Here is a 54,314-nt window from a genome sequence, read left to right on the forward strand (position 1 = left end):
TGGTCGAGTTTGGTGATACCAAGGTGATCTGCACCGTCAGCGTCGAGAACGGCGTGCCGCGCTTCCTCAAGGGCCAGGGCCAGGGTTGGTTGACCGCCGAGTACGGCATGCTGCCGCGCGCCACCGGCGAGCGTAACCAGCGTGAAGCCAGTCGTGGCAAGCAAGGCGGGCGTACCCTGGAAATCCAGCGCCTGATCGGTCGTTCCCTGCGCGCTGCCCTGGACATGTCCAAGCTGGGCGACGTGACCCTGTACGTCGACTGTGATGTGATCCAGGCCGATGGCGGCACCCGTACCGCGTCGATCACCGGCGCCATGGTGGCTCTGGTCGACGCACTGAAAGTGATCAAGAAGCGCGGTGGCCTCAAAGGCGGTGACCCGCTCAAGCAAATGATCGCCGCCGTCTCGGTCGGCATGTACCAGGGCGAGCCTGTGCTGGACCTGGACTACCTGGAAGACTCGGCCGCCGAGACCGACCTGAACGTTGTCATGACCAGCACCGGTGGCTTCATCGAAGTGCAGGGCACCGCCGAAGGCGCGCCATTCCAGCCGGCCGAGCTGAACGCCATGCTGGCCCTGGCCCAGAAAGGCATGACCGAAATTTTCGAACTGCAAAACGCCGCACTGGCTGACTAAGCCGGTCCTCAGGAGAAGCGCCATGAATGACAGCCAGTTGCCGGTTCCGACACCGTCCGGGGAAGTACGCCAGTTGGCGATGTTGTGTCATTTCGCGGCGTTTGCAGGGTTGGTGTTCCCTTTCGGCAGTTTGTTGGGGCCGTTGATCCTGTGGCAGTTCAAGAAGGACGTGGACCCGTTCATCGATGATCAGGGCAAGGAAGCCCTGAACTTCCAGATCACGGTGGCGATCGCCTGGCTGGTGTGCCTGTTGCTGGGCTTCGTAGTCATCGGCTTTTTGTTGATGACCGTGCTGGTGATTGGAGCGCTGATACTGACGATCATTGCCGGTATCAAGGCGAATAAGGGCATTGCCTACCGTTATCCGTGGACCTGGCGCCTGGTCAAGTAAACAGTTGCCCACAAAAAAACCGACATCGCTGTCGGTTTTTTTGCGTCTGGAGAATGACCTCAGATGGTCAATGTCCAGTCGTAGTCCACGATCAGCGGCGCGTGCTGCGAGAAGCGCGGCTGGCGCGGCAGGCGTGCACTGCGTACGAACCGGCGCAGGCCCGGGGTCAGCAGCTGGTAGTCGAAACGCCAGCCCAGGTTGAGCATTTCGGCCTGTTCGTTATCCGGCCACCAGCTGTACTGGTCGCCTTCACGGCTGACTTCGCGCAGCGCGTCGACATAACCCATGTTGCCGACAATTTCGTCCATCCAGGCCCGTTCCGGCGCCAGGAAACCCGGGGATTGCTGGCTGTCGCGCCAGTTCTTGATATCCAGCTTCTGTTGCGCCACGTACAGCGAGCCACAATAAATGTACTCGCGACGTTTGCGTCGCTGTTTATCCAGATAACGGGCGAAATCGTCCATTAGCTTGAATTTCTGGTTCAAGTCTTCATCGCCGTTCTGCCCCGAAGGAAGCAGCAAGGTCGCGATGCTGACCTTGTCGAAATCGGCTTGCAGGTAACGCCCGTAGCGGTCGGCTGTCTCGAAGCCGAGGCCGCTGATGACCGCCTTGGGTTGCAACCGCGAGTACAAAGCCACACCACCTTGGGTGGGCACTTCGGCATCGCAGGCATAAAGGAAGTAGCCATCCAGTTGGAAGGCTGGGTCGTCCAGTTCAAAGGCGGAGGCACGGGTGTCCTGCAGGCAGATGACGTCGGCATTCTGTGCTTGCAGCCAACTGAGCAAACCACGCTCGACTGCAGCCTGAATACCATTAACGTTCACACTGATGATCCGCATAAATGGCCCCAAAAATCGCGTGCGTGTATGATACACGCCGTCCACCTAATTAGCTAAATCCGTGGTATCTGAGGCTTTTTTCATGCAGGCGTATCAACGCGATTTCATTCGTTTTGCCATCGATCGCGGGGTTTTGCGCTTCGGTGAGTTCACCCTCAAGTCCGGGCGCACCAGCCCGTATTTCTTCAATGCCGGCTTGTTCAACTCGGGCTCGGCCCTGGCTCAGTTGGGGCGTTTCTACGCGGCAGCCATTGTTGAAAGCGGTATTTCCTTCGACGTGCTCTTTGGTCCGGCCTACAAGGGCATTCCCCTGGCCGCTGCGACGGCGGTGGCCCTGGCGGAACATCATGGGCAGGACTTGCCGTGGTGCTTCAACCGCAAGGAAGCCAAGGCTCATGGTGAAGGTGGCAGCCTGGTCGGAGCCCCGTTGACCGGCGATGTGCTGATCATCGACGACGTCATCACCGCAGGCACCGCGATCCGCGAAGTGATGCAGATCATCGCCTCCCAGGACGGCGCCAAGGCCGCCGGTGTGTTGATCGCGCTGAACCGCCAGGAGCGTGGCAACGGTGAGTTGTCGGCGATCCAGGAAGTGGAGCGTGATTTCGGCATTCCGGTGGTGAGCATTGTGTCGTTGAACCAGGTGTTGCAGTTCCTGGAAGATGATCCGCAGCTTAAACAGCATCTACCGGCAGTGCGGGCGTACCGCGAGCAGTTCGGCGTCTGATACAGCAAGTAATGTGGGAGGGGGCAAGCCCCCTCCCACATTTGTTTTCAGCGTTTTTAAGGACGCTTGCGATTGCTGATCAGTGTACCCACACCCGTATCGATGAAGATTTCCAGCAGGATCGCGTTCGGAATCCGGCCATCGGCGCTCAGCTCGTCGACTTGTTGCTAAGCCAATTTCCGCCATTTATCGATCAATCGCACGACAAGCCAGGCGTTGAACAGCGCAAACACCAGCAATGCCAGGACCACCAGCACGTACAACGTGCGATCCACGTCGAAGTTCCACAGGTCCAGTCTGCTGCTGGTCATAACGCGGACGGCGGTGGGCAGGTTTACGTAAAACAACGCCATGAAAGTACTGGTCATGGGTAGGGCGCAGGCGAGCAAAATATTGAGGACTTTGGTCCTGCTACGTTTCCTGGCCTGCGCGCCTGATTGGCTCTCATCCAGCGCTAACACGTCATGAACTTTGGGCCACGCCAAGTTGAACATGAAGGTGGCCAGGGTCAGCAGCAGGCCGCTGACCGCGACGATGTCACCCAACGGCATTCAGGCCCAGCGTTTGGCATAACAGCGCATGTGAGTCTTCGCTGATCTCGAATTGCCCGGCACTGCCCTTGCGTTTAGTGATGGGTTTGAAGGTGGGTTCATTTTGCGTAATGAGCATGTTCAGCTCATCGCGGATGACGTCCGAGCTGATGACCACCAGATACACCGCCTGTGCATGCTCTGCAGACTCGATCACAGTTTGCATACTGTGCTGCAGGATCTCGTCCAATTGATTACGAAAGCGTGAAACCGTGTTTTTCAGCAACGTTTTGCTTTGGCTTTGGGTCAGCTGAAAGATCGTCGAAATCTGCGATTCAGTGGGCAGAGTCTGCCCGAAATAGCTTTGAATCAGATACAGCAAGCGATCCTGTTTCGCCTCATCTGCCCTACTTGGCATGCCACCCTCTACCAGCATTTTCAAATACTCGGTCAGGCTTGCTTTGGCGATGCGTTGTAAGGCACTTGCAATTTCGCTATCGGAAATTTTCAGGGTTTTCTTGACCGGCTCCCTCTGTTCCCGCTGGAAAGTATCGGTATCGATGGTGAACGAGATCTCCATAGTCCAGTCTCCGCCGTTATTGGGAAGGCTGGTTCGGGTACGGATCTTCGACGGCGTCACCTTGGCCGGTGAGGATATTCCAGCCTTTCAGGAGGTGCGTGCCTGGTTTGAAGTCAGGACAAGGTGGGAGTGAAGTCTTCGACTGATTGCTGTAGTGGCGTCCGCAGTCGGCGCACTCATAAGTGCCTGCCGAGACGTCGCTGCCGTAGGGGGTGTGGGCTTTTTGCATGGGGAAGATCTCCTGTGGAATTAAGGAAGATCCTAAGCAGATGCATGCCGGCACGATGTCGGATGATTCGATCATTGCGGTAGGGCATTTCCCTCTCGCATTGAAAAGACCGCAGATCTCGTCGATTCCTTCGGAAGTTTCGTACGCAGGTGCGCGTTGCCGAAGGAATCGACGAAAAACTACGGTCCAGGTAAGATTTTCACGTCATTGACGCTTGCGGTTGCTGATCAGCGTACCCACACCCGTGTCGGTGAAGATTTCCAGCAGGATCGCGTTCGGAACCCGGCCATCGAGGATCAGCGAGCTGCCGACGCCGCCTTGCACCGCTTCCAGCGCGCAGCGGATCTTCGGCAGCATGCCGCCATAGATGGTGCCATCGGCGATCAGCTCGTCGACTTGTTGCGTAGTCAGGCCGGTGAGTACTTTGCCTTCCTTGTCCATCAGGCCGGCGATGTTGGTCAGCAGCATCAGCTTTTCAGCTTTCAGCGCTTCTGCCACTTTACCGGCCACCAGGTCGGCGTTGATGTTGTAGGACTCACCGTTGGCGCCCACGCCGATCGGCGCGATCACCGGGATGAAGTCACCCTTGACCAGCAGGTTGAGCAAATCGGTGTTGATGCCGATCACTTCGCCTACCTGGCCGATGTCGATGATTTCCGGCTGGGTCATTTCCGGTGTCTGGCGCGTCACGGTCAGTTTTTTCGCGCGGATCAGTTCCGCGTCCTTGCCGGTCAGGCCAATGGCGCTGCCGCCGTGGCGGTTGATCAGGTTGACGATGTCCTTGTTGACCTGGCCACCGAGCACCATTTCCACCACGTCCATGGTCTGCGCGTCAGTGACGCGCATGCCATCGATGAAATGACTCTCGATCGACAAACGCTTGAGCAGGTCACCGATTTGCGGCCCACCGCCGTGGACGACAACCGGGTTGATCCCCACGGCTTTCATCAGCACGATGTCGCGGGCAAAGCCGGTTTTAAGCTCGTCGCTTTCCATGGCATTGCCGCCGTACTTGATCACCAGCGTCTTGCCGACGTAGCGTCGAATATAGGGCAACGCTTCGGACAGGACCTTGGCGGTGTTGGCAGCGGCTTCGCGTTCGAGGGTCATTCAGGGCTCCGGTAAAAAATCAGAACGGTAATTGGAGATCAGGGGCAACACGTTTCAACTGGACGTGGAACACGTCCTTGATGCGCTGCAACTCAGCCTCGGTATCCGCCTCGAAGCGCAGCACCAGCACCGGCGTGGTGTTGGACGCGCGAACCAGGCCCCAGCCTTTGGCGTAATCGACTCGCACACCATCAATGGTGGTCAGGTTGGCGCCTTCACCCCATTGCGCGTCGTGCAGTGCGTCAATGATGCTGAATTTGCTCTCCTCGGTCACATGGATATTGATCTCTGGCGTAGAAATATCGTTCGGGAAGGTCTGAAACAGCGCTTGCGCGGTGGATTTTTCCTTGCTGAGGATCTCCAGCAGGCGCGCAGCGCTGTAAATGCCATCGTCAAAACCGAACCAGCGTTCCTTGAAGAACACGTGACCGCTCATTTCGCCGGCCAGCAAGGCGCCGGTTTCCTTCATTTTCTTTTTGATCAACGAGTGACCGGTCTTCCACATTAACGGGCGACCGCCGTATTCCTTGATCAGGGGCGTGAGACGACGGGTGCATTTCACGTCGAAGATGATTTCGGCGTTGGCATTGCGCGCCACCACGTCACGGGCGAACAGCATCAGCAGGCGGTCCGGGAACACGATCTCGCCGGTTTCGGTCACCACGCCTACGCGGTCGCCGTCGCCGTCGAAGGCCAGGCCCAGGTCGGCGCCCACTTCCTTGACCTTGGCGATCAGGTCCACCAGGTTTTCAGGCTTGCCGGGGTCCGGGTGATGGTTGGGGAAGTTGCCGTCAACATCGCAGAACAGGGGAATCACTTCACAATTGAGGGCTTCGAGCAATTGCGGAGCGATCACGCCAGCCGCCCCGTTGCCGCAATCCACCACCACTTTGAGGCGACGGGCGAGCTTGACGTCGCGGGTGATTTCGTCGGAGTAGCGCTGCAGGATGTCGACCTTGGTGATACTGCCAGTGCCGCTGCTCAGGTCGTTGGTTTTCAGGCGAGTGTGCAGGGCCTGGATCTGTTCGTTGGCAAGGGTGTCGCCGGCGATAACAATTTTGAAGCCGTTGTAGTCCGACGGGTTGTGGCTACCGGTCAGCATGACGCCGGACTTGCCGGCCAGGACGTTGGCGGCGTAATACAGCGCAGGCGTGGGCACCAGGCCGACGTCGCTGACATGGCAACCGCTGTCAGCCAGGCCCTGGATCAATTGCTCCACAAGCTGCGGGCCGGACAGGCGGCCGTCACGACCTACCGAAATATTCGGCTCGCCCTGGGCCAGGCTCTGTGAACCGATGGCGCGGCCGATCCAGTAGGCGGTTTCGGCGGTCAGGGTCTTGGGCACCACGCCACGAATGTCATAGGCTCGGAAGATGCTGTCGGGAAAGCTCGGGGCTACGCGGGCTGCAGTACTCATCGCGGGGGGAACTCCATCTGAAAGGGGGCAAGGCTGGCCTGATGTGGCTGGCCGGCAGGCTCAAACTGAAGGGTATGACGACGTTTTCGGCAGAGAGTTCGTGGTGTAAAAGTGCCATCGGCGCTTCGGCCTTGCGCTCATATTTGCGTAACCTGTTGATTTTATTTGATAAAATCCGCTGATAATTTACGCGCATTCTTCATCCTGAAAAACCGGGCGGTGGCGTCTGACCGGGCAATTGCGCCCGGCCCTGTTCAGCTTAGTCAGTGACTGCCGGAATGCCCAAAACCACCTGCGCCACGCTGGGTTTCGTCGAATTCCTGCACCAGTTCGAACTGCGCCTGGACCACCGGCACCAGCACCAGTTGGGCGATGCGCTCGCCGACCGCGATATTGAATGCGGTCTGGCCGCGGTTCCAGCACGACACCATCAATTCGCCCTGGTAGTCGGAGTCGATCAGGCCCACCAGATTGCCCAGCACGATGCCGTGTTTGTGGCCCAGGCCGGAGCGCGGCAGGATCAGGGCCGCCAGGCCCGGGTCGCCGACGTAGATCGACAGGCCGGTGGGGATCAGGATCGTCTGGCCTGGCTCGAGGACCGTGTCCTGCTTGAGCATGGCGCGCAGGTCCAGGCCGGCGGAACCTGGGGTGGCGTAGGCCGGAAGTGGGAATTCGTTTCCGATGCGTGGGTCGAGGATCTTGGCTTGCAAAGCGTGCATGGACATTAAACCTGGTTCAGCCGTTGGGCGATAAAAGAGATCAGTTGACGGGCAATCTTGCCCTTGCTGGTCTGGGCGAAAACGGTGGCGTGCAACTCGCGGTCGATCACGCTGATGGCATTTTCCTCACTGTTGAAGCCGATGCTCGGGTTGGCGACATCATTGGCAACGATCAGGTCGAGGTTTTTGTCTTTCAATTTGCGCGCGGCGTAGTCCAGCAAATGTTCGGTCTCGGCGGCGAAGCCGACGCTGAACGGACGGTCCGCACGTGTGGCGATGGTGGCCAGAATGTCAGGGTTGCGCACCATTTGCAGGAGCAGGCCATCGCCGCTTGTAGGGTCTTTCTTGAGCTTTTGCGGTGCAACGACCTCCGGCCGGTAGTCCGCAACCGCTGCCGAGGCGATGAACAGGTCGCACGGAATGGCCGCTTCACAGGCCGCCAACATGTCCCGGGCGCTGACTACGTCGATTCGGGTGACACGATCGGGCGTCGGTAAATGCACCGGGCCGGTGATCAGGGTGACACGTGCGCCTGCCTCAACCGCTGCTTCAGCCAGGGCAAAGCCCATTTTTCCTGAGCTATGGTTGGTGATGTAGCGCACCGGGTCGATGTTTTCCTGGGTTGGGCCCGCGGTGATCAACACGTGTTTACCGGTGAGAGCCAGGTGCTGGAAGCACTCGGCGGCACACAGCGCCAGGTCGGTGGCTTCGAGCATGCGGCCCATGCCGACGTCGCCACAGGCCTGGCTGCCGGACGCCGGGCCGAAGACCTTGAGGCCACGGCTTTGCAGGAGTTGGGTGTTGGCCTGGGTGGCCGGGTCGCGCCACATGGCCTGGTTCATCGCCGGGGCAATGGCGACGGTGGCGTCGGTGGCCAGTACCAGGGTGGTCAGCAGGTCATCGGCAATGCCCTGGGCCAGGCGCGCGATCAGGTCGGCGGTGGCCGGTGCGATGAGCACCAGGTCGGCCCATTTGGCCAGTTCGATATGGCCCATGGCGGCTTCGGCCGCCGGGTCCAGCAGGTCCAGGTGAACCGGGTGGCCGGACAAGGCCTGCATGGTCAGCGGGGTGATGAACTCACTGCCACCACGGGTCATGACCACGCGCACTTCGGCGCCTTGGTCCAGGAGCCTGCGAACCAGTTCCGCGCTCTTGTAGGCGGCAATGCCGCCGCCGACGCCGAGAACGATGCGTTTCCGATACAGACGCTGCATTGGTTTGCCTTTCCAGTTCAGTGAAGCCAGTTCAGTGACGCCTGCGATGACCCCTCCCCAGGTGAAATCGCATGCAAAAAAGAGGGCCTACGATAACACAGCGTCCGTCCGGCAACAGCGGCGCATACGGCGTACATCATGGAAAGGAGGTGGGATGAGTATTCGCAATTGGCCTGCTGCCGAGCGGCCGCGGGAGAAGCTGTTGGAGTGGGGCGCGGCCAGTCTGTCCGATGCCGAGTTGCTGGCGATTTTCCTGCGCACCGGCGTATCCGGCAGGAGCGCCGTGGACCTGGCGCGCCACCTGTTGGCGCAATTCGGTGGGTTGCGCCCGCTGCTGGAGGCCAGCCAGGCGCTGTTCAATCAGCAGTTGGGCCTGGGGCCGGCGAAGTTTGCCCAATTGCAGGCGGTGCTGGAAATGTCCCGGCGCCACATGGCCGAGCGCCTGCGCAACGATTCGGTGCTGGAAAGCCCGCTGGCCGTGCGCGAATACCTCAAGGCGCTGCTGCGTCATGAATCTCACGAAGTGTTTGGCTGCCTGTTTCTCGACTCCAAGCATCGGGTGCTGGGTTTCGAGGCGCTCTGCGAAGGCACCATCGATTCCGCCCTGGTCTATCCCCGGCAAGTGGTCAAGCGTGCGCTGGCGTACAACGCGGCAGCGTTGATCCTGTGCCACAACCATCCTTCGGGAAGCGTGGACCCCAGCCCGGCTGATCGAAAATTGACCAAGGTTCTACAAAAAGCCCTGGAAATGGTGGACGTGCGGGTGCTGGACCACATCATCGTGGGCGATGGTGATCCGTTGTCGATGGCGGAATACGGATGGATGTAGAAGGCAGCTGCAAGGTCAGAGCTGCAAGCCACAAGTCGGCTTGCAGCTTGCAGCTTGCAGCTCGCAGCTTAAGGCTTGACGCTGACTTTGGAATAATCCTGGCGACCAAACGGGCTCACCTGGTAGCCACCAATATTCTTGCGCGTCAGGGCAAATGCTGTGGGGTGTGCCAGGGGCAGCCACAAGGCCTGCTGCTGGATCTGCGCCTGGGCCTGCTGGTAGAGCTTGGTGCGCACGCCTTGTTCGCTGGTGGTCTTGCCGGCGCTGATCAGCTTGTCCAGCGCAGGGTCGCAGTAGCGGGCGAAGTTGGTACCGGATTTGACGGCTGCGCAGGAAAATTGCGGGGTCAGGAAGTTATCCGGGTCGCCATTGTCGCCGGCCCAGCCCATGAAGAGCAGGTCGTGTTCGCCGGCTTTGGCGCGGCGAATCAACTCGCCCCACTCGATCACGCGGATGTCGGCCTGGATGCCGACCTTGGCCAGATCGGCCTGCAGCAGTTGAGCGCCAAGATTCGGGTTGGGGTTCAGCAAGCTGCCGGTAGGGCGGGTCCAGAGCGTGGTTTTGAAGCCATCCTTGAGGCCGGCGCGGTTGAGCAGCGCCTTGGCTTTGGCGAGGTCTTGTGGATAACCCGGCAAGTCCTTGGCATAGCTCCAGGTATTGGGTGGATAAACACCATTGGCCGCTTCGGCGGTGCCTTCGAATACAGCCTTCAGGTAGCTGCCTTTGTCAAAGGCCAGGTTGATCGCCTGGCGTACCTCGGGCTTGTCCAGTGGCGGGTGCTGGCTGTTGATGGCGACGAAGGCAGTCATGAACGCGGCAGTTTTTTCCACCTTCAGGGCCGGGTCTTTTTCAGCTTCGCCCACATCCAGGGGCTTGGGCGACAGGGCGATCTGGCACTCGTCGCGATGCAGTTTCTGCAAGCGCACATTGGCATCCGGCGTGATGGCGAAGATCAGGTTATCCACCGTCGGTTTGCCGGCGAAGTAGTCTGGGTTGGCCTTGTAGCGCACCACCGCATCCTTCTGGAAACGCACGAAAACAAACGGGCCGGTGCCAATGGGCTGGCTGTTGAGCTTCTCGGGGGCGCCGGCCTTGAGCAATTTGTCGGCATATTCGGCCGGATAGATCGAAGCAAAACCCATACTCAATGCTGCGAGAAATGTGGAGTCGGGGTGATCGAGGGTGAAGCGCACGGTCAGCGGGTCAAGAGCATCGATCTTCTTGATCAGCGCCGGCAATTGCAGGGATTGCGCGTGGGGAAAGCCGCTTTGGGCGATCTTGTGCCACGGGTTGGCCGGGTCGAGCATGCGTTCGAAGCTGAAGCGCACGTCTTCGGCCGTCAGGGTACGGCTCGGGGTGAAATACTCGGTGCGATGGAATTTTACGTTCGGGTGCAGTTTGAAGGTGTAGGTCAGGCCGTCCGGGGAGACATCCCAGCTGTCTGCCAGGCTCGGCACCAGCTTGCCGGCGGTTGCGTCGTAGTCCACCAGGCGGTTCATCAGCACGTCCGCCGAAGCGTTGGTGGTGGTCAGCGAGTTGTACTGCACCACGTCGAACCCTTCGGGGCTGGCCTCGGTGCAAACGCTCAAATTGGTGGCGGCAGCGGCCGTCGGCGCGATAAAGAGGGGCGCTAGCAACAGCGGTAGGGCAGCGAGGCGCATATGCGGTTTCCTGTGCAGATCGAAGGCCCATCTGCGAGTGCAGTCTGGAAAAGTCCTACCGTAGTGGCCTGTTGATTAAATGACTAGCCTATTTTTGCCTGTGCTTTTGGCCAAAATGCTGTTTTGATGGCGCCTCAGCGCGTTTCAACGTGCAGGTCAGAGTGCTTGCAGGCGCTGAAAATCATTCTGTGCGACGAGCGGTCGGCTGTTACAGCGGCCCCTCCTGGCAACGGTTCAGGCGCCAATAGGCGAGATTTGCTCAGGTAAAAACACACTCGCTGTTGTTGCACCTGGGTCTTTCTGGTATAAAGCAGCGCTCTTTTCTAGGGGCCCGGTTCCTTCGCTTGTAGGTGTAGCCGGTAAGACCCTAAAGAAACGCGGCGCCTGGCGCCAAATGACTGAGAGATTAAGCGGCCAACCCATGCCGGGTTGGGCATGTGGTTTTAGAGGGCTGAGGCATGTCGAGAGTCTGTCAAGTTACCGGTAAGGGTCCGGTGACTGGGAATAACATTTCCCACGCAAATAACAAAACCCGTCGTCGTTTCCTGCCGAACCTGCAGCATCACCGCTTCTGGGTTGAAGAAGAGAAACGTTTTGTTCGCCTGCGTGTATCTGCCAAAGGCATGCGTATCATCGACAAGCGTGGCATCACTGTCGTGCTGGCCGAAATCCGCGCCGCCGGCAAGATCTAAGGAGCTCTATCATGCGTGAATTGATTCGAATGATCTCTAGCGCCGGTACTGGTCACTTCTACACTACCGACAAGAACAAGCGTACTACCCCGGACAAGCTCGAAAAGAAAATGTTCGACCCGCGCGTTCGCAAGCACGTGATCTACAAAGAAGGCAAAATCAAGTAATTGATTTCCTTCCTTGTGAAAAAAAGCCCGTATCTCACGATACGGGCTTTTTTTTGCCTGTGATTCGCTGATCAGGCCTTCTGTTCGAACACCACGTAGATCTTGCGGCACGCTTGCAGCACTTCCCAGGTGCCGCTGAAGCCGGCCGGGATCACAAAGCGGTCGCCGGCGCGCAGGGTTTTGGCATTCCCTTGGGCATCGCGCAGTACGGAAACCCCCTGCACGATCTCGCAGTATTCATGCTCGGTGTAATTGACTGTCCACTGCCCGATTTCGCCTTCCCAGACGCCCGCGTTCATTTGCCCGCATGGGCTGTTGTAGTGGTTGTAGATCGTCTGTTCGGGGTCGCCCTTGAGGATTTTCTCGGCGGCAGGGCGATAGCGGTCGGGGGCGGTATTGGCTTGGCTGAAATCGACGATGTCCTGGATGCTCATGTGCTTATCCCGTCTGGCCTGCAGTTGGAGAGCCCAAAGTCTATGTTTATTAAAATGAACATCGCAAGGGCGTTTGCCGCCGTTATGTCAAATATATTGAAACATCCCCAGCCGCTGGTTTAGGGTGGCAAGTGCCTTGAGCCGAACAGCAGGCTGGCCAGGCAAGCATTCGTGGAGGCGCCGGGATCACTTTTCCAGGCCCTTGTATCCAATAAGAGGAGGAGACTTGCATGACCACCCTGACCCGTGCCGACTGGGAACAACGCGCCAAGGACCTGAAAATCGAAGGCCGCGCTTACATCAATGGCGAATACACCACCGCCGCTTCCGGTGAGACCTTCGAATGCATCAGTCCGGTCGATGGCCGTCTGCTCGCCACTGTGGCCAGCTGTGACGCCGCCGACGCCCAGCGTGCCGTGGAAAACGCCCGTGCCACATTCAATTCCGGGGTCTGGTCACGCCTGGCACCGGCCAAGCGCAAGTCCGTCATGATCCGTTTCGCGGCGCTGCTCAAGGCCAATGCCGAAGAGCTGGCGCTGCTGGAAACCCTGGACATGGGCAAGCCGATCAGCGACGCCCTGAACATTGACGTCCCCGGCGCGGCCAATGCCTTGAGCTGGAGCGGCGAGGCAATCGACAAGATCTACGATGAAGTGGCGGCCACGCCCCATGATCAACTGGGTCTGGTGACCCGTGAGCCCGTCGGCGTAGTCGGTGCGATCGTACCGTGGAACTTCCCGCTGATGATGGCGTGCTGGAAACTCGGCCCGGCGCTGTCGACCGGTAACTCGGTGATTCTCAAACCGTCGGAAAAGTCCCCGTTGACCGCCATCCGCATCGCCGCTCTGGCCGTTGAGGCCGGCATTCCAAAAGGCGTGTTTAACGTGCTGCCGGGCTACGGCCACACCGTGGGTAACGCGCTGGCAGTGCATATGGACGTGGATACCCTGGTGTTTACCGGTTCCACCAAAATTGCCAAGCAACTGTTGATCCGCTCCGGCGAATCGAACATGAAGCGCGTATGGCTGGAAGCTGGCGGCAAGAGCCCGAACATCGTGTTTGCCGATGCACCGAACCTGCAAACCGCCGCCGCGTCCGCAGCCAGTGCCATCGCTTTCAACCAGGGCGAAGTCTGCACCGCCGGTTCGCGCCTGTTGGTGGAGCGTTCGATCAAGGACACCTTCCTGCCGCTGGTGATCGAGGCCCTCAAGGGTTGGAAACCCGGTAACCCGCTGGACCCTGCCACGAACGTGGGTGCGCTGGTGGACACCCAGCAGATGAACAATGTGCTCTCGTACATCGAAGCGGGGCATGCCGACGGCGCCAAACTGGTCGCCGGTGGCAAGCGCACCCTGGAAGAAACCGGTGGCACGTACGTCGAACCGACCATTTTCGACGGTGTGACCAACGCCATGAAAATTGCCCAGGAAGAAATCTTCGGTCCGGTACTGTCGGTGATCACGTTCGACAGCGCCGAAGAAGCTGTCGCCATCGCCAATGACACCCAATATGGCCTGGCTGCGGCGGTGTGGACGGCGGACATTTCCAATGCTCACCTGACTGCCAAGGCCCTGCGGGCCGGTAGCGTGTGGGTCAACCAGTACGACGGCGGCGACATGACCGCTCCGTTCGGTGGCTTCAAGCAGTCGGGTAACGGTCGCGATAAATCGCTGCACGCGTTCGACAAATACACTGAGCTGAAGGCGACCTGGATCAAGCTGTAACCCTGCTGGAAACAGCACAGGGCAACTGTGGGAGGGGGCTTGCCCCCTCCCAGATGGGGTATGCCTGATTTCTAGAGCATGCGCTCCAGGCCGACACTGGTGGCGAACCAGGCATTGAGCCGGCGCCACCAACTGCCTGGCTCCCGGGTCAGGGTGTGCAACTGGCCGTTATCTTCCGTTACCCACACGATATGCCCATCCTGCAGTTTCGCCTCGTAGCTCAGTGCTGGCGCCATCCCTTGCAGCGCCAGGTTGCGCACGTGTTCCGCCAGTTCCGGGCTGTCCACCAGTACGCCGACCTCGGTGTTCCACAGCACCGAGCGCGGATCGAAATTGAAGGAGCCGATAAACGATTTTTCCCGATCGAAAATCATCGCCTTGCTGTGCAGGCTGGAGTCGGAGCCGCGAAAGCTGCCGCGACGAAACAGGTGCGGCCCGCTGCTTGCGCTGGGGTCGCCAGGTTGTCGACGCAGCTCATAGAGTTTCACGCCATGCTCCAGCAGCGCCTTGCGATAGGGCGCGTAGCCGCCGTGCACGGCGGGTACATCAGTGGCTTCGAGGGAATTGGTCAGCAGGTTCACTGACACGCCCGCATCGGCGCGGCCCGTCAGGTACATCAGCCCGGGAGGCCCGGGAACGAAGTACGCCGAAATCATGATCAGCTCACGGCTGACGCCCTCCAGCTCCGGCGCCAGTTGCGTGGTGAGGAGCAATTGCGGGTCCGGGTCGGCCTTGGCCAGCACCTTGCTCGGGGCATCCCACAGGGCCTGGTTCCAGGCCCAGATCAACTCGCGACGCCAGATATCCATGCGCGGCTGGGTCTGGTAAGTGCGCAGGCGGTTATACAAAGCGTGGTTCTGCTGGCGCGATTGGGTCAGCGAGGCCTCCAGGCGCCCACGCGCAACAGCGAGGTCGACCTTGGAGGGCATGTCCGCGACAAACTCATCGATAGGTTTGCTCAGCGCGCTGTTCCAGTACTGATCGAAACTGTGACCCAGTTGCTCGGCCACCGGCCCGACACTGAGCATGTCGATATCGGTGAAATTCAGGTTGGGTTCGGCATCGAAATACTCATCCCCCAGGTTGCGCCCGCCCACGATCGCCACGCTGTTGTCTGCCAGCCACAGTTTGTTGTGCATGCGCCGATGTTGCAGCGACAGGTTGAACAGGCGCCCCATGGCACGTGTCACCCCGGTGCTACGCCCCAGGTGCAGCGGGTTGAACAGGCGAATGTCGATGTTGGGGTGGGCGGCAAGCGTCGCGATGATCTGGTCGAGCCCGTCGCTTGTGGTGTCGTCCAGCAGGATGCGCACGCGCACGCCGCGGTCGGCGGCCTTGAGCAGTTCATCCACCAGCATGCGCGTGCTGATACCGTCATGCACAATGTAGTACTGCAGGTCGAGGCTGGTCTGGGCGTTGCGGATCAGTTCGGCGCGGGCCATGAAGGCTTCGCTGCTGTTGGGCAGCAGACGAAAGCCGGAGCGGCCCTGATACGGTGCCGCCTGGGCCTGGATCGAACGGCCGAAGGAGGAGTCTGCCGCCGGTAGCGCATCACTGGGCACGCGCGGTGTGTAGGCTGTCGCGCAGCCACCCAGTGCCAGTGCTCCCAACAGGGCAAGCGGTAAAAGCCGTTTAATCATCAAGGAAGCGGCATCCAGGTCAGGCGTTTGTCGGCATATGACGGCAATGGCTCGAAAAAGGTCAGTCTGCCGCTTCGGCTAGCAGGGTGTGCGCAGCGGTACCGACTTTGCGTACCGCTTCTTCAATCTGCGGCGTCGGTTTGGCAGCGTAGTTCATACGCAGGCAATTACGGTATTTGCCGGATGCAGAAAAGATGCTGCCTACCGCCACCTGGACGCCCTGGTCCATCAGCGCACGGTTGAGCTTGAGGGTATCGAAGCCCTCCGGCAATTCTATCCACAGCATAAAACTGCCCTGCGGCCGGCTGGCGCGCGTACCGGCGGGGAAGTAGCGGCTGACCCAGTCGAGCATCAGGTCGCGATTACGCTGGTATTGCGTGCGCATCCGGCGCAAATGCGGTTCGAAATAGCCGCCTTTGAGAAATTCCGCAATCGCGATCTGCGGCTGGGTAGCGGTCGAGCCCGTGCTGATGTATTTCATGTGCAGCACCCGGTCCAGGTAGCGCCCCGGCGCGACCCAGCCAATGCGCAGGCCAGGCGCCAGGGTCTTGGAGAACGAACTGCACAGCAGCACACGGCCGTCTTCGTCAAAGGATTTGATCGTGCGCGGGCGCGGGTAGCTGTAGGCCAGTTCGCCATACACATCGTCTTCGATGATCGCCACGTCAAAACGCTGGGCCAGGGTCAGCAGTGCGCGTTTGCGCGCCTCCGGCATGATGTAGCCCAAGGGGTTGTTGCAGTTGGGAGTGAGCTGGATGACTTTGATCGGCCACTGTTCCAGCGCCAATTCCAGAGCTTCAAGGCTGATGCCGGTGATCGGGTCGGTGGGGATCTCGAGGGCTTTCATGCCCAGGCCCTTGAGGGTCTGCATGGCGCCGTGGAAACTTGGCGAATCCACCGCAACGATATCGCCGGGCTCGCAAATCGCGTGGATGCTGGCGGAAAGCGCCTCGTGGCAGCCGGTGGTGATGACGATATCCTCGGCCGTCAATTGGCAGCCGGAATCCAATGACAGTCGCGCAATTTGCTCGCGCAACTCCATACAGCCAAGAATGTTGTCGTAATACAGCCCGGGCAGATCCTGCCGGCGACTGACACGGGCCAGGCTGCGAAGCAACGGTTTGAGAGTGGGCGACAACACATCCGGCATGCCCCGGCCCAACTGTATGGTGTCTTTGCGCGGCACGGCACGAATCAATTCCAGCACCTGGTCCCACTGGGAAATCTCGACCGGTCGCTGGGCCGGGCGTCCCACCTCGGGCAGCGCCGGCAGTTCACGGCCCGCCGGCACAAAATAGCCAGACTTGGGCTTGGGCATCGCCAGGCCATTGTCTTCCAGCAATCGATAGGCTTGCTGCACGGTGCTCAGGCTGACCCCGTGCTCCACACTCAATGCGCGTACGGAAGGCAGACGGTCGCCGGGGCGATAGAAGCCTTGTTCGATGCGGGTGCCCAGCAATTCGGCGAGGTTGACGTAGAGGGTCACGGCGGTCACTCCCAACAGACCAGTACAGATAGGCGCAAAATACAGGATTCAGCCGTGTATAGGCAGTGTCTGTATGGATTTAATAAAGGGAGGTTGAATCTGTATTGGTTTTGCTTGCGCGCTCATTCTAGTCACTCAAGGCAGCACGCTAACGAGGGACGGCAAAATGAATGGCATGAGCGATGTGCGGCTGGCGTTACACAGCCAGGAACTGGAAGCAGAGCAGGAGCGGGCGCCTTCTGTGCCCGGCGAAAACCGCTGGAGCCTGTTCTGGCGCCGCCGTCATACACGCAAGGTCTTGCTCACGCTGACGCGAGAGCAATTGCGCGACGTGGGGCTGACGGCAGAGCAGGCGCGCCATGAAGGCCTGAAGCCTTTCTGGCGCGATTGATCAGACCAGTTCCTTGAGGCGATGCCAGAGCATCCCCAGGGCCAGCAGCGGCGAGCGCAGGTGTTTACCACCAGGGAAGGTCATGTGCGGCACCTGGGCGAACAGATCGAAGCGCCCTTGTTGCTGGCCGCTGATGGCTTCGGCCAGCAATCTGCCCGCCAGGTGTGTGGCGTTGAGGCCGTGGCCTGCATAGGCCTGGGCGTAATACACATTGGGTTGATCCGCCAGGCGCCCGATCTGCGGCAACCGATTGGCGCCGATGCCGATCATGCCGCCCCACTGGAAGTCGATCTTCACATTGGCCAATTGCGGGAACACGTGCAGCATCTTTGGCCGCATATACGCGCCAATGTCTTGCGGGTCGCGCCCGGAATAGTGGCAGGCGCCACCGAACAACAGGCGGCGATCGGCGGACAGGCGGAAATAGTCCACCGTTACGCGCTGATCACATACCGCCATGTTCTGCGGCAACAGGCTGGCGGCTTGCGCTTCGCTCAAGGGTTCGGTAGCAATGATGTAGCTGCCGGCGGGCAATATCTTGCCGCTCAAGTGCGGGTTGAGGTCGTTGAGGTAGGCGTTGCAGGCCAGCACCAGCGTCGTGGCATGTACCTGGCCCAGGGCGGTGTGCACCTTGACCTGTGCGCCGTAGTCGATGCGCGTCACCTCGGACTGCTCGAATAATTGCACGCCCAACTGCCGGGCAACGGCGGCTTCGCCCAGGGCCAGGTTCAGCGGGTGCAGGTGCCCGGAGCCCATGTCGATCATCCCGCCCACATAGCGGTCGGAGCCGATCACGCTGGCCATCTCGCCGGCTTGCAGCAGGCGTACTGGATGGCGATAACCCAGGCTGCGCAGCTCTTCGGCGTCTTCGGCGAGCCCCTGCAGGTCGCGGGGCTTGTTGGCGAGGTCGCAGTAGCCCCAGGTCAGGTCGCAGGGGATCTGGAAGCGCTCGACGCGCTCGCGTACGATCTCCACCGCTTCCAGGCCCATCAGTTTCATCTGGCGCACGCCGTCGGTGCCGATCACCTTGGCGAACTGGTCAAGGCCATGGCCGACGCCGCGAATCAGCTGCCCGCCGTTACGCCCACTGGCGCCCCAACCGATCTTGCGCGCCTCCAGCAGCACGACGCTGAAGCCGCGCTCGGCCAGCTCCAGGGCGGTGTTGAGCCCGGAATATCCCCCGCCAATCACGCAGACATCGGCACGCACCTCACCCGTCAACGCCGGGTAATCGGGGTGCGGCACGCTGCTGGCGGCGTAGTAGGACGCGGTGTGCCGGGCGCTGGCGATCATGGGGGCCTCCCTGTTTGAAAAATTTGACGCAGGATACAACGGTCGGGCGAAGCTGTCTGCGCGGTGCGTTTTGAGTCAGAATCCACACCTATTCGCCGTTCGGTATGTGTTTCGATGAGTTGCAACAGTCAGAAAATCAGCGCGCTGCGTCGACAGATACCTTCGTTCGAGTGTGTCCCCGGTTGCCACGACTGCTGTGGGCCGGTCACCACGTCGCCCGAAGAAATGTCGCGCCTGCCGCGCAAGACGGCTGCCGAGCAGGAGGCGGCCATGGATGAGCTCAACTGCGTGCACCTGGGGCCTGACGGCTGCACCGTGTATGACGAGCGCCCGCTGATCTGTCGCCTGTTCGGCACTACCAAGACGTTGCCGTGCCCTAATGGCCGGCGGCCGGTGGAATTGATTCATCCACGGGTTGAAAAGCAGATTCACGCGTACATGGCGAGTACCCGGCAGGTACTGGTGTAGCGGATGTACTCGGTCAATGTGGGAGGTGGGCTCCCGTGGTGGCCTGTCAACCGACGGTTACCCACCTGATACACCTCGGTCCAGATGTGGGAGGGGGCTTGCCCCCGATGGCGGCCTCTGGGCCGACCAGGATGTTGGATTGGACCGAGTACATATCCGTTTTTGCGGTAACGGCTGCTATGGGTTCCGCTTTTACAGCGGGTCACTTTTGGAAAAGAGCCCCAAAAGTAACCAAAAAGGCTCTTGCCCCACCACTCGGCACCTCGCCTAGGCTCGGTGTGCCCGAACGCAGGCTTGAATCCGTGGGCCGCCGCAATGGGCCATCCCTGGCCCAGTGCGGCTAACCCGGCGTCCTGCCGGGTTACCCACGGATTCAAACCTGCGTTCGGCCAGCGTGGTTTAACGGGGCGCCTGAGATCAAAAGCAGATCAAGATCGAGAGCGGCTCGCTTCGCATCGTGGTTACCGTCAGATGCTGTGGCCTACGAAGTTGTGTAGATACCTATGGCCATCGGGGGCAAGCCCCCTCCCACATTTGATTGAGTTGTGTGGGTTAGTCCGGGATCGGCAGGTTCAGGCTTTCCTTCACCTCTTCCATCACGATATAGCTCTTGGATTCGCGCACATGGGGCAGTTTGAGCAGAATATCGCCGAGTAATTTGCGGTACGAGGCCATCTCGGAAATCCGCGCTTTCACCAGGTAGTCGAAGTCCCCGGACACAAGGTGACACTCCAGCACATGCGGCAGTTTGAGCACCGCGCGGCGGAATTCTTCGAACGTGTCGCCGGACTTGTAATCCAGGCTGATCTCGACAAATACCAGCAAACTCCCTTTCAAATGCTGTGGATTGAGCCGTGCGTTGTAGCCCATGATGATCCCTTCGCGCTCCAGGCGCCGGACTCGCTCGGTACAGGGCGTAGTCGACAGCCCGACCTTCTCCCCCAGCTCCGTGAACGAAATGCGCCCATCGGTTTGCAGGATGCGCAGGATATTACGGTCGATCTTGTCCAGCTCCCGCTTGGTCTGAGTGTTGGTACGCATAGGGGATACGCCTCTGTAAAAAGCATTTGTGCCGAGAATTGTCGCCAAATATAGGCATTTATATAGTGAAATGCACTGGTGATTGTTTTTTACACTGCGTCCATCATTGCTCGAATAACACACGTCAGCGGCTCAGCCCGTGATGAGGATATAAAAATGCGCGTTCTGGTCTTGGGTAGCGGCGTCATTGGCGTGACCAGTGCCTATTATTTGGCTCGGGCCGGCTTTGAAGTCGTGGTGGTCGACCGTCAACCGGCCGCCGCCATGGAGACCAGTTTCGCCAATGCCGGCCAGGTATCCCCAGGCTATGCCTCGCCATGGGCCGCGCCGGGCGTGCCGCTCAAGGCGATCAAATGGCTGCTGCAACGCCATGCGCCGCTGGCGATCAAGGCCACCGCCGATATCGACCAATACCTGTGGATGGCGCAGATGCTGCGCAATTGCACCGCCAGCCGGTATGCGGTGAACAAGGAGCGCATGGTCCGCCTCTCCGAGTACAGCCGCGACTGCCTTGACGAACTGCGCGCTGAAACCGGGATTGCCTACGAAGGGCGCAGCCTGGGCACGACTCAACTGTTCCGCACCCAGGCCCAGCTCGATGGCGCTGCCAAGGACATTGCCGTATTGCAGGAGTCCGGCGTGCCCTTCGAATTGCTCGACCGTGCAGGTATCGCCCGGGTCGAGCCGGCCCTGGCCAACGTCACCGATATTCTCGCCGGTGCCCTGCGCCTGCCCAACGACCAGACCGGCGACTGCCAGATGTTCACCACGCGCCTGGCCGACATGTGCAAGCAGCTGGGTGTTGAGTTCCGTTTTGAACAGGACATCCAGCGCCTCGATTATGCAGGCGACCGCATCAATGGCGTGTGGATCGACGGCGCGTTGGAAACTGCCGACCGCTACGTGCTGGCCCTGGGCAGTTATTCGCCGAAGCTGCTCAAGCCGCTGGGGATCAAGGCGCCCGTGTACCCGCTCAAGGGCTACTCGCTGACCGTGCCGATCACCGACCCGGCGATGGCGCCTACCTCGACCATCCTGGACGAAACCTACAAAGTCGCGATCACCCGTTTCGACAACCGAATTCGGGTCGGCGGCATGGCTGAGATAGCCGGTTTTGACCTGTCGCTCAACCCGCGTCGGCGTGAAACCCTGGAGATGATCGTCAACGACCTTTATCCTCAGGGCGGCGATCTGGCCCAAGCCAGTTTCTGGACCGGCCTGCGCCCGACCACACCCGATGGCACACCGATTGTCGGTGGCACCCCGTTCAGGAACCTGTTCCTGAATACCGGCCACGGCACCCTCGGCTGGACCATGGCATGCGGCTCCGGTCGTTTGCTGGCCGACCTGATGGCGAAGAAAACGCCGCAGATCAGCGCCGAAGGCCTCGATATTTCCCGTTACGGTAATCACCAGGAGTCCGCAAAACATGTCCATCCAGCGCCAGCTCACCAATGAACGCATGAGCCAGATCGTTGTTCACAGCGGTACCGTGTACCTGGCGGGCCAGGTGGGCGACGACATGGATGCCGGCATTGAGCAGCAGACCCGTGAAACACTGGCCAACATCGAGCGTTTGCTGGACCTGGCCGGCACCGACAAGACCCGCTTGCTGTCGGTGACGATCTATTTGAAAGACATCGATGCCGATTTTGCCGGTATGAACGCGGTGTGGGACAAGTGGTTGCCCAAAGGTGCCGCGCCGGCCCGCGCCACGGTTGAAGCCAAGTTGTGCGAACCGAATATCCTGGTAGAGCTGTCCGTCGTGGCCGCGTTGCCTTAACTGCAAATCCCTCTCCCGGGCCGACGTTGTCGGTCGGCACCGGTTTTTCTTCACTCTGCCGCCTAGAAGCCTGCCGCCATGCGTCCTGCCCGTGCCCTGATCGACCTCCAAGCCCTGCGTCACAATTACCAATTGGCCCGCGAAGTCACCGGCGCCAAGGCCCTCGCCGTCATCAAGGCGGATGCCTACGGCCACGGCGCGGTGCGCGTAGCCCAGGCACTGGAAGCCGAGGCGGATGGGTTTGCGGTGGCGTGCATCGAGGAGGCACTGGAGCTTCGCGCTGCCGGGATAGGTGCACCGGTACTGCTGCTAGAAGGTTTTTTCGAAGCCGACGAGCTGCCGCTGATCATCGAGCAGAACCTGTGGTGCGTGGTGCATTCACTGTGGCAACTTGAGGCTATCGAGCAGGCCACGCTGGGCAAACCGCTGACCATCTGGCTCAAGCTCGACTCGGGCATGCACCGTGTCGGCCTGCACCCCAAGGATTTCCAGGAGGCGTACAAGCGTCTGTTGGCCAGTGGCAACGTTGCGAAGATCGTATTGATGAGCCATTTCGCCCGTGCCGATGAGCTCGATTGCGTGAGCAGCAGCGAACAAGTGGCGGTATTCGAAGCGGCCCGCCAGGGTCTGGCGGCTGAAGTCAGCCTGCGCAATTCCCCATCCGTACTGGGTTGGCCGAGTGTGTCCAGCGACTGGGTGCGCCCTGGCATCATGCTCTACGGCGCCACGCCCTTTGGTGATGACCAGGCTATCGCCGCACGTTTGCAGCCGGTGATGACCCTGGAGTCCAAAATCATTTGCGTACGTGAACTGCCGGCGGGAGAGCCGGTGGGCTATGGTGCCAGGTTCGTCACGCCCAAGCTGATGCGTATCGGCGTGGTGGCCATGGGGTATGCCGATGGCTACCCGCGCCACGCGCCCACAGGCACACCGGTACTGGTCGCCGGCCAGCGCAGCCAGTTGCTGGGCCGGGTGTCCATGGACATGCTGTGCGTCGACCTGACGGATGTGCCCCAGGCGGGGCTGGGTTCCACGGTGGAGTTGTGGGGCAGGAATATCCTCGCCAGCGACGTCGCGACGGCGGCTGAAACCATCCCTTATGAGATTTTCTGCAACCTGCGCCGGGTGCCAAGGCTCTATTTGGGCGCTTGATCGCCAGGTACGAATGCTACTGCCCAGGATTTAGGCCCAAGTGTTGTAAATACTGAACGCTGTCGCCATGATAACGCTCAATTACAACAAAGCCTGAATCCTAGGAGGCACCTGCATTGGACGTCGGCGAACGACTGCAATCCATCCGTAAACTCAAAGGTCTTTCCCAGCGCGAGCTTGCCAAGCGCGCGGGCGTCACCAATAGCACCATTTCGATGATCGAGAAAAACAGTGTCAGTCCCTCGATCAGTTCCCTGCGCAAGGTACTGGGCGGCATTCCCATGTCCATGGTGGAATTCTTTTCCGAAGAGATCCTCCAGGAAATACCGACGCAGATCGTCTATAAAGCCAATGAGCTGATCGACATCTCCGACGGTGCCGTGACCATGAAGCTGGTTGGCCGAGCGCACCCGAGCCGGGCAATCGCGTTTCTCAACGAAATCTACCCGCCAGGCGCCGACACGGGCGAAGAAATGCTCACCCATGAAGGCGAGGAAACCGGGATTCTGGTGGAAGGGCGCCTGGAACTGGTGGTGGGCCTTGAAACTTTTGTGCTCGAAGCAGGCGATAGCTACTACTTTGAAAGCACCAAGCCCCATCGTTTTCGCAATCCGTTTGACGTGCCGGCGCGACTAATCAGCGCAGCCACACCCGCGAACTTTTAAAACAGAGGCGTCCTGCCAGCGTTGCAGGGGTTCGCGCAGCAGTACACCGTGAGGCCGAATCTCCCTTTATTTAATAGGGTTGTTTCGGCAAGGCGGTCTAACCGCTATACTTTCGCCGCCTGCGAAACCGTGGCCGCAGGCGTGAATAGCCACCATTGAGGGTGAACGCGTGAACCTAATTATGAAAATGCTGGCTGCACCAGCAACCGTACTGGCCCTGTGGGCTGTCAGCGCTCAAGCTGCGACCAACGACGACATCGCCAAGCGCCTCGAGCCTGTGGGCCAGGTGTGTGTCCAGGGTCAGGAATGCAAGGGTATGGAAGTCGCCGTGACAACGGGCGGCGGCGGCGCGAGAACCCCGGACGAGATCATTGCCAAGCACTGCAATGCCTGCCACGGCACCGGACTGCTGAACGCGCCAAAAATTGGTGATACGGCAGCGTGGAAAGAGCGCGCCGATCATCAGGGCGGCCTCGATGGCATCCTGGCCAAGGCGATCACCGGCATCAATGCCATGCCGCCCAAGGGCACTTGCGCTGATTGCTCGGATGACGATCTCAAAGGCGCCATCAAGAAGATGTCCGGACTGTAGTCAGTCGATCTTCGCCAAAAATGCCGCTTACGAGCGGCTTTTTTGTCCCTGTGATTTGCCTTTCGTCGCTGGTCATTGCAGCAAAGACCCGGCAAGCTCGGTCCAACCCCCCATTAATGGAATGTTCGGGAGCAGTCGGATGGTGCAGTTGTGTTCAATCGAGCAAGCAGTTGACGACGTACTGGCGCGGTTGCCGGCGCATATCCACATGGGCATGCCGCTGGGTTTGGGCAAGCCCAACCTGTTCGTCAATGCGCTGTACCGGCGCATCGCCGAGTTGCCCGAGCGGGCGTTGACCATCTACACCGCGCTCAGCCTGGGTCGCCCCTCCCTGGGGGACGGGTTGCAGAAGCGCTTTCTCGAACCTTTTATCGAGCGCGTGTTTGGCGATTATCCGGAACTGGATTTTCTCGCTGACCTGCACAAGGACAGCCTGCCGAAGAATATCCGCGTGCAGCAATTCTTCATGCAGCCCGGCAGCCTGCTCCACAGCGATTGCGCGCAGCAGGATTATGTCAGCAGCAACTACAGCCATGCCGCCCGTGATATCAATGCCGCCGGCCTGAACCTGGTGGCGCAACTGGTTGCCAGCAGCGCCGAGCATCCCGACCGCCTGAGCCTGAGCTGCAATCCGGATATCACCCTCGACTTGCTACCCATGATCGCCAAGCGCCGCGAAGCCGGGGAAACCATCCTGGTTGTCGGCCAGGTCCACACTGAACTGCCCTACATGCCTGGCGATGCGGAATTGGGCATGGATGCATTCGACTACCTGCTCGACGAGAAAGACAGCACGACGCTGTTTTCCACGCCCAACATGCCGGTGGGGTTTCAGGACCATTTTATCGGCCTGCATGCCAGCACCCTGGTACGCGATGGCGGCACCTTGCAGATCGGCATCGGCTCCATGGGCGATGCGCTGACCGCCGCCTTGCTGGCGCGCCAGGCCGACAACGAAGCCTATCGATTGCTGCTGACCGATCTGGATGTGTATCAGTGGGCGCCCTTGATCAGCCGTGAGGGTGGCGTCGAGCCGCTCGTCCGGGGCCTTTATGGTTGCAGCGAAATGTTCGTCAACGGCCTGCTGGTGCTGGCGGATGCCGGCATCATCCGGCGCAAGGTGTACCCGGATGTGGCGACCCAGGAGCAAGCCAATGCCGGGCTGCTCGACGATGCGGCGCAGCCCGATGGCATCTCGATCCATGGCGGTTTCTTCCTTGGCCCGCGCAGTTTCTACCAGCGCTTGCAGGAGATGAGCCACGCCAAGCGGCTGGCATTCAACATGACCGGCATCAGCTATATCAACGAGCTGTACGGCCAGGAAGAACTCAAGCGTTTGCAGCGCCTGGACGCACGGTTCATCAACAGTGCGATCATGGTGACGTTGCTCGGTGCCGGTGTGGCCGACCAGTTGGAAGATGGCCGCGTGCTCAGCGGCGTGGGCGGGCAGTACAACTTCGTTGCCCAGGGCCACGCGCTGGAAGGCGCACGCTCGGTCCTGATCCTGCGCAGCTGGCGCGAGTCGGCGGGAGAGGTCAGTTCCAATATCGTCTGGGAATATGGCCACTGCACCATTCCCCGGCACCTGCGGGATATCGTCATTACCGAGTACGGCATTGCCGACTTGCGGGGTCAGACGGATGCCAAGGTGATTGAAGCGTTGCTCAATATCACTGACTCGCGCTTCCAGGACGATTTGATCGAGCAGGCGCAAAAGGCCGGTAAGTTACCCAAGGATTTCAAGCTGCACCCGCGTTTTGCCGACAACACACCGCAACGGCTCCAGGCGATTCAAGCCAAGCACTGGCGCCTGTTCCCGGAGTACCCGTTGGGCAGTGACTTCACGGACGAGGAGCGGGACCTGTTGCGGGCACTGAACTGGCTCAAGAGCAAATTCAAGCTCACGGAGATGCTGGAACTGGGCAAGGCGGCGCTGGACGCGCCGGAGCCTGAGGCGTTTCCCAGGCATTTGGAGCGGATGCGGCTGGATCAGCCGGAGGGGTTCAAGGAGGATCTGTATCAGCGCCTGTTACTCGCCGGCCTCCAGGCCACCGCGCACTAACAGGTAATAGAGGGCAAATGTGGGAGGGGGCTTGCCCCCGATGACAGTGGGTCAGCCAACACATGTGGTGACTGATACACCGCTATCGGGGGCAAGCCCCCTCCCACATTTTAAGCTGCGTTGATTCAGATGAAGGTCACCACCCCACCGGCCAGGGACTTCACCCGCGCCAGCGATTCAACCCGATAACCCTGCGCATCCAGCTCGGCACGGCCGCCCTGGAACGACTTCTCGATCACAATGCCCAAGCCGGCAACGGTCGCGCCGGCTTGCTTGATGATCGAAATCAGCGCCTGGGAGGCCTTGCCGTTGGCCAGGAAGTCATCGATAACCAGCACGCGGTCGCTGCTGGTCAGGTGGCGTGGGGAGATCGCCACGGTGCTTTCGGTTTTCTTGGTGAAGGAGTACACCGTCGCCGACAGCAGGTTTTCGGTGAGGGTCAGGGACTGCTGCTTGCGTGCGAAGATCACGGGCACGCCTAGGTTCAGGCCGGTCATGATGGCCGGGGCGATGCCTGAGGCTTCGATGGTGACGATCTTGGTGATGCCCGAGTCCTTGAACAGCGCGGCGAATTCGTCGCCGATCAGTTTCATCAGTGCCGGGTCGATCTGGTGGTTCAGAAAGGCGTCAACCTTGAGTACCTGATCGGAAAGCACGATGCCTTCTTCGCGAATTTTCTTGTGCAGTGCTTCCACGGAAAGCTTCCTCTGATGGCGCAACAGGCGCCGAAAGTAGATTAAAAAGTAGTCGATTCTAGCGCTTTAACATCGCGCGTATATCGGCCAAGGCGCTGTTGCCGCGAACGGCCTTCACCTCGGTCGGGGTGTCGTCGTTGCCTTCCCAGGCCAGGTCATCCGGCGGCAGCTCATCGAGGAACCGGCTGGGGGCACAATCGATGATTTCGCCGTATTGCTTACGCTTGGCGGCGAAGGTGAAGGCCAGTGTCTGGCGCGCACGGGTAATGCCCACGTAGGCCAGGCGCCGTTCTTCCTCGATGGTGTCGGCTTCGATGCTGGAGCGGTGTGGGAGAATTTCCTCTTCCATGCCCATGATGAACACGTAGGGGAATTCCAGGCCCTTGGACGCATGCAAGGTCATCATCTGCACACCTTCGGCGCCGTCTTCCTCTTCCTGCTGGCGCTCGAGCATGTCGCGCAGCACCAGCTTGCCGATGGCGTCCTCGACGGTCATCTCACCGTCTTCGTCTTTTTCCAGGGTGTTCTTCAGGGCTTCGATCAGGAACCAGACGTTGCCCATGCGGTAGTCCGCAGCTTTGTCGCTGGAACTGTTGGTGCGCAGCCAGTTTTCATAGTCGATGTCCATGACCATGCTGCGCAGGGCACTGATCGGGTCTTCGCCGGCGCACTGCTCACGGACCTTGTCCATGAAGCGCTTGAAGCGCGACAGGCGGTCGGTGAAACGCGTGTCCAGGTGTTCGCCCAGACCGATCTCGTCGGTGGCGGCGTACATCGAGATCTTGCGTTCGGTGGCGTAGTTGCCGAGCTTTTCCAGAGTCGTCGAACCGATTTCCCGACGTGGCACGTTGATCACGCGCAGGAAGGCGTTGTCGTCATCCGGGTTTACGATCAGGCGGAAGTAGGCCATCAGGTCTTTCACTTCCTGACGCCCGAAGAAGCTGTTGCCGCCCGACAGGCGATACGGCACCTGGTGGTGCTGCAATTTCAGCTCGATCAGCTTGGCCTGGTAGTTGCCGCGATACAGGATTGCAAAGTCGCTGTAAGGGCGGTCGGTGCGCAGGTGCAGGCTGAGGATTTCCACCGCCACGCGCTCGGCTTCGGCGTCTTCGTTGCGGCAGCGGATCACGCGGATTTCGTCGCCATGACCCATCTCGCTCCACAGTTGTTTTTCAAACTCGTGGGGGTTGTTGGAGATCAGCACGTTGGCGCAACGCAGGATACGGCTGGTGGAGCGGTAGTTCTGCTCCAGCATTACCACTTTCAGGGACGGATAGTCGTCCTTGAGCAGCATCAGGTTTTCCGGGCGTGCGCCGCGCCAGGCGTAGATCGACTGGTCATCGTCGCCTACCACGGTGAACTGATTGCGTGTACCGATCAGCAGCTTCACCAGCAGGTATTGGCTGGCGTTGGTGTCCTGGTATTCGTCCACCAGCAGGTAGCGCACCTTGTTCTGCCACTTTTCCAGGATGTCCTTGTGCTCCTGGAACAGTTTGACCGGCAGCAGGATCAGGTCGTCGAAGTCCACCGCGTTGAACGCCTTGAGCGTGCGCTGGTAGTGGGTGTAGACGATGGCGGCGGTCTGCTCCTTGGGGTTGCGTGCGGCTTCCAGCGCTTCGGCAGGCAGGATCAGGTCGTTTTTCCAGGCGCCGATCATATTCTTGATCTCGTCGACGCCGTCGTCGCCCGCGTATTCCTTCTGCATGATGTCGGTCATCAGGGCTTTGACGTCGGTCTCGTCGAAAATCGAGAACCCCGGCTTGTAGCCCAGCCGTGCATGTTCCTTGCGGATGATGTTGAGCCCAAGGTTGTGGAAGGTGCACACGGTGAGGCCACGGCCTTCGCCACCCTTGAGCAGGGTGCCGACGCGCTCTTTCATTTCCCGCGCCGCCTTGTTGGTGAAGGTCATGGCGACGATGTACTGGGCGCGGATGCCGCAGTTCTGGATCAGGTGCGCGATCTTGCGGGTAATCACGCTGGTCTTGCCGGAGCCAGCACCGGCGAGCACCAATAGAGGGCCGCCGACGTAGTTCACGGCTTCTTGCTGCCGGGGATTGAGTCGGGACATACAGAGTTCAGGGAGTCGTTATTCAAAAGGGCGGGCATTTTAACAGGCTGGCAAGATTCTGCTGCCTTAGAACGACGGTGTGACGTACCACTCGATCTAAATTTGCCGGTTTTGCTACTTTGCCGCAGGATGTCGGGGGTATCGCGACTATTTTTCACAGTCTGCGTGTTTGATAACACCTATCATGGGTCATGCATTTGTTATCGTCAGGCCGCACGTCATAATGCCCGCCGCCAACGAATTTTTGCAGAGTCTAGGGAGCTAGCTTGTCTACGCCTGTCGAACCCTTGCGTTTGCTGCTGCTGGCCGATACGCCGGCGTGGGCAGCGTTGTTGCGCGAGTGCCTGGCGCCGATGGGCGATGGGGCTGTGCTGATCAGTGCACCCAGTTGGGATTCGGTGAGTCGTCTGTTCGACGACGATCACGAAGCGGTGCTATTGACCACGCCCGACCTGCAACCCGGTCCGGGTCGTTGCAGCCTGCCGTGTGTATTGCTGCTGGAACAGGAGCCGCTGGTTGCGCCGCTCGGTGTCAGCGATTGGCTGATCCATTCTGCGCTGGACGCCAGTACCTTGCGCCGCTGCCTGCGCCATGTGCGCGAGCGAGGCGTGCTGGAAAACACGTTGCAGCGCTTGGCCGAACAGGATCCGCTGACCGGTATCGCCAATCGTCAGGGTTTCCAGACCTTGCTGGCGGCACGGCTGGCGGAAAACGAAGGCCGCGGCCTGGCGCTCGGTCATCTGGACCTGGACAATTTCCGTCACGCCAACGATGCCCTCGGTCACCAGGCCGGCGACCGCTTGATTCTGCAGGTGGTCTCACGGCTCAAGAGCCAGCTTGAAGCCGGTGATCAACTGGCGCGCCTGGGCAGCGATGAGTTCGCGCTGCTGATCGACACCCGCCGTGCGCCCCAGCGCGCCGAATGGATGGCCGAGCGCATCACCGAAGTGATGGCCGAGCCGTACTGGGTGGACGGCGAAAGCCTGCTGATCGGCTGCAGCCTGGGCGTGGCGCATGCCCGAGCCCGTGCCGGGGCCGATCCGTTGATGTGGCACGCCCATATCGCCATGCAACAGGCCAAAAGCACCCAGGGCTGCACCTTTCATATCTTCAACGAACGCATCAACCGCAACGCGCGCAGCCTGGCCGATCTGGAAAGCGAGTTGCGCCGTGCCTTGCGCCGCGATGAGCTGGAGCTGCATTACCAGCCGCGCCTGGACCTGGATGACGGGCATATCGTCGGCCTCGAGGCCCTGGTGCGCTGGCGCCACGGCGAGCGTGGCCTGTTGCCTCCGAGCGAGTTCGTGCCCCTGGCCGAGCAGAGCGGCCTGATCGTGCCGTTGGGTTATTGGGTGATATCCCGGGCCCTGCGCGACATGCAGGACCTGCGCGAACGCGGCCTGCCGGCGTTGCATATGGCGGTCAACCTGTCGTTTCGCCAGTTCCAGGACAGTCAGTTGCTCTCGACACTCAGCCGCCTGATTGCCGAGCGCGGCGTGGAAGCGCAATGGCTGGAATTCGAGCTGACCGAAACCGCTGTGATGCGTCGCAGCGACCTGGTCAAACAGACCATGGACGCCCTCGGCCGCCTCGGCGTGCGGTTTTCCCTGGATGACTTCGGTACCGGTTTTTCATCGTTCGTGCACCTCAACAGCCTGCCGATTGCCTTGTTGAAGATCGACAAGAGCTTCGTCGGCGGCATGGAAGAGCGCGAAGAGAATCGCAAGCTGGTACACGCCATGATCAACCTGGCCCACAACCTCAACCTGGAAGTGGTGGCCGAAGGCGTGGAAACCCTCGAGCAGCTTGAACTTCTGAGACTGTTTGGTTGCGATCAAGCCCAGGGTTACTTGATCAGTAAACCGTTGCCGTTGGCTGAGCTGGTGGAATATCTGACGTCCGGCCAAAGCCAGCAGGCGTTGTCGGGCTGAGTACCCACTCCCACAGGTCTGACCGAGCAGGGCTTTACTCTGTCTGCGCCGCCTGAAAGGCAGGCTGTATGTCCGGCTCTCGCCGAATCATCCGCTTCATCTTCGTCTCGAACGCCCAGGTCAGGCTCACCGCCGCACACGCCAACCCCAATGCCAGGCCCCACCACACACCGGTCGGCCCCCAGCCCAGGGTGAACGCCATCAACCAGGCCGCTGGCGCGCCGATCAGCCAGTAGCAACCGAGCCCCACCAGGAACGTGGTCTTGGCGTCCTTGAGGCCACGGATGCAGCCCATGGCGATGGTCTGCACGCCATCGAACAGCTCGAACCAGGCGGCGACGGCCAGCAGGCTGACGGCCAGGACGATGACGTCATGAAACGCCGGATCGTCATGGTCGAGGAACAGCCCGATCAGCGGGTCGGAAAAAAGCCAGAACACCACGGCAAACCCCAGCATCAATAGGGCACCAAAGCCGATGCCGACCCGTCCGGCCATACGTGCCCGCAGCAACTGCCCGGCGCCATAATGCTGGCCGATACGCATGGTCACCGCGTAGGACATTCCCGCCGGAACCATGAACGCCACCGAGACGATTTGCAGGGCAATCTGGTGCGCCGCCAACTGCGTACTGCCCATGGTGCCCATGCACAGCGCCGCAAACGCAAACAGCCCGACTTCCACCGCATACGTGCCACCAATTGGCAGCCCCAGGCGCCACAACTCGCGCAGGTACTGGGTATTGAGGCGCAGCAGCCCGCTGCTCAGCGGATAGGCGGCGTAGGTGCGGTTGCTGCGGATGTACCACATCAGCGCCAACGCCATGCCATTGGCGACAATGGCCGTCACCAGGCCAATGCCCATCAACCCGAGTCTGGGCAGGCCGAACATGCCTTCGATCAGCGCGTGATTGAGCAGGTAGTTGACCACCGTGCCGCACAGGCTGATGACCATCACCGGGGTGGCTTTGCCGATGGCACTGGTGAAACCACGTAGTGCCATGAAGCTGAGATAGCCGGGCAGGGCGAAGGGCAGGAGGGTCAGAAATTGTCCGGCGGCCTGCACGTTGGTTTCGGTCTGGCCGAACAACAGCAGCACCGGCTTGAGGTTCCACAGCAGCAGCGCCGCCGCCAGGGCCATCAACCACGCGAGCCACAGCCCGGCCTGGGTCAGCCGGGTGGCGCCGTCGATGTCGCCAGCGCCGTGACGGATGGCCACAAGGGTGCCCACTGCCGCGATCACGCCGATGCAGAAAATCGCCACGAACGAATAGGTCGCCGCGCCCAGCCCCCCACCGGCCAGGGCTTCGGGGCTCAGGCGGGCCATCATCAGGGTGTCGGTCAACACCATCAGCATGTGCGCCAACTGTGAGGCAATCAACGGCCCCGACAGCCGCAGAATGGCCCAGAGTTCGGTACGTGCCGGATGCTGCATGATCATCAATCTCGAAATGTCTGGGAGGTGCGGACGGTTGATTCTCGGCGCTTTCGGCGCATTGCACAAAAGGATAAAAGTGATTGTTTGCATGATTAAAACTCATGCCTGATCGATTCTGGTAGGGTTTGCCAATTGCGCTGTCGGAGTTATCAAATGTCTCGTCGTCTTCCCCCGCTTTACGCCCTGCGGGCATTCGAGGCCGCGTCCCGTCACCACTCCTTCACCCGCGCGGCGCAGGAGTTGTCGATTACCCAGAGTGCGGTCAGCCGGCATATTCGTACGCTCGAGGAGCATTTCGCCTGCCGGCTGTTCCAGCGCAACGGCCGTACCTTGCAACTCACGGAAGCGGCGCGTTTGTTGCTGCCCGGCGTGCGCGAAGGCTTCGCCGCCCTGGAGCGCGCCTGCCATACCCTGAACGCCGAAGATGACATCTTGCGCATGAAAGCACCGTCCACCCTGACCATGCGCTGGCTGTTGGCGCGGTTGAGCCGCTTTCGGGCCCTGCAGCCGGGCAACGAGGTGCAGCTCACCAGCGCGTGGATGAACATCGATGAAGTGGACTTCAATCAGGAACCGTTCGATTGCGCAGTGTTGCTCAGTAACGGGCACTTTCCGGCGGACTGGGAGGCCAGCTACCTGTTTGCCGAAATGCTGATTCCGGTGGGCGCGCCCAATCTATTGGACGACGGCCCTTGGGACGCGCAGCGGTTGGCAACGACCGAATTGCTGCACCCGACCCCGGACCGGCGTGACTGGCGTTACTGGCTGGAGCGCATGGGGCTGACCTCCCGGGTCTCGCTCAAGGGTGGGCAGGTGTTCGACACGCTGGAGTTGGGCATGATCGCTGCCGCGCGCGGTTATGGCGTGTCCATGGGAGACCTGTTGATGGTGGCCGAGGACGTCGCGCAGAAACGCTTGAGCCTGCCGTGGCCAACGGCCGTCGCCAGCGGGGAAAGTTATTACCTGGTGTGGCCGAAAACCCGTCCCGGCGGTGAGCGCCTGCGGCGCCTGGCGGAGTTTCTACAGGGCGAGGTGCAGGCGATGGTTCTGCCCGCTGTGACTCGCCTCGAATGAAAGGGTCTGCGCATGAAGAGCAATCGTTTGCGTGACACCCCTGTGAATCGCTCAAGTATTGTGGAACCCCGCCGAAGTAGGTGGGTTGGAACCCTCGTGCACCACGTTTCCCACTAGATAATTCGCCGAGCAGCGCTAAGAGATCAGGATGATCCTGGCCTCGGCTCAGGAGCTGTCATGTCTCAACCTCGCGCTCGGATCGCTTCCCAGTTAGGCCTCGCATTGGCCGTGATTCTGGCTGTCGTCATCAGCGGCAGTACCGTCTTCGCTCTACGCTCGCTCGATACCGCCAACCTCGCCACCCGCGAGGAACACTTGGCCAGCGAGGCGCGTCTGCTCGCCGACCAACTCAATACCTTCCACAGCACCTTGCGCGAGAGCACTCAGCGTTTGAGCGGGCTGTTTGAAAAGCGCTTCGGCGCCGGCTTGAGCGTGCGTGCGGACCAGCCTGTCGCCGTGGCCGGTGTACAAACCCCAAGCCTGTACCTGGGCAGCGAGTTACTGAACAACAACTTCGGCGAAGTGGACGAATTCAAGGACATGTCCGGCGGCGTGGCCACGGTATTCGTGCGCAGCGGCGATGACTTCATCCGCATCAGCACCTCCCTGACCAAGCAGGATGGCAACCGCGCCATCGGCACCGTGCTGGATCGCCAGGGCCCGGCCTACCAGCGTGTGTTCAACGGGCAGGCCTACATCGGCCGGGCAGTGTTGTTCGATCGCTCCTATATGACCCAGTACAGCCCGGTGCGTGACGCCAGCGGAAAGGTCATCGCGGTATTGTTCATCGGGTTCGACTACACCGACGAACAGAAAGCCCAGTTCGACAACCTCAAGCGCTTCCGTATCGGCCAGACCGGCTCCTTGTCGCTGCTGGATGAACAGAAGCACTGGTTGGTACCGCCGGCCGGTGTGCAAGCCTTGGATCAAGCTGTCGCAGTGATGCTCGACTTGGCGAAGAAACCCGGTGAAGGCCGCTTCTGGAGTGACAAGAACGAAGATTTCTACAGCGTGTCGGTACCCTTCGAGGGTGGCCCTTGGGCGGTCGTGGCAAGTATGCCCAAGGCCGAGATTCGTGCAGTGACGTGGGACGTCGGCATGCGCCTGGTCATTGGCAGCGTGCTGGCCATGCTGTTGGCCGTGGGGGCCACGGTATGGCTGTTGCGCAGCAAGCTCGCGCCATTGAGTGACTTGGTGCTTCAGGCTCAAGCGCTCGGCGCAGGTGACCTGAGTGCGCGCCTCAATGTTTCCAGCCATGACGAAATCGGCCAATTGGCGCGCAGCTTCAACCAGATGGGCGAGGCGCTGTCGACCATGGTTTCGCACATCCGCAAGGCGGCTGAAGAGGTCAACAGCCGTGCCCAGGCGCTGTCGGGGTTGTCTGGCGGCGCTTATGAAGGCATGGAGCAGCAGTCCGGCGAGATCACCAGCATGGCCGGCGCGGTGGAAGAATTCAGCGCCACCTCGCTGAATATCGCCGACAACATGGGCAACACCGAGCGTCTGGCCCAGGAAAATGCCCAGCAGACCCGTATCGGGCGTGCCTCGATGGAGGAGGCTTCGTCGTCCCTGGAACATATCGCCACCGCGCTGAACAGCACCGCTATGGTGATCAACACCCTGGGCCAGCGCTCCCAGGAAATCGGCGGTATCGTCGGCGTGATCACCTCGATTGCCGAACAGACCAACCTGCTCGCGCTCAATGCCGCCATCGAAGCGGCCCGCGCGGGTGAGCAAGGTCGCGGCTTTGCCGTGGTCGCAGACGAAGTGCGCAACCTGGCCTCGCGCACCCGCCAGGCCACGGATGAAATTTCCGGAATGATCCAGAGCATCCAGCAGGAAACCGGTAATGCCATCAGTACCATGGAGCACGGCAACGTGCTGATGCAGGAAGGCCTGTCGCGCAACGCGGATGTGGCCTCGGCCCTGGCGCGCATCGACGAGCAGAGCCGCTCGGCCGGGCAGCAGTTCGCCGCAATCACCACCGCCACCCAGGAGCAGAGCAGCACCGCGACGTTGCTCAGCAGTAACTTGCAGAGCATTGCACTGGCTAACAGCGAGCAGCGTGAAGTGGTGTCGAACCTGGCGATCACCGCCAAAGAGCTGGAAACCCTGGCGGCGGGCTTGCGGCATGAGGTGGATCGCTTCCGCTAAGTCAGCCCTTTGGCTGCTGCGCAAGGCTCAAGAGGTCGCCGCCGGGCGGTATTGCAAGGCCTCTTGCAAATGGTGGCGAGCGATGGCGTCTGTTTGTTCCAGGTCCGCCAACGTACGCGCCACCTTGAGCAAGCGATGGGCCGCCCGCAACGAAAGCGTCAGCCGCTCGCAGGCGTTCTCCAGCCAGCGTTCGTCGACCTTCGCCAGCGTGCAGTGCTCGCGCAGCCCCGGCAGGTCGAGGAATGCGTTGGCGCAGCCCTGGCGTCGTTGCTGGCGTTCCCGCGCGTCGGCCACCAACGCGGCCGTTTTCGCGGTGGTGTCATCGGTCTGTTGTGCCGGGCTCAGCGCCGTGGCTTCCCGCGCCACCGTCAGGTGCAGATCGATCCGGTCCAGCAACGGCCCCGAGAGCTTGTTGCGATAGCGCTGTATCTGTTCCGGTGTACACCGGCAACGGCCGCTGGGTTCGCCCATATAACCGCAAGGGCAGGGGTTCATCGCCGCGACCAGTTGAAAGCGCGCGGGGAACCTCACCCGGTCGCGGGCGCGGGAAATCACGATATGTCCCGATTCAAGTGGCTCGCGCAGGACTTCCAGCACCTTGCGGTCAAATTCCGGCAATTCATCCAGGAACAACACGCCGTGGTGGGCCAGGGTGATTTCGCCCGGTTGCGGCTTCGATCCGCCGCCGACCAGTGCAGGGCCCGACGCCGAGTGGTGCGGCTGGCGAAACGGCCGGTGCGGCCAATGGCTCAACGGTGCCAGGCTGACCACGGATTGAATTGCCGCGACTTCCAGCGCTTCCTGCTCACTGAGCGGTGGCAGCAACCCCGGCAGGCGGCTGGCGAGCAGCGTCTTGCCGGTGCCGGGCGGGCCGCTGAACAGCAGGTTATGCGCCCCCGCGGCTGCGATCAGCAAGGCACGCTTGGCAGCCAATTGGCCCTGGACTTCACTGAGGTCCGGGTAAGGTTTGTTCAGGTACAACAAGCCGTCCGACCGGTAGGGCTCGATCGGCACATGCCCATTCAAGTGCGCCACCACCTGTAGCAAGTGATCCACTGCAATCACCGTCAACCCTGACGCCAGGCACGCCTCCTCAGCGTTTGCCCTGGGCACTATCAAGGTGCGTCCGGCCTTGCGCGCCGCCAAAGCGGCCGGCAACACGCCTTTCACTGCACGTACTTCGCCGGACAGCGCCAACTCTCCCAGGCACTCAACCTCATCGAGCATCAACGCCGGGACCTGCACGCTGGCCGCCAGGATCCCAAGGGCTATCGCCAGATCAAAACGCCCGCCGTCCTTGGGCAGGTCGGCGGGCGCGAGGTTGAGCGTGATGCGCCGCGCCGGGTATTGCAGGGCCGAGTTGAGAATGGCGCTGCGTACGCGGTCCTTGCTTTCCTTTACTGCAGCTTCCGGCAGGCCCACCAGCGTCAGTGACGGCAACCCATTGGCCATGTGCACTTCGACAGTGACGGCGGGGGCTTCGACGCCGACCTGGGCGCGGCTGTGGACGATGGCGAGGGACATGCTCGATCCTTGAATGGGGGGCCGCTGCCTGCGGATTATTCAAGGGTAGACGAGGTGGGAATGCGCACAGCGGGGAGGTTTTACAGAACGTATCCAGACAACGAAGTGAGGGAGGGGGCAAGCCCTGATGCTAAGGCTTTTTGTAGGAGCGAGCTTGCTCGCGAAAAACGTCAACGATAACGCGTGCTTCCTGAATGAACGCGGTGCCTATGAGTTTTTCGCGAGCAAGCTCGCTCCTACAGGGGGCGGCATGAGGGCTTGCTCACCCCCACACTCATCGGGTTTATTCAGCCGATGGGGGCGTCAGCCGCGCTTCCAGTTCCGCTACCTTCGCCTCCAGGCTCTCCAGTCGTGCACGGGTGCGGGCCAACACCACCATCTGGCTGTCGAATTCTTCACGGCTGACCAGATCAAGCTTGCTGAAGCCACTTTGCAGCAGGGCCTTGAACTGGCTTTCGATTTCGTTGCGGGGCAGCGGGGTGTCGCCGCTGAACAGGCGAGAGGCGTGGCCGCTCAGGGCGTCGAGGAAGTCTTTGGGCGCGAGCATGGGAAATATTCCGGAAAACAGTTGGCCAGCAGTGTATCACGCAGCGTCTATAGTCTTTTCATGGCCTGGCTCGCACGCTTTTCGCGCATGGGGATGGGCGGCCACGCACTGTTTTGATGCGCATCGCCGCTGCCGTAACGCCCCGCAGGTGGGCATAAGTGGACAACGGACTGATTTCAGTGATTTTTACGGAGCTGGCAAGGTTTCTGCTTAGACGATCATGACCCATGCACTGATGCAGTCGCTGTGACGAATGCAGTGCGCCGACGGATCAGGGGTACAGGTTTCGTCACCAGTGGTTCGCTGGCGTCGCCACGCTAATACGCAGGCGACGATGCGTTACAAAGCCAGGCACTGCGCTTAGACTTGAGACGGGTTTGTTTTCCTGGGGCAAGTCCACCAATTCGGGAGAGAGTTTTCATGAAGCTAGTCACTGCCATCATCAAGCCGTTCAAGTTGGACGACGTACGCGAGTCACTGTCCGAGATCGGCGTGCAGGGCATTACCGTCACTGAGGTCAAGGGCTTCGGTCGGCAGAAGGGTCATACCGAGCTGTATCGTGGCGCGGAATACGTGGTCGATTTCCTGCCGAAGGTGAAGATTGATGTCGCCATTGACGACAAGGATCTTGACCGGGTTATCGAGGCGATAACCAAGGCTGCCAACACCGGCAAGATCGGTGACGGCAAGATCTTCGTGGTCAATCTGGAACAGGCTATCCGCATCCGTACCGGCGAAACCGATACCGACGCAATCTAAGCCGCCAAACCCCAACGCCCCAGGAGAAAAACACTATGACTCTGCGTAAATTCGCAGGGCTCGGAGCCCTGTTGTCCATCGTAATGCCAAGCCTTGCCATGGCGGCGGACGAAGTGGCGGCTCCAGTCCTCAATTCCGGCGATACTGCCTGGATGCTGACCGCCACTGCACTGGTGCTGTTCATGACCATTCCTGGCCTGGCACTGTTTTACGGCGGCATGGTCCGCTCCAAGAATATTCTTTCGGTAATGATGCAGTGCTTTGCCATTACCGGCCTGATCAGCATCCTGTGGGTTGTCTACGGCTACAGCATTGCGTTCGATACCACCGGTATGGAACAGGGCGTCGTCAACTTCAACTCCTTCTTCGGCGGCATGGGCAAGGCATTCCTGGCGGGTGTCACCCCGGCCAGCATCACCGGGCCTGCGGCGCTGTTCCCGGAAGCGGTGTTCATCACCTTCCAGATGACGTTTGCCATCATCACTCCGGCGCTGATCGTCGGTGCATTCGCCGAGCGCATGAAGTTTTCCGCGATGCTGATCTTCATGGCCATCTGGTTCACCCTGGTCTATGCGCCGATCGCGCACATGGTCTGGAGCGGCAACGGCGGCCTGATGTGGGACTGGGGTGTGCTGGATTTCGCCGGTGGCACCGTGGTGCACATCAACGCTGGTGTGGCTGGCCTGGTGGCGTGCATCGTGCTCGGCAAGCGCAAAGGCTTCCCGACCACCCCGATGGCACCGCACAACCTGGGTTACACCTTGATCGGCGCGGCCATGCTGTGGATCGGCTGGTTCGGCTTCAACGCCGGTTCCGCTGCTGCCGCCAACGGCACGGCCGGTATGGCGATGCTGGTCACCCAGATCGCCACTGCTGCCGCTGCGCTGGGCTGGATGTTCGCCGAGTGGATCACCCACGGTAAGCCAAGCGCACTGGGTATCGCCTCGGGCGTAGTGGCCGGCCTGGTCGCAATCACGCCAGCTGCCGGCACCGTGGGGCCGATGGGGGCTCTGGTGATCGGCCTGGTCGCCGGTGTGATCTGTTTCTTCTGCGCAACCAGCCTCAAGCGCAAGCTGGGCTACGATGACTCCCTGGACGCATTTGGCGTACACGGTATCGGCGGTATCGTCGGTGCGATCCTCACCGGTGTGTTCGCAGCTCCGGCACTGGGCGGCTTCGGCACCGTGACTGACGTCGCTGCACAGGTCTGGATCCAGTGCAAAGGTGTCGGCTTCACTGTGATCTATACGGCGATTGTCACCTACGTCATTCTCAAGGTACTGGACATGGTCATGGGCCTGCGTGTCACTGAAGAGGAAGAGGCGGTCGGCCTCGACCTGGCGCAACACAACGAGCGCGGTTACAACTTGTAAATACACAAAAAAAAGATGCCCGGCTTGCCGGGCATTTTTTTGCCTGGCGTTTGTCTTTGACTATAAGTTGCATGGGTTTTTCATCGACTTTGTGATGGGATCCACACGGCACTTTCAAGGGTGCGAATGTCTTACAGGCATGTGGGCGTATTCGGCACTTTGTTTTTTTCCAGAGCGCGCTAGAATGCGCGCCGATGGGCGGAGAACTGTATGTGGCAACAGACCCTGATTACGCTGCGGGCCAAGCCCCGGGGCTTTCACCTGGTGACCGACGAGTTGCTTGCCGGCTTGCCTGAATTGAAGGCCTGCCGCGTGGGTTTGTTGCATCTGTGGCTGCAGCACACCTCGGCCTCGTTGACGGTCAACGAGAATGCCGATCCGGCGGTTCGCCGCGACTTCGAACGTCTTTTCAACCTGCTGGTGCCGCAAGGCCAGGCGGGATTCGAACACAACGACGAAGGCCCGGATGATCTGCCGGCGCACTTCAAGGCCAGTCTCCTGGGCTGCCAGCTGAGTTTGCCGGTGAAGGCCGGCCGCTTGGCGATGGGGACCTGGCAAGGTGTTTATCTGGGCGAGCACCGTGATCATGGCGGTGCTCGTAAAGTCCTCGCCACCTTGCACGGTGAAGGGGCATAAGCCACTGGTGATCCAGTGGATGTTGATTTTTTTCCGGCCGCCTCGACAGAGGGTAAAGCTGGGCTATAACTAATCTGCTTTTCGCAAGTCATGAGGTAGAACATGAGCGACGATGATCTGGAAAACGACGACCTGGAAGTAGGTGACGACACTGAAGACAGTCTTGAAGTGGCGGCTGAGGACGTTGCTGAAGACCTTGAGGACAGTGCTGGCGATGACGCCGCTCCCAAAGCCAAAGGCAAGGCCAAGGCTGCTGTTTCGGTAGACGAGCTGCCCAGCGTTGAAGCCAAGAACAAAGAACGCGATGCCTTGGCCCGTGCGATGGAAGAATTCCTCGCCAAAGGCGGCAAAGTGGTCGAGGTCGAGCCCAATGTGGTAGCGGATCCACCGAAAAAGCCGGATAACAAGTACGGTAGCCGTCCCATCTGAGGTCAGCTAACTGCTTGTAGGAAGAAGCCCGCCGTCGCTGCGGGTTTTTTCATGCCCGATGATTTACTCGAGCCTGGCAGTGATCCAACTGTGGGAGGGGGCTTGCCCCCGATTGCAGTGGCTCAGCCAGTACATTTTCCGGCTGATACACCGCTATCGGGGGCAAGCCCCCTCCCACATTTTCCTCAGTGTTGACGCTATAGCGTTACTGTTTGTAGGAAGAAGCCCGCCGTCGCTGCGGGTTTTTTCATGCCCGATGATTTACTCGAGCCTGGCAGTGATCCACCTGTGGGAGGGGGCTTGCCCCCGATTNGCTATCGGGGGCAAGCCCCCTCCCACATTTTGTCCTCAGTGTTGTCGCTATAGCGTTACTGTTTGTAGGAAGAAGCCCGCCGTCGCTGCGGGTTTTTTCATGCCCGATGATTTACTTGAGCCTGGCAGTGATCCACCTGTGGGAGGGGGCTTGCCCCCGATTGCAGTGGCTCAGCCAGTCCATTTGCCGGCTGATACACCGCTATCGGGGGTAAGCCCCCTCCCACATTTTCCTCAGTGTTGACGCTATAGCGTTACTGTTTGTAGGAAGAAGCCCGCCGTCGCTGCGGGTTTTTTCATGCCCGATGATTTACTCGAGCCTGGCAGTTATCCACCTGTGGGAGGGGGCTTGCCCCCGATTGCAGTGGGTCAGCCAGTACATTTGCCGGCTGATACACCGCTATCGGGGGCAAGCCCCCTCCCACATTTTGTCCTCAGTGTTGCCGCTATAGCGTTATTGCCAACTGCGCAGCAACTCCGGCAACTCCGTCAGGCTACGAATCTCTGCGTCCGGACGCTTTGGCGCTTCCCACACCTTGCCTGTCGGGTTGAACCACACCGCCCGTAACCCCGCCTGCTGCGCGCCGGCGATGTCATCCCCAGGATGATCGCCCACATGCACCGCCGCACTGGCGTCCACACCGCCGCGCTGCAACGCCTCCTCAAACAACCGCGCATCCGGCTTGGCAATACCGATGTCTTCAGCGCGCAGGGCAAAGTGGAAGTAGTCCGCCAGGCCCACGCGTTGTACGTCTGCATTGCCGTTGGTGATCACCCCCAGAAGGAAGTGCTGGCGTAGCGCTTTGAGCATCGGTTCGGCTTCGGGAAAGACCGTGAGCTGGTGTCGCGCATGAATGAACGCCTCAAAACACACATCGGCCATCTCGGTCGCTGCAGGCTGCGGGTAGCCGGCCTCTTCGAACGCATGCAGCAATACGCGGTGGCGCAGGACGCTGATGCGGTGTTTTAGTTCAGGATGACGCGCCAGCACCTGTTGGCGCAGGCTGGCGAAATGCTCCAGGGGCAAGTCGCCGACCTTGGATGCATTGACCGCCAACCATTCGCGCATTGACGCTTCGGCGCTGATGATGACGGGTACGTTGTCCCAGAGCGTGTCGTCCAGGTCGAAGGTGATCAGCTTGATGCTCATGAGTCGCCGCCCTTGATGCGTTTGGCCCGTGGATGGGCGCTGTCGTACACCGTTGCCAGGTGCTGGAAGTCGAGGTGGGTGTAGATTTGCGTGGTCTTGATATCGGCGTGGCCGAGCAGCTCCTGGACCGCGCGCAAGTCCTGGGACGACTCCAGCATATGGCTGGCAAAGGAGTGCCTGAGCATATGTGGGTGAAGGTTTTGCCCCAGTTCGCGTTCGCCGGCAGCCTTCACGCGCAACTGAATGGCCCGTGGCCCCAGGCGTCGACCTTGTTGGCTGATGAATACCGCGTCGTCTTTCGGATTGCCCAGCGCCCGTAACGGCAGCCACAGCTCCAGGGCTTCGCGAGCCTTCCTGCCGACCGGCAGCACACGCGTCTTGCTGCCTTTACCCAGCACCTGCACCAGCCCATCGGCCAGGTCCAGTTGCTCAAGATTCAGGCCGGTCAGCTCCGACAGGCGCAGGCCCGAGGAGTAGAACAGTTCGAGGATCGCCTGGTCGCGATGGGCAAGAAAGTCATCCTCGACCGCGCCATCCAGCAGTTGCAGGGCGCGGTCGGTGTCCAGGGTCTTGGGCAGGCGTCGCTCGCCTTTGGGCGGCGACAGGCCATTGGCCGGGTCGTGGTCGCACAGGCCTTCGCGGTTCAGGTAGTGATAGAGGCCGCGCACCGCCGACAGCAGGCGCGACAGGCTGCGCGAGGACTGGCCTTGCTGGTGCAGCCGTGCGACCAGGCTGCGCAGGCTCTGGATATCCAGGGCTTTCCAGCTGGCAACCTGCTGCTTTTCGCAAAAGGCCAGGACCTTGTTCAAGTCCCGCCGGTAGGCGTCCAGTGTATGAGGCGACACCTGGCGCTCGTTGCGCAGGTGAGCGCAGTAAGCGTCCAGTTGCCGTTCCATGGCTAGCGCACCGCGCGCAGGGCAGTGGTGAAGCGCGGCAGGACGCGGCCCAGCACTTGGGCGATATAGGTCAGGAACAGGGTGCCCACCGAGCTTTTATAGTGCGCCGGATCCCGGCTGGCGATGGCCAGTACGCCGTGCAGGCCTTGGTGGCTGAGGGCAACCACGGCGGCAGAGCCGATCTGTTTGCGCTGTTCGGCGCCGAACAGGAAGTCCAGTTCATGCTCGCGCAGGGTGCCGCTGATGGTCTTGCCTTCCGAAAGCAGGCCGCCGATGGCGGTCTGTGCTTCGCCACCGCTGACCCAGCGACCCACCGGCATCGGGTTGTCGCTGAACAGGATCAGGCTGACAAAGGGCACCTGGAAGTCCTGGCGCAGGCTGTCTTCCACCGCCATCACGGTTTCTTCCAGGCTGGCGGCGTCCATCAGGGTCAGGATCAGGCGACGGGTCTTTTCAAACAGGCGATCATTGTCGCGAGCCACGTCCATCAGGTGCGAAAGCCGGTGGCGCATTTCGATATTGCGCTCGCGCAGGATCTTCATCTGCCGCTCCACCAACGACACGGTGTCGCCGCGTTGGTGAGGGATGCGCAATGCCGGGAGCAATTCTTCGTGCTCGACGAAGAAGTCCGGATGAGCCTCAAGGTACGCCGCGACCGCAGCGGCCTCCAGGCTTTCACTTGAGGTGACGGGTGCGGGTACTTGAGGCTTATCGGTCATTGGCTTGGCTCACTCATAGACGGACCTGTCCTTCGTATACACGCGTGGCCGGCCCGGTCATCATCACCGGGTGACCAGGGCCTGCCCATTCGATGGACAAGCGTCCACCCGGCAGGTCGATCAGCAGCGGCGAATCCATCCACCCCTGGCTGATCGCGGCCACGGCAGCGGCGCAGGCGCCGGTGCCGCAGGCCTGGGTTTCGCCGGCGCCGCGTTCCCACACGCGCAATTGCGCGCGAGAACGGTCGATCACCTGCAGGAAGCCCACGTTGACCCGCGCCGGAAAGCGCGGGTGATGTTCGATCTTCGGCCCCAGTTCGTGCACGGGCGCATTGTTGATGTCATTGACCCTCAGCACCGCATGGGGATTGCCCATGGACACGGCGGCGATATTGACCGTATTGCCGTCCACATCCAGCGCATAACTGAGGGCCTGCTCGGGCGCCTGGAACGGAATATCCGCCGGCACCAGGCGCGGCGCGCCCATGTTGACGCTGATCTGGCCGTCACTGCGGATATCCAGTTCGATCACGCCGCCCTTGGTTTCGACGCGAATCTGGCGCTTGGCGGTCAGACGCTTGTCCAGCACAAATCGCGCGAAGCAGCGCGCACCGTTGCCGCACTGTTCCACTTCGGAGCCGTCGGAGTTGAAGATCCGATAACGGAAATCCACCTCCGGGTTGGTCGGCGCTTCCACCAGCAGCAGTTGGTCGAAGCCGATACCGGTATGCCGGTCGCCCCATTGTTTGGCGTGCTTGGGCAGGATGTGCGCGTGCTGGCTGACCAGGTCGAGAACCATGAAGTCATTGCCCAGTCCGTGCATCTTGGTAAAACGCAGCAGCATGGCTTACTCCGGCAGCAGGCTTTCGCCAGCATACAACTCGGCTACCGTCTCGCGGCGACGCACTTCAAACGCTTGATCACCGTCCACCAGCACCTCGGCGGCGCGGCCGCGGGTGTTGTAGTTGGAACTCATGACAAACCCATAGGCACCGGCCGAATGCACGGCCAGCAGGTCGCCTTCCTCCAGGGCCAGCTGACGATCCTTGGCCAGGAAGTCGCCGGTCTCACAGATCGGGCCGACAATGTCGTACGCACGCGCCTGGCTGTGGCGAGGCGTCACCGCTGTGACGTTCATCCAGGCCTGGTACAACGCCGGGCGGATAAGGTCGTTCATCGCCGCGTCGACGATGGCGAAGTCCTTGTGCTCGGTGTGCTTGAGGTACTCGACCTGGGTCAGCAGCACACCGGCATTGGCGACGATATAGCGGCCCGGCTCGAACATCAGCGTCAGGTCGCGGCCCTCGAGGCGCTCGCGCACGGCCTTGATGTAGTCGGCAATCAATGGCGGCTCTTCATCGCGGTAACGCACGCCCACACCGCCACCCAGATCGATGTGATGCAGGTAGATGCCGCAGTCGCCCAGGCGGTCGATCAGCGCCAGCAGGCGGTCCAGAGCGTCGAGGAACGGCGGCAGGGTGGTCAGTTGCGAGCCGATATGGCAGTCGACGCCCAACACGTCCAGGTTCGGCAATTGGGCGGCGCGGATATAAACGTCTTCGGCATCGGCGATGGCGATGCCGAACTTGTTCTCTTTGAGACCGGTGGAAATGTACGGGTGAGTGCCGGCGTCGACGTCCGGATTGACGCGCAGGGAGATCGGCGCGCGAACGCCCATCTCGGCGGCGACGGCCTGCAGGCGCTCCAGTTCGTCGGTGGACTCGATGTTGAAGCAGTGCACACCCACTTCCAAGGCGCGGCGCATGTCTTCGCGGCTCTTGCCGACGCCGGAGAACACGATCTTGTCGGCCTGGCCGCCAGCGGCCAATACCCGTTCCAGCTCGCCACGGGACACAATGTCGAAACCGGCGCCAAGGCGCGCCAGGACATTGAGCACGCCCAGGTTGGAGTTGGCTTTTACCGCGTAGCACACCAGATGCGGCACGCCTTCCAGCGGGTCGGTGAACGAGCGGTATTGCGCTTCGATATGGGCACGCGAATACACATAAGTCGGGGTGCCAAAGCGCTGGGCAATCGCGGACAGCGCCACGCCTTCCGCGAACAGCGCGCCGTCCCGGTAGTTAAAAGCGTCCATGAGGATCCCTTAGTAAGTGTCGTGCTTGTGCGCTTTGGACGGCTTTTGCGACGACTGCGCCTGTTCGTTCGGGTCTTTGCTGTCGTCAGGCAGGTACAGCGGGCCTTTCTGACCACAGGCACTAACGAGGCAAGCGACCGCGACGAGCGCAGCAAGGGAAGAGATCAGGCGCTTCATGGCGAAATCCTTGAATATGCATTAATTGCGCCCGAGTATACCGACCACCCGCCAGCTTGCCTATGCGCTGGAATACCCGTCCGGCGGGGGTTTGCCGAGATAGTCGGGAAGCGGGCTACGCTGGTTGAGGATATTTCGTACCGCCATCTGTGATGAAATCGGTATCCTTTGCAATCGGCGGGGCGCGTCCGTATTGTGCGGCGCTTGAGCAGAACCAGACACTTTCGAGGTTGCCACAATGAGTTTGACCGAAGCCCGTTTTCACGACCTGGTGGATGCGACCCAGCAGGCGCTGGAAGATATTTTCGACGACAGCGGTTTGGACGTGGACCTGGAAAACTCGGCCGGCGTGCTGACGGTCAAGTTCGAGAACGGCACTCAGTTGATCTTCAGCCGTCAGGAACCGTTGCGGCAATTGTGGCTGGCGGCACGTTCCGGTGGTTTTCACTTCGACTACAACGAAGAAGACAACAATTGGCAATGCGATACCAGCGATGAGCTGCTCAGCGAGATGCTGGCGCGTCTGGTTCTGGAACAATCCGGCGCCGAGCTGGATTTCGACGAGATTTGATCGTGAGCCAGTCCGTACCCACGCGCCCGGCCAAGCCGCTGTTCAGCAATGTCAGCCCGGCGGTGCCGTCACCTTGTATCAGTTTGTGTCGCCTGGACGAGCAGAAAGTCTGCCTCGGCTGCTTTCGCCATGTCGAAGATATCCGCGAATGGCGCTCCGCCGATGATGAGCGGCGCCGAGTGATCTGTGCCGAGGCCGAGCAACGCCGGGCCCACGCCTGAGGTCGTCTTGTTTATTTGTGACGCTGTGGTAGTGTCCGGGTACGCCTCAACTCATCGAGGCCCGTGAGAACCCCGCCTTTTCCTGGCGGGGTTTTGCTTTTTTGTGCAGAAAAAAGGAGTCTGCCTGAATCATGACCACCGCACCGTCCATCATTCTCACCCGTCTTGACGTGCAGCGCCTGGAGCAACTGATCGACCGCCTGGGCGACGAGTTTCCCGGTGTCGAAGCGTTGCAACACGAACTCGACCGCGCCGAAGAAGTGGTTGGCCACGATGAAGTGCCTGCAAGTGTCGTGACCATGAACTCCAGCGTGCATTGCCGTGAGCAAGGCAGCGGCAAGGATTACCACCTGACCCTGGTTTACCCCAAGGACGCGAACGCCGATGAAGGCAAGATCTCGATCCTGGCACCGGTGGGCAGCGCGTTGCTCGGCCTGCAAGTGGGCCAGCATATTGATTGGCCCGCGCCGGGCGGCAAGACCCTCAAGCTCGAGCTGCTGAGTGTCGAAGGCCAGCCCAGGGATGGCGGCGCCTTCCCTCTTTAAATCTGGTTCAGCGCTTGATTGAGCGCGAGCTCAAGCTCGGCCTTGTAGCGCAGGTACAGATTGCTCGGGCTTTGCACGTCGCCAAGCAGGCCCGACAGATCCAGATCGGTGATGTAGCAACGGTAACGCTCGGGTTCCCGGCGCTGCCCGACGATCTCCCGGGCGACTACCGCAAACAGCTGGTCGCCAAACTCCAATTCGGAAAATTCCCGCTGGTTGCAGTACAGCGTGATACCCACCTGGCCGGGCGCCGCCTTGGCGATAATCGCTTGTACGTCATAAAACGGCTGGTTGGCGGGGTGTTGCGGAGCCGGCCTTGGCTCGACGAGACGAGCACGGCCATTGCCCGACGGCAGCAGTTGGTAATACGAGAGCTGCACTTCGCCCAACGGCTGTTGTGTGTCCAGAGCTGATAGCGCTTCGCGGCGATAGATGATCGAGAGCAGGAAACGCTGCAGCGGTGCCAACAGGCTTTGCTCATCATGGAACGGCAAACGCTGCTGCCAGAGCGCATTGAACTCGTCGAGCACATACAGTTCGGCAAATCCTTCATGGATCCGGTAGAACACCTGTATGCAATCGGCCACACCCATGGGCAGCAGCAGCGCCAGGTCGTGATCTTCCAGGGCCATGGTGTCCAGGTGCCACGGGCTGTAACTGGCCAACTCTTCGCTGAGGTAGGCGATCAATGCGTCATGGGTCGGCAGCGGTACATGGGTGGCTTGGCCGGGAATCAATTCCATGACGTGATAGTGCTGCTGCACTTGAAGCAGGTAGCGGTGATTGCCTCGGCCGAGCAGCAGGTTCTGCGCAGTGTCGAATACCTCTTCCACGCGCTGGGCAATGAATTGCGCTCGGTTGTGACAGAAGCAGCGCACCCGCAACCGTGGCAAATGATCCGATGGCAATTGGTTGAGGTAGTCGCGCAGGCAGTCGAGCAGCGCATGGGGCCCGTCGTAGCGGCTGACCGTCACCTCGTTCCAGCTATTGAGCGTGACCTGGTCCAGGGTCAGTACCAGGTTCTCACGCACGCCGGCATAACTTAGCGAGTCGGTACGCTCGGTGGTCATCAGAATATTCAGGTCGCGGTGATGCTTGAGTGGGTCGACGCCGACGTTGATCAGCAACAGCACTTCTTCGGGCACCGCCGAGCGTAACAAGCGCGTTTCATCGACGCTGCTCATGGGCAGGGCGATGGTCTGTTGCAGGCTGCCCAACAGGTTGAACAGCTCAAACTCGGTCATGTCGCTGACGCCCGGGTGCAGCGCCAGGCGCGTACTGCTGTCGATCACACCGTTGCGATGGCACCAGGTAAGCATTTCCAGCAGGTCGCGGCTGCGCTTGATGGGGGCGAAGTGCTCCCATTCCAGGGCGGTGAGGTTGCCGTTATACAGGCCCCAATGGTACTGCCCCGGCTCCTTGCGGTTGGGTGAGTGCACCAGGGTCAAGGTGTCTTCGGCCAGGTCCGGGGCAATGCCGGGGTTGATGAATTCGACCTTGCCGGCCTTGCGTTCAAAGGCCGCGTACAAACGACGGCCCAGCACATTGAGGTCGCGCCGGTTGATCAGGCTGACGGTCTGTTCCGTGCGGGCGAACTGGGTGAGGAAGCGATAACTGTAGTTCAGCTCGTTGACCAGGGCGCGGCGCTCGGAGGCGACCTGACGCACTTTCCATTGGCTGCGACTGTCCAGCAAAGCCAGTTGGCGCGGATCCCAGTTCCATTCATGGGCCAGGCGTTCCAGCAGCAGCCGTTGCCAGCTGGCGGTGCGCTGGCCGGCGCTGAGCTTGCGGTTGACCTTCAGGTACAGGCTGCGCCGTACCAGTTCCAGGCGCTCCGGTTCATTGCGGGCCTTGAGGTATTCCTCGATGCGGCGGTAGACCACGATGTAGGGGTCCAACTCATCCAGGTCCATCTGATTGGCAAACACCGCGCGCTTGAAGCGCAGGCTCAGGCATTGCACGTTGGGGTGCTCGCTGGCATAGACCTCGGTCAGCAGCAGCTTGAGCACCGATTTATAGGGCGATTCGATGCCCTTGAACAACTGCCACAGCCCGGCACCGATGAACTCCCCTGGAGGGATGTGCGCCAGATGGCCGAGATCAAGGGTTTCGTCGGCGCGAATGAAACGTTTGGAGATCAGCGCGTGGGTGAACTCGGCGTAGCGACGTTCTTCATACACCGGCACCAGCCACCAGATCGGCGTGCGCCCGGCCAGCCAGATTGCGGTGCGGTAGAACTCATCCAGCAAAAGATAGTGCTGAGTGGTCCCGCAATCGTCGGAGCTCAGTTGCGTGTCCCGTTCACCGAGCACAAAGCGCGTCGGTTCAATCAGGAAGAAGTGGGTCTCGGCGCCCATGGTCTGGGCCCAGGCTTCCAGCAGTTGGCACTTCTTGCGCAGCTCGGCCAGCTCGTTGTCATTCAGGTCGGGCGCGTGGCATACCCACACGTCCATATCGCTTTGATCCGCCTGGGCCAGCGTGCCCAGGCTGCCCATCAGGAACAGGCCGTGGATCGGACGGGGCGGGTTGCCATGGCGCGGCTTGTAGGAGAACGAACGCGTCAGGCGCTGCGCTTCAGCCAGGGCCTGGGTATCCGGTTCGAAATTCGACAGCCCGGCCGGTGTGCCGCTGGATACATAACCTGGCAGCAAGGGGTGATTGACGTGGAAAAACAGCGGCAACAAGGTCAGCACGCTTTGCTGGCGCGGGGTCAGCCCCTCAACGGCACGGGCCAGGCGGCCCTCATTGAGCGCCATGAACCGCGCGCGCAACTGGGTCAGCACCTTGCGGTCGATGCCTTCGTCCAGGTCGGGGCGGATTTCATGGGTGCGGGTCATGTCGAACTCGGTGGCTCGCAGGGCCCGACGTGGGCGGCCGTGTCGGAGTTTACAGACAGTAGCGTAGGAGTTTTAGAGGGAAATGGGTTTTGACGTCAGAATTTTCGCTGTTACACGGCGACGCCCTCGGAATCCGCAAAGAGCGGACCCCATGGGCGTATCAGGTGTCAGGCAGCTTCTTTTTTGGTGGTCTTCAGAATTGTCAGCAAGCTTTGGGTGTGTTGCGCGGCATCCCGACCCAGGCTGGTCAGATAGCCACCGTCGGGCTGGGTGATCAGTTCTTTCTCAAACAAGCGTTTTGCGGCGTCGATGGCAGTTGGAGTAGCGGTCTGGTGGACTTTCAGACCTTCCTGGGAGCTGTCCAGGTTGAAGAGTGCAAGGATTTCCAGTTCGGCAACCAACTCAGGGGTATACGACATAAGGACTCCAGACTTTCTAAGAATTTATTAGAGGCTAGCAGGCCATAAGGTGAACGCACTTTGCCGAACTGTCCAGCGTGTTGCAGCGCAGCTGGATTATTCCTTTTCAGGCGGCAGCTCAGGCAGTGCGCGCAGCGCGGTTTCATACCATTGGGTATCAAAGGCGCGGTCCTCATCCAGCATCGCGTCGATCTCGAAGGCCAGCACGTGGGCCATGAGATTGAGGATCTCTTCTCGCTCATACCCTACCAGCGTCAGCTTGTTGAACGTGGCCTTGGCCGCCGGTGGGTTGTCGCTTTCGATCTGGTTCTCGATGGCCTGGATCAGCGTGCTTTCGGTGAATTCTTCTTCGTCGTGGTCGATATCGGTCGGCTCGCTCATGGCAGGCTCCTCAAGGTAAGGGCGCCAGTCTAACGCCATTCAGGCCGGTGATGCTGCTGGCCAGGCCAGGCCTCAGCGTCTATAACGCTTGCAGCCAACCCCGCACCCGGCCTGGAGGCTTTGCGATGCTCAAGCTTTATGGATTTTCGGTCAGTAACTACTACAACATGGTCAAGCTGGCGCTGATGGAGAAAGGGCTGCCTTTCGAAGAGGTGCCTTTTTATGCAGGACAAACGCCTGAAGCCCTGGCGGTGAGCCCGCGAGGCAAAGTACCCGTGCTGGGTGTCGAGCAAGGCTTCATCAACGAAACCAGCGTGATCCTCGAATACCTCGAGCAGACCCAGGAAGGGCCTGCGCTGCTGCCAGCCGACCCGTTCCAGCGTGCCCAGGTGCTGGCGTTGTGCCGTGAAATCGAGCTGTACATCGAATTGCCTGCGCGGGCGTGCTTCGCCGAAGCCTTTTTTGGCATGACGGTACCGGAGGCGATCAAGGACAAGTCCCGAGCTGAATTGTTGCTGGGGGTCGGTACGTTAGGCCGCCACGGTAAGTTCGCGCCCTATGTGGCGGGAGAGCACTTCACGATTGCCGATCTGTATTTCATGTACAGCTTGAATCTGGCCTGTGGGGTGGGCGAAAAACTGTTCGGGCTGGACCTGCTGGCGCAGTTGCCACAGGCGAAGGCGTTGCTGGGGCGTTTGAACGAGATGCCCAATGCGCAAAAGGTCGAGGCGGACAGGCAGGCGGCGATGCCGGCGTTCATGGCAATGATTGCGGCCAAGAAATAATCAAATGTGGGAGGGGGCAAGCCCCCTCCCACATTTTTTAGCGGCTGGCGAGTAGCTCCTGGCCACGCGCGACGGCTGCTTTCACCTGCGCCGGCGCGGTGCCGCCGATGTGGTTACGGGCATTCACCGAGCCTTCCAGGGTCAGCACGGCAAACACATCCTGCTCGATCTGGTCGCTGAACTGGCGCAGTTCTTCCAGGCTCATTTCCGCCAGGTCCTTGCCGGTGTCCACGCCGTATTTCACGGCATGGCCAACGATTTCGTGGCAGTCACGGAAGGGCAGGCCACGACGCACCAGGTAGTCGGCCAGGTCGGTTGCGGTGGAAAAACCCCGCAAGGCCGCTTCGCGCATGATCGCGTGCTTGGGCTTGATCGCCGGAATCATGTCGGCAAACGCACGCAGTGAGTCGCGCAGCGTGTCGGCGGCGTCGAACAGCGGTTCCTTGTCTTCCTGATTGTCCTTGTTATAGGCCAGCGGCTGGCCTTTCATCAGGGTCAGCAGGCCCATCAGCGCGCCGAATACGCGGCCGCTCTTGCCACGTACCAGTTCGGGGACGTCGGGGTTTTTCTTTTGCGGCATGATCGAGCTGCCGGTGCAGAAGCGGTCCGGCAGGTCGATGAACTGGAATTGCGCGCTGGTCCACAGCACCAGCTCTTCGGAAAAGCGCGACAGGTGCATCATCGCGATGCTGGCGGCGGCGCAGAATTCGATGGCGAAATCACGGTCCGACACGCCGTCCAGGGAGTTGCCGCCGACGGCGTCGAAGCCCAGCAATCGCGCGGTGTACTCGCGGTCGATCGGGTAGGTGGTGCCGGCCAGTGCGGCGCTGCCGAGTGGCATGCGATTGGCCCGCTTGCGGCAATCCACCAGGCGCTCGTAATCGCGGCTGAGCATTTCGAACCAGGCCAGCAGGTGGTGGCCGAAGGTCACGGGCTGAGCGGTCTGCAGGTGCGTGAAGCCGGGCATGATGGTGGCCGATTCGCGCTCGGCCTGTTCCAGCAAACCTTTTTGCAGGCGGGTGATTTCAGCCAGGATCAAATCGATTTCATCGCGTAGCCACAGGCGGATATCGGTGGCCACCTGGTCGTTACGGCTGCGCCCGGTGTGCAGCTTCTTGCCGGTCACACCGATGCGATCGGTCAGCCGTGCCTCGATGTTCATGTGCACGTCTTCCAGGTCGACGCGCCAGTCGAACGTGCCGGCTTCGATCTCGCCCCGGATGGTGGTCAGGCCTTCGATGATGCTGTCGCGCTCGGCATCGGTCAGCACGCCGACCTTGGCCAGCATGGTGGCGTGGGCGATGGAGCCCATGATGTCGTGGCGGTACAGGCGCTGGTCGAAGTTGACGGAGGCGGTGAAGCGCGCGACGAAGGCGTCGACGGGTTCACTGAAGCGGCCGCCCCAGGACTGGTTGGTCTTGTCGGTGCTCATGAATTCGCTCGTGATCTGCTTAAAAGAGGCGTGAAGGTGTGCCGCCGATAATAACAGGGTTGTCCGCGGACGCGATGGTGCGGGTGGACGGCAATTTTATTTGTACAAAGGATGGCTAAGTGCCTTGCCGCCGATCGCATCCAGGACGAGACTGGGAGCAGGACCTTATTGAAACGATATTTGACGATTGAGCAATATCGTTCCAGCGAGCGTCTACAGTTGGACTGAGAGTGTGTGAATGCACCAAAGTCGGGTAATGCGGTCAGAGCCCAGACTATCCATTAAATACGGGGGTATTCGGATTGTGTATCAGCAAACCCTATGACAATGCGCGAAGTTGGCAGGTCTTGGGCGCTATTGAACAGGTCCGGGTAAATTTGGGTGCCACTCCAAGGGCACTTTTTGCCGCTTGCGCCAGTCTTAGCGTGGATCGCTGTGACGTAAGTCACCGCACCTGTCTACGCTACCCTTGTGCGAGACTCACGCAGGAATCCAGCGCAATATGAATGTCCTGATCGTTGATGACGAACCCCAAGCCCGCGAGCGACTGAGCCGTCTGGTCAGTGAGATCGAGGGTTATACAGTCCTTGAACCGAGCGCCACCAGCGGCGAAGAGGCGTTGACGCTGATCGACAGCCTCAAGCCGGATGTGGTGTTGCTCGATATCCGCATGCCGCT

At 60.6% G+C, this 54,314-nt stretch carries 55 protein-coding genes and 2 pseudogenes (2 of these 57 running past the window's edge); 28 read left to right on the forward strand and 29 right to left on the reverse strand.

What is annotated here, in order from left to right:
• Both rph and PspCFBP13528_RS01310 read left to right on the forward strand, forming a co-directional pair.
• Positions 1-635, forward strand: partial view of a ribonuclease PH gene (rph, locus tag PspCFBP13528_RS01305; RefSeq protein WP_016975928.1) — the 3' portion only. The gene continues 88 nt to the left of window position 1, outside the view; the window shows 635 of its 723 coding nt (coding positions 89-723); the start codon falls outside the window, past its left edge; the stop codon is at positions 633-635.
• Positions 636-657: 22 nt separating this feature from the next.
• Positions 658-1,026 (forward strand): DUF4870 domain-containing protein, encoded by a 369-nt coding sequence (locus tag PspCFBP13528_RS01310; protein ID WP_065953240.1) that lies wholly within the window; start codon positions 658-660, stop codon positions 1,024-1,026.
• A gap of 59 nt (positions 1,027-1,085) precedes the next feature.
• On the opposite strand, the gene PspCFBP13528_RS01315 is transcribed toward PspCFBP13528_RS01310, so the two are convergent.
• Complete coding sequence (locus PspCFBP13528_RS01315; RefSeq protein WP_003195493.1) at positions 1,086-1,865, reverse strand: exodeoxyribonuclease III; 780 nt, start codon at positions 1,863-1,865, stop codon at positions 1,086-1,088.
• A gap of 82 nt (positions 1,866-1,947) precedes the next feature.
• On the opposite strand from PspCFBP13528_RS01315, the gene pyrE reads away from it, so the two are divergent.
• A complete protein-coding gene (gene pyrE, locus PspCFBP13528_RS01320) occupies positions 1,948-2,592 on the forward strand; it encodes an orotate phosphoribosyltransferase (protein WP_003195489.1) in 645 nt (214 codons plus the stop codon).
• A 167-nt stretch (positions 2,593-2,759) separates the two neighbouring features.
• On the opposite strand, the gene PspCFBP13528_RS01325 is transcribed toward pyrE, so the two are convergent.
• The 7 genes and pseudogenes from PspCFBP13528_RS01325 to coaBC all read right to left on the reverse strand — a co-directional run bounded on the left by PspCFBP13528_RS01325 (position 2,760) and on the right by coaBC (position 8,391).
• A complete protein-coding gene (locus tag PspCFBP13528_RS01325; protein WP_137199511.1) occupies positions 2,760-3,143 on the reverse strand; it encodes a hypothetical protein in 384 nt (127 codons plus the stop codon).
• Positions 3,130-3,702, reverse strand: coding sequence for a hypothetical protein (locus PspCFBP13528_RS01330; RefSeq protein WP_065953238.1), 573 nt, complete (start codon positions 3,700-3,702; stop codon positions 3,130-3,132). Before PspCFBP13528_RS01330 ends, PspCFBP13528_RS01325 begins: the two co-directional genes overlap by 14 nt.
• A 16-nt stretch (positions 3,703-3,718) precedes the next feature.
• Positions 3,719-3,931 carry a hypothetical protein gene (locus tag PspCFBP13528_RS01335; RefSeq protein WP_137199512.1) on the reverse strand — a complete coding sequence of 71 codons (213 nt, stop codon included), beginning with the start codon at positions 3,929-3,931 and terminating at the stop codon, positions 3,719-3,721.
• A gap of 204 nt (positions 3,932-4,135) precedes the next feature.
• Complete coding sequence (gene argB, locus PspCFBP13528_RS01340) at positions 4,136-5,041, reverse strand: acetylglutamate kinase (RefSeq protein ID WP_065953236.1); 906 nt, start codon at positions 5,039-5,041, stop codon at positions 4,136-4,138.
• A 19-nt stretch (positions 5,042-5,060) separates the two neighbouring features.
• Positions 5,061-6,464: pseudogene (locus PspCFBP13528_RS01345) on the reverse strand (phosphomannomutase/phosphoglucomutase); the annotation flags it as partial.
• A 257-nt stretch (positions 6,465-6,721) separates the two neighbouring features.
• Positions 6,722-7,177 carry a dUTP diphosphatase gene (gene dut / locus PspCFBP13528_RS01355; protein WP_065953428.1) on the reverse strand — a complete coding sequence of 152 codons (456 nt, stop codon included), beginning with the start codon at positions 7,175-7,177 and terminating at the stop codon, positions 6,722-6,724.
• A gap of 5 nt (positions 7,178-7,182) precedes the next feature.
• Positions 7,183-8,391: a bifunctional phosphopantothenoylcysteine decarboxylase/phosphopantothenate--cysteine ligase CoaBC gene (coaBC, locus tag PspCFBP13528_RS01360; RefSeq protein ID WP_010207499.1), complete on the reverse strand. Its 1,209-nt coding sequence runs from the start codon at positions 8,389-8,391 to the stop codon at positions 7,183-7,185.
• Between the two features lie 154 nt (positions 8,392-8,545).
• On the opposite strand from coaBC, the gene radC reads away from it, so the two are divergent.
• Positions 8,546-9,220, forward strand: coding sequence for a DNA repair protein RadC (gene radC, locus PspCFBP13528_RS01365; protein ID WP_137199514.1), 675 nt, complete (start codon positions 8,546-8,548; stop codon positions 9,218-9,220).
• A 68-nt stretch (positions 9,221-9,288) separates the two neighbouring features.
• Here the strand turns inward: radC and PspCFBP13528_RS01370 are convergent, their stop codons facing one another.
• Positions 9,289-10,881: an ABC transporter substrate-binding protein gene (locus PspCFBP13528_RS01370; protein ID WP_137199515.1), complete on the reverse strand. Its 1,593-nt coding sequence runs from the start codon at positions 10,879-10,881 to the stop codon at positions 9,289-9,291.
• Positions 10,882-11,339: 458 nt separating this feature from the next.
• On the opposite strand from PspCFBP13528_RS01370, the gene rpmB reads away from it, so the two are divergent.
• A complete protein-coding gene (gene rpmB, locus PspCFBP13528_RS01375; protein ID WP_003176907.1) occupies positions 11,340-11,573 on the forward strand; it encodes a 50S ribosomal protein L28 in 234 nt (77 codons plus the stop codon).
• 11 nt (positions 11,574-11,584) lie between these two features.
• Positions 11,585-11,740: a 50S ribosomal protein L33 gene (rpmG, locus tag PspCFBP13528_RS01380; protein WP_003176906.1), complete on the forward strand. Its 156-nt coding sequence runs from the start codon at positions 11,585-11,587 to the stop codon at positions 11,738-11,740.
• Positions 11,741-11,811: 71 nt separating this feature from the next.
• Here rpmG and PspCFBP13528_RS01385 read toward each other — a convergent pair whose 3' ends face one another.
• Positions 11,812-12,174, reverse strand: a complete 363-nt coding sequence (locus PspCFBP13528_RS01385) for a cupin domain-containing protein (protein WP_065953233.1) — start codon at positions 12,172-12,174, stop codon at positions 11,812-11,814.
• 230 nt (positions 12,175-12,404) lie between these two features.
• On the opposite strand from PspCFBP13528_RS01385, the gene PspCFBP13528_RS01390 reads away from it, so the two are divergent.
• The gene (locus PspCFBP13528_RS01390; protein WP_137199516.1) at positions 12,405-13,898 is read left to right on the forward strand and encodes an aldehyde dehydrogenase; all 1,494 of its coding nucleotides are present in this window, start codon (positions 12,405-12,407) and stop codon (positions 13,896-13,898) included.
• Between the two features lie 71 nt (positions 13,899-13,969).
• Here the strand turns inward: PspCFBP13528_RS01390 and PspCFBP13528_RS01395 are convergent, their stop codons facing one another.
• Both PspCFBP13528_RS01395 and PspCFBP13528_RS01400 read right to left on the reverse strand, forming a co-directional pair.
• Positions 13,970-15,538 (reverse strand): phospholipase D family protein, encoded by a 1,569-nt coding sequence (locus PspCFBP13528_RS01395; protein ID WP_137199517.1) that lies wholly within the window; start codon positions 15,536-15,538, stop codon positions 13,970-13,972.
• A 61-nt stretch (positions 15,539-15,599) separates the two neighbouring features.
• Positions 15,600-17,024 carry a PLP-dependent aminotransferase family protein gene (locus PspCFBP13528_RS01400; RefSeq protein WP_065953230.1) on the reverse strand — a complete coding sequence of 475 codons (1,425 nt, stop codon included), beginning with the start codon at positions 17,022-17,024 and terminating at the stop codon, positions 15,600-15,602.
• Between the two features lie 166 nt (positions 17,025-17,190).
• Here PspCFBP13528_RS01400 and PspCFBP13528_RS01405 point away from each other — a divergent pair, with 166 nt between their 5' ends.
• Positions 17,191-17,415: a DUF1127 domain-containing protein gene (locus PspCFBP13528_RS01405; RefSeq protein ID WP_065953229.1), complete on the forward strand. Its 225-nt coding sequence runs from the start codon at positions 17,191-17,193 to the stop codon at positions 17,413-17,415.
• On the opposite strand, the gene PspCFBP13528_RS01410 is transcribed toward PspCFBP13528_RS01405, so the two are convergent.
• Positions 17,416-18,708 carry an FAD-binding oxidoreductase gene (locus PspCFBP13528_RS01410; protein ID WP_137199518.1) on the reverse strand — a complete coding sequence of 431 codons (1,293 nt, stop codon included), beginning with the start codon at positions 18,706-18,708 and terminating at the stop codon, positions 17,416-17,418.
• Positions 18,709-18,822: 114 nt separating this feature from the next.
• Between PspCFBP13528_RS01410 and PspCFBP13528_RS01415 the strand changes: the two genes are divergently transcribed.
• On the forward strand, positions 18,823-19,176 hold the full coding sequence (locus tag PspCFBP13528_RS01415) for a YkgJ family cysteine cluster protein (RefSeq protein ID WP_065953227.1): 354 nt from the start codon (positions 18,823-18,825) through the stop codon (positions 19,174-19,176).
• 552 nt (positions 19,177-19,728) lie between these two features.
• Here the strand turns inward: PspCFBP13528_RS01415 and PspCFBP13528_RS01430 are convergent.
• A complete protein-coding gene (locus tag PspCFBP13528_RS01430; protein WP_003176896.1) occupies positions 19,729-20,217 on the reverse strand; it encodes an Lrp/AsnC ligand binding domain-containing protein in 489 nt (162 codons plus the stop codon).
• A 156-nt stretch (positions 20,218-20,373) separates the two neighbouring features.
• Between PspCFBP13528_RS01430 and dadA the strand changes: the two genes are divergently transcribed.
• The 6 genes from dadA (at position 20,374) to PspCFBP13528_RS01460 (ending at position 26,471) form a co-directional block, all read left to right on the forward strand.
• Entirely contained in the window at positions 20,374-21,675 is a 1,302-nt protein-coding gene (dadA, locus tag PspCFBP13528_RS01435; protein ID WP_065953226.1) for a D-amino acid dehydrogenase, read from the forward strand.
• On the forward strand, positions 21,647-22,000 hold the full coding sequence (locus PspCFBP13528_RS01440) for a RidA family protein (protein ID WP_137199520.1): 354 nt from the start codon (positions 21,647-21,649) through the stop codon (positions 21,998-22,000). The genes dadA and PspCFBP13528_RS01440 overlap by 29 nt, the downstream gene beginning before the upstream one ends.
• Before the next feature lie 78 nt (positions 22,001-22,078).
• The gene (gene alr / locus PspCFBP13528_RS01445) at positions 22,079-23,152 is read left to right on the forward strand and encodes an alanine racemase (RefSeq protein WP_137199521.1); all 1,074 of its coding nucleotides are present in this window, start codon (positions 22,079-22,081) and stop codon (positions 23,150-23,152) included.
• A 116-nt stretch (positions 23,153-23,268) separates the two neighbouring features.
• Positions 23,269-23,817 (forward strand): cupin domain-containing protein, encoded by a 549-nt coding sequence (locus tag PspCFBP13528_RS01450; protein ID WP_003176893.1) that lies wholly within the window; start codon positions 23,269-23,271, stop codon positions 23,815-23,817.
• Between the two features lie 181 nt (positions 23,818-23,998).
• Positions 23,999-24,409: a c-type cytochrome gene (locus tag PspCFBP13528_RS01455; RefSeq protein ID WP_065953223.1), complete on the forward strand. Its 411-nt coding sequence runs from the start codon at positions 23,999-24,001 to the stop codon at positions 24,407-24,409.
• Positions 24,410-24,548: 139 nt separating this feature from the next.
• Positions 24,549-26,471 (forward strand): acetyl-CoA hydrolase/transferase C-terminal domain-containing protein, encoded by a 1,923-nt coding sequence (locus PspCFBP13528_RS01460; protein WP_137199522.1) that lies wholly within the window; start codon positions 24,549-24,551, stop codon positions 26,469-26,471.
• A gap of 125 nt (positions 26,472-26,596) precedes the next feature.
• On the opposite strand, the gene PspCFBP13528_RS01465 is transcribed toward PspCFBP13528_RS01460, so the two are convergent.
• Together PspCFBP13528_RS01465 and rep are read right to left on the reverse strand one after the other, a co-directional pair.
• Entirely contained in the window at positions 26,597-27,166 is a 570-nt protein-coding gene (locus PspCFBP13528_RS01465; protein ID WP_003176890.1) for a xanthine phosphoribosyltransferase, read from the reverse strand.
• Between the two features lie 58 nt (positions 27,167-27,224).
• Entirely contained in the window at positions 27,225-29,234 is a 2,010-nt protein-coding gene (gene rep / locus PspCFBP13528_RS01470) for a DNA helicase Rep (protein ID WP_057723330.1), read from the reverse strand.
• 266 nt (positions 29,235-29,500) lie between these two features.
• Here rep and PspCFBP13528_RS01475 point away from each other — a divergent pair, with 266 nt between their 5' ends.
• Complete coding sequence (locus tag PspCFBP13528_RS01475) at positions 29,501-31,165, forward strand: bifunctional diguanylate cyclase/phosphodiesterase (RefSeq protein WP_065953221.1); 1,665 nt, start codon at positions 29,501-29,503, stop codon at positions 31,163-31,165.
• 34 nt (positions 31,166-31,199) lie between these two features.
• Here the strand turns inward: PspCFBP13528_RS01475 and PspCFBP13528_RS01480 are convergent, their stop codons facing one another.
• Positions 31,200-32,603, reverse strand: coding sequence for a NorM family multidrug efflux MATE transporter (locus PspCFBP13528_RS01480; RefSeq protein WP_137199523.1), 1,404 nt, complete (start codon positions 32,601-32,603; stop codon positions 31,200-31,202).
• 150 nt (positions 32,604-32,753) lie between these two features.
• Here PspCFBP13528_RS01480 and PspCFBP13528_RS01485 point away from each other — a divergent pair, with 150 nt between their 5' ends.
• Together PspCFBP13528_RS01485 and PspCFBP13528_RS01490 are read left to right on the forward strand one after the other, a co-directional pair.
• Positions 32,754-33,674, forward strand: a complete 921-nt coding sequence (locus PspCFBP13528_RS01485) for a LysR substrate-binding domain-containing protein (RefSeq protein ID WP_065953219.1) — start codon at positions 32,754-32,756, stop codon at positions 33,672-33,674.
• A 177-nt stretch (positions 33,675-33,851) separates the two neighbouring features.
• Positions 33,852-35,828 (forward strand): methyl-accepting chemotaxis protein, encoded by a 1,977-nt coding sequence (locus PspCFBP13528_RS01490; RefSeq protein WP_137199524.1) that lies wholly within the window; start codon positions 33,852-33,854, stop codon positions 35,826-35,828.
• A 27-nt stretch (positions 35,829-35,855) separates the two neighbouring features.
• Here PspCFBP13528_RS01490 and PspCFBP13528_RS01495 read toward each other — a convergent pair whose 3' ends face one another.
• Together PspCFBP13528_RS01495 and PspCFBP13528_RS01500 are read right to left on the reverse strand one after the other, a co-directional pair.
• Positions 35,856-37,352 (reverse strand): YifB family Mg chelatase-like AAA ATPase, encoded by a 1,497-nt coding sequence (locus PspCFBP13528_RS01495; protein ID WP_137199525.1) that lies wholly within the window; start codon positions 37,350-37,352, stop codon positions 35,856-35,858.
• Positions 37,353-37,635: 283 nt separating this feature from the next.
• Positions 37,636-37,899 (reverse strand): accessory factor UbiK family protein, encoded by a 264-nt coding sequence (locus PspCFBP13528_RS01500; protein WP_003195432.1) that lies wholly within the window; start codon positions 37,897-37,899, stop codon positions 37,636-37,638.
• Positions 37,900-38,319: 420 nt separating this feature from the next.
• Here PspCFBP13528_RS01500 and glnK point away from each other — a divergent pair, with 420 nt between their 5' ends.
• The 4 genes from glnK (at position 38,320) to sutA (ending at position 41,096) form a co-directional block, all read left to right on the forward strand.
• Positions 38,320-38,658 carry a P-II family nitrogen regulator gene (gene glnK, locus PspCFBP13528_RS01505; RefSeq protein ID WP_002555808.1) on the forward strand — a complete coding sequence of 113 codons (339 nt, stop codon included), beginning with the start codon at positions 38,320-38,322 and terminating at the stop codon, positions 38,656-38,658.
• 35 nt (positions 38,659-38,693) lie between these two features.
• On the forward strand, positions 38,694-40,031 hold the full coding sequence (locus PspCFBP13528_RS01510) for an ammonium transporter (RefSeq protein ID WP_010207459.1): 1,338 nt from the start codon (positions 38,694-38,696) through the stop codon (positions 40,029-40,031).
• Between the two features lie 210 nt (positions 40,032-40,241).
• Complete coding sequence (locus PspCFBP13528_RS01515; protein WP_137199526.1) at positions 40,242-40,667, forward strand: secondary thiamine-phosphate synthase enzyme YjbQ; 426 nt, start codon at positions 40,242-40,244, stop codon at positions 40,665-40,667.
• Positions 40,668-40,769: 102 nt separating this feature from the next.
• Positions 40,770-41,096, forward strand: coding sequence for a transcriptional regulator SutA (gene sutA, locus PspCFBP13528_RS01520; protein ID WP_065953216.1), 327 nt, complete (start codon positions 40,770-40,772; stop codon positions 41,094-41,096).
• Between the two features lie 766 nt (positions 41,097-41,862).
• On the opposite strand, the gene PspCFBP13528_RS01525 is transcribed toward sutA, so the two are convergent.
• Genes PspCFBP13528_RS01525 through PspCFBP13528_RS01550 form a run of 6 tightly spaced genes read right to left on the reverse strand, consistent with a single transcriptional unit; the run spans position 41,863 to position 46,445 of the window.
• Positions 41,863-42,558, reverse strand: a complete 696-nt coding sequence (locus PspCFBP13528_RS01525) for an HAD family hydrolase (protein WP_065950389.1) — start codon at positions 42,556-42,558, stop codon at positions 41,863-41,865.
• Positions 42,555-43,454 (reverse strand): tyrosine recombinase XerC, encoded by a 900-nt coding sequence (gene xerC / locus PspCFBP13528_RS01530; protein WP_137199527.1) that lies wholly within the window; start codon positions 43,452-43,454, stop codon positions 42,555-42,557. The genes PspCFBP13528_RS01525 and xerC overlap by 4 nt, the downstream gene beginning before the upstream one ends.
• A gap of 2 nt (positions 43,455-43,456) precedes the next feature.
• The gene (locus PspCFBP13528_RS01535; RefSeq protein WP_065950391.1) at positions 43,457-44,173 is read right to left on the reverse strand and encodes a DUF484 family protein; all 717 of its coding nucleotides are present in this window, start codon (positions 44,171-44,173) and stop codon (positions 43,457-43,459) included.
• A 13-nt stretch (positions 44,174-44,186) separates the two neighbouring features.
• Positions 44,187-45,017: a diaminopimelate epimerase gene (gene dapF, locus PspCFBP13528_RS01540; RefSeq protein WP_065950392.1), complete on the reverse strand. Its 831-nt coding sequence runs from the start codon at positions 45,015-45,017 to the stop codon at positions 44,187-44,189.
• Between the two features lie 3 nt (positions 45,018-45,020).
• The gene (gene lysA / locus PspCFBP13528_RS01545; protein WP_065950393.1) at positions 45,021-46,268 is read right to left on the reverse strand and encodes a diaminopimelate decarboxylase; all 1,248 of its coding nucleotides are present in this window, start codon (positions 46,266-46,268) and stop codon (positions 45,021-45,023) included.
• A 9-nt stretch (positions 46,269-46,277) separates the two neighbouring features.
• Positions 46,278-46,445, reverse strand: a complete 168-nt coding sequence (locus PspCFBP13528_RS01550) for a lipoprotein (protein WP_003195417.1) — start codon at positions 46,443-46,445, stop codon at positions 46,278-46,280.
• Positions 46,446-46,683: 238 nt separating this feature from the next.
• Here PspCFBP13528_RS01550 and cyaY point away from each other — a divergent pair, with 238 nt between their 5' ends.
• From cyaY to rnk, 3 genes are all read left to right on the forward strand, one after another.
• Positions 46,684-47,016: an iron donor protein CyaY gene (gene cyaY, locus PspCFBP13528_RS01555; protein ID WP_065950394.1), complete on the forward strand. Its 333-nt coding sequence runs from the start codon at positions 46,684-46,686 to the stop codon at positions 47,014-47,016.
• Between the two features lie 2 nt (positions 47,017-47,018).
• Positions 47,019-47,237, forward strand: a complete 219-nt coding sequence (locus PspCFBP13528_RS01560; protein ID WP_065950395.1) for a DUF1289 domain-containing protein — start codon at positions 47,019-47,021, stop codon at positions 47,235-47,237.
• 131 nt (positions 47,238-47,368) lie between these two features.
• Positions 47,369-47,782 carry a nucleoside diphosphate kinase regulator gene (gene rnk, locus PspCFBP13528_RS01565; RefSeq protein ID WP_065950396.1) on the forward strand — a complete coding sequence of 138 codons (414 nt, stop codon included), beginning with the start codon at positions 47,369-47,371 and terminating at the stop codon, positions 47,780-47,782.
• Here the strand turns inward: rnk and PspCFBP13528_RS01570 are convergent.
• The 3 genes from PspCFBP13528_RS01570 to PspCFBP13528_RS01580 all read right to left on the reverse strand — a co-directional run bounded on the left by PspCFBP13528_RS01570 (position 47,779) and on the right by PspCFBP13528_RS01580 (position 51,419).
• The gene (locus PspCFBP13528_RS01570; protein WP_101220676.1) at positions 47,779-50,619 is read right to left on the reverse strand and encodes a class I adenylate cyclase; all 2,841 of its coding nucleotides are present in this window, start codon (positions 50,617-50,619) and stop codon (positions 47,779-47,781) included. The genes rnk and PspCFBP13528_RS01570 overlap by 4 nt on opposite strands.
• A gap of 167 nt (positions 50,620-50,786) precedes the next feature.
• On the reverse strand, positions 50,787-51,038 hold the full coding sequence (locus tag PspCFBP13528_RS01575) for a TIGR02647 family protein (protein WP_065950398.1): 252 nt from the start codon (positions 51,036-51,038) through the stop codon (positions 50,787-50,789).
• Positions 51,039-51,134: 96 nt separating this feature from the next.
• A complete protein-coding gene (locus PspCFBP13528_RS01580) occupies positions 51,135-51,419 on the reverse strand; it encodes a hypothetical protein (RefSeq protein ID WP_065950399.1) in 285 nt (94 codons plus the stop codon).
• Positions 51,420-51,544: 125 nt separating this feature from the next.
• On the opposite strand from PspCFBP13528_RS01580, the gene PspCFBP13528_RS01585 reads away from it, so the two are divergent.
• The gene (locus PspCFBP13528_RS01585; protein WP_065950400.1) at positions 51,545-52,204 is read left to right on the forward strand and encodes a glutathione S-transferase; all 660 of its coding nucleotides are present in this window, start codon (positions 51,545-51,547) and stop codon (positions 52,202-52,204) included.
• Between the two features lie 37 nt (positions 52,205-52,241).
• Here PspCFBP13528_RS01585 and argH read toward each other — a convergent pair whose 3' ends face one another.
• Positions 52,242-53,636 carry an argininosuccinate lyase gene (gene argH, locus PspCFBP13528_RS01590; RefSeq protein WP_137199528.1) on the reverse strand — a complete coding sequence of 465 codons (1,395 nt, stop codon included), beginning with the start codon at positions 53,634-53,636 and terminating at the stop codon, positions 52,242-52,244.
• Between the two features lie 374 nt (positions 53,637-54,010).
• On the opposite strand from argH, the pseudogene PspCFBP13528_RS27735 reads away from it, so the two are divergent.
• Together PspCFBP13528_RS27735 and PspCFBP13528_RS01595 are read left to right on the forward strand one after the other, a co-directional pair.
• Positions 54,011-54,142 (forward strand): annotated as a pseudogene (locus tag PspCFBP13528_RS27735) (sensor histidine kinase); the annotation flags it as partial.
• Positions 54,139-54,314: the 5' end (the start) of a LytTR family DNA-binding domain-containing protein gene (locus PspCFBP13528_RS01595; RefSeq protein WP_065950402.1), read on the forward strand. It continues 571 nt past the right edge of the window; only the first 176 of its 747 coding nucleotides appear in the window; it begins with the start codon at positions 54,139-54,141; its stop codon lies off the right edge, out of view. The pseudogene PspCFBP13528_RS27735 and the gene PspCFBP13528_RS01595, both read left to right, overlap by 4 nt.

Source organism: Pseudomonas sp. CFBP13528, assembly GCF_005233615.1.
GTDB classification, from domain to species: Bacteria; Pseudomonadota; Gammaproteobacteria; order Pseudomonadales; family Pseudomonadaceae; genus Aquipseudomonas; species Aquipseudomonas fluorescens_AM.

Excerpts from the sequence above, each read along its gene's own strand:
- PspCFBP13528_RS01390 (WP_137199516.1), top strand. The coding sequence starts at position 12,405 with ATGACCACCCTGACCCGTGCCGACTGGGAACAACGCGCCAAGGACCTG.
- PspCFBP13528_RS01430 (WP_003176896.1), bottom strand. The coding sequence starts at position 20,217 with ATGCGTACCAACACTCAGACCAAGCGGGAGCTGGACAAGATCGACCGT.
- sutA (WP_065953216.1), top strand. The coding sequence starts at position 40,770 with ATGAGCGACGATGATCTGGAAAACGACGACCTGGAAGTAGGTGACGAC.
- rpmG (WP_003176906.1), top strand. The coding sequence starts at position 11,585 with ATGCGTGAATTGATTCGAATGATCTCTAGCGCCGGTACTGGTCACTTC.
- PspCFBP13528_RS01335 (WP_137199512.1), bottom strand. The coding sequence starts at position 3,931 with ATGCAAAAAGCCCACACCCCCTACGGCAGCGACGTCTCGGCAGGCACT.
- dapF (WP_065950392.1), bottom strand. The coding sequence starts at position 45,017 with ATGCTGCTGCGTTTTACCAAGATGCACGGACTGGGCAATGACTTCATG.
- rpmB (WP_003176907.1), top strand. The coding sequence starts at position 11,340 with ATGTCGAGAGTCTGTCAAGTTACCGGTAAGGGTCCGGTGACTGGGAAT.
- PspCFBP13528_RS01580 (WP_065950399.1), bottom strand. The coding sequence starts at position 51,419 with ATGAGCGAGCCGACCGATATCGACCACGACGAAGAAGAATTCACCGAA.
- glnK (WP_002555808.1), top strand. The coding sequence starts at position 38,320 with ATGAAGCTAGTCACTGCCATCATCAAGCCGTTCAAGTTGGACGACGTA.
- PspCFBP13528_RS01405 (WP_065953229.1), top strand. The coding sequence starts at position 17,191 with ATGAATGGCATGAGCGATGTGCGGCTGGCGTTACACAGCCAGGAACTG.
- dut (WP_065953428.1), bottom strand. The coding sequence starts at position 7,177 with ATGCACGCTTTGCAAGCCAAGATCCTCGACCCACGCATCGGAAACGAA.
- argB (WP_065953236.1), bottom strand. The coding sequence starts at position 5,041 with ATGACCCTCGAACGCGAAGCCGCTGCCAACACCGCCAAGGTCCTGTCC.
- PspCFBP13528_RS01370 (WP_137199515.1), bottom strand. The coding sequence starts at position 10,881 with ATGCGCCTCGCTGCCCTACCGCTGTTGCTAGCGCCCCTCTTTATCGCG.
- PspCFBP13528_RS01385 (WP_065953233.1), bottom strand. The coding sequence starts at position 12,174 with ATGAGCATCCAGGACATCGTCGATTTCAGCCAAGCCAATACCGCCCCC.
- PspCFBP13528_RS01510 (WP_010207459.1), top strand. The coding sequence starts at position 38,694 with ATGACTCTGCGTAAATTCGCAGGGCTCGGAGCCCTGTTGTCCATCGTA.
- PspCFBP13528_RS01460 (WP_137199522.1), top strand. The coding sequence starts at position 24,549 with ATGGTGCAGTTGTGTTCAATCGAGCAAGCAGTTGACGACGTACTGGCG.
- PspCFBP13528_RS01325 (WP_137199511.1), bottom strand. The coding sequence starts at position 3,143 with ATGCCGTTGGGTGACATCGTCGCGGTCAGCGGCCTGCTGCTGACCCTG.
- PspCFBP13528_RS01410 (WP_137199518.1), bottom strand. The coding sequence starts at position 18,708 with ATGATCGCCAGCGCCCGGCACACCGCGTCCTACTACGCCGCCAGCAGC.
- PspCFBP13528_RS01330 (WP_065953238.1), bottom strand. The coding sequence starts at position 3,702 with ATGGAGATCTCGTTCACCATCGATACCGATACTTTCCAGCGGGAACAG.
- argH (WP_137199528.1), bottom strand. The coding sequence starts at position 53,636 with ATGAGCACCGACAAGACCAACCAGTCCTGGGGCGGCCGCTTCAGTGAA.
- PspCFBP13528_RS01440 (WP_137199520.1), top strand. The coding sequence starts at position 21,647 with ATGTCCATCCAGCGCCAGCTCACCAATGAACGCATGAGCCAGATCGTT.
- coaBC (WP_010207499.1), bottom strand. The coding sequence starts at position 8,391 with ATGCAGCGTCTGTATCGGAAACGCATCGTTCTCGGCGTCGGCGGCGGC.
- PspCFBP13528_RS01455 (WP_065953223.1), top strand. The coding sequence starts at position 23,999 with ATGAAAATGCTGGCTGCACCAGCAACCGTACTGGCCCTGTGGGCTGTC.
- PspCFBP13528_RS01490 (WP_137199524.1), top strand. The coding sequence starts at position 33,852 with ATGTCTCAACCTCGCGCTCGGATCGCTTCCCAGTTAGGCCTCGCATTG.
- radC (WP_137199514.1), top strand. The coding sequence starts at position 8,546 with ATGAGTATTCGCAATTGGCCTGCTGCCGAGCGGCCGCGGGAGAAGCTG.
- PspCFBP13528_RS01525 (WP_065950389.1), bottom strand. The coding sequence starts at position 42,558 with ATGAGCATCAAGCTGATCACCTTCGACCTGGACGACACGCTCTGGGAC.
- PspCFBP13528_RS01550 (WP_003195417.1), bottom strand. The coding sequence starts at position 46,445 with ATGAAGCGCCTGATCTCTTCCCTTGCTGCGCTCGTCGCGGTCGCTTGC.
- dadA (WP_065953226.1), top strand. The coding sequence starts at position 20,374 with ATGCGCGTTCTGGTCTTGGGTAGCGGCGTCATTGGCGTGACCAGTGCC.
- PspCFBP13528_RS01500 (WP_003195432.1), bottom strand. The coding sequence starts at position 37,899 with ATGCTCGCGCCCAAAGACTTCCTCGACGCCCTGAGCGGCCACGCCTCT.
- PspCFBP13528_RS01480 (WP_137199523.1), bottom strand. The coding sequence starts at position 32,603 with ATGATCATGCAGCATCCGGCACGTACCGAACTCTGGGCCATTCTGCGG.
- xerC (WP_137199527.1), bottom strand. The coding sequence starts at position 43,454 with ATGGAACGGCAACTGGACGCTTACTGCGCTCACCTGCGCAACGAGCGC.
- PspCFBP13528_RS01585 (WP_065950400.1), top strand. The coding sequence starts at position 51,545 with ATGCTCAAGCTTTATGGATTTTCGGTCAGTAACTACTACAACATGGTC.
- PspCFBP13528_RS01575 (WP_065950398.1), bottom strand. The coding sequence starts at position 51,038 with ATGTCGTATACCCCTGAGTTGGTTGCCGAACTGGAAATCCTTGCACTC.
- alr (WP_137199521.1), top strand. The coding sequence starts at position 22,079 with ATGCGTCCTGCCCGTGCCCTGATCGACCTCCAAGCCCTGCGTCACAAT.
- PspCFBP13528_RS01495 (WP_137199525.1), bottom strand. The coding sequence starts at position 37,352 with ATGTCCCTCGCCATCGTCCACAGCCGCGCCCAGGTCGGCGTCGAAGCC.
- cyaY (WP_065950394.1), top strand. The coding sequence starts at position 46,684 with ATGAGTTTGACCGAAGCCCGTTTTCACGACCTGGTGGATGCGACCCAG.
- PspCFBP13528_RS01570 (WP_101220676.1), bottom strand. The coding sequence starts at position 50,619 with ATGACCCGCACCCATGAAATCCGCCCCGACCTGGACGAAGGCATCGAC.
- PspCFBP13528_RS01535 (WP_065950391.1), bottom strand. The coding sequence starts at position 44,173 with ATGACCGATAAGCCTCAAGTACCCGCACCCGTCACCTCAAGTGAAAGC.
- PspCFBP13528_RS01515 (WP_137199526.1), top strand. The coding sequence starts at position 40,242 with ATGTGGCAACAGACCCTGATTACGCTGCGGGCCAAGCCCCGGGGCTTT.
- pyrE (WP_003195489.1), top strand. The coding sequence starts at position 1,948 with ATGCAGGCGTATCAACGCGATTTCATTCGTTTTGCCATCGATCGCGGG.
- PspCFBP13528_RS01395 (WP_137199517.1), bottom strand. The coding sequence starts at position 15,538 with ATGATTAAACGGCTTTTACCGCTTGCCCTGTTGGGAGCACTGGCACTG.
- rep (WP_057723330.1), bottom strand. The coding sequence starts at position 29,234 with ATGTCCCGACTCAATCCCCGGCAGCAAGAAGCCGTGAACTACGTCGGC.
- PspCFBP13528_RS01485 (WP_065953219.1), top strand. The coding sequence starts at position 32,754 with ATGTCTCGTCGTCTTCCCCCGCTTTACGCCCTGCGGGCATTCGAGGCC.
- rnk (WP_065950396.1), top strand. The coding sequence starts at position 47,369 with ATGACCACCGCACCGTCCATCATTCTCACCCGTCTTGACGTGCAGCGC.
- PspCFBP13528_RS01415 (WP_065953227.1), top strand. The coding sequence starts at position 18,823 with ATGAGTTGCAACAGTCAGAAAATCAGCGCGCTGCGTCGACAGATACCT.
- lysA (WP_065950393.1), bottom strand. The coding sequence starts at position 46,268 with ATGGACGCTTTTAACTACCGGGACGGCGCGCTGTTCGCGGAAGGCGTG.
- PspCFBP13528_RS01310 (WP_065953240.1), top strand. The coding sequence starts at position 658 with ATGAATGACAGCCAGTTGCCGGTTCCGACACCGTCCGGGGAAGTACGC.
- PspCFBP13528_RS01315 (WP_003195493.1), bottom strand. The coding sequence starts at position 1,865 with ATGCGGATCATCAGTGTGAACGTTAATGGTATTCAGGCTGCAGTCGAG.